Origin of the sequence: Ancylobacter sp. VNQ12 (assembly GCF_049445835.1) — a bacterium.
In the GTDB taxonomy this organism is placed as follows: domain Bacteria; phylum Pseudomonadota; class Alphaproteobacteria; order Rhizobiales; family Xanthobacteraceae; genus Ancylobacter.
Window position 1 is genome coordinate 1 of the sequence record NZ_JBMSDU010000008.1, and the last position, 55626, is coordinate 55626.

Here is a 55626-nt window from a genome sequence, read left to right on the forward strand (position 1 = left end):
GAAGCGGTGCGATCACCGACCACTCGAAATCCGTCAGGTCAAAGCGCGCCATCTCAACCTCCAGGGCTGAGATCAGTGAATCAAAACAATGCTCCGCTGGGAATCCCCTTATGGGTATGTCACCTAGAGCAATCGCACACCAATGGCCCCAGCCGAAGGGCCCTGCCGGATTGCGCCATGTTCCGCCGCCTGTTCGACGCGCCTTATGTGCTGCTCACCCTGGTCTCGCTGTTCTGGTCGGGCAATATCGTGCTTGGACGGCATGTCGCCGGCCAGGTGCCGCCGGTGGCGCTGGCGTGGTTCCGCTGGATGCTGGCCTTCGCGATCCTGCTGCCCTTCACCTGGCGCTATCTCCGGCAGGATTGGCCGATCATCCGCCGCAACCTCGGCGTGCTGACCCTGCTCTCGCTGTCCGGCATCACGCTGTACAACACCATCTACTACTGGGCGCTGCAGTACAGCCCGGCGCTCAACGGGCTCCTGATGACCTCGACCGGCCCGCTGCTGATCGCCGCCTGGTCCTTCGCGCTCATCGGCGAAAAGCTTTCGCTCGGGCAGGCCTTCGGCATCCTGCTGTCACTGACCGGGGTGGTGGTGATCATCTGCCGCGGCGATCTGAGCGTGCTCACCGGCATCGACTTCAACATTGGCGACGTGCTGTTCTTCGTCGCCATGGTGCTCTATGCCTTCTATTCGGCGCTGCTGGCGAAGCGCCCGGCGATGAGCCGCTACGGCTTCCTCGCCTTCTCGCTCGGCTGGGGCGCGGCACTGCTGACGCCCGCCTTCATCTGGGAGCGCTTTGAGGGGCCGTCGCTGCATTTCGACGGGCTGACGCTGGCCTCCATCGTCTATGTCGCGGTCTTCCCGTCGGTGCTGGCCTATCTGTTCTTCAATCGCGGCGTGGAACTGGTCGGCCCCAACCGGGCGGCGCCGTTCTTCCATCTCATGCCGATGTTCGGCTCGGTACTGGCGATCCTGTTCCTCGGCGAGACGCCGCATCTCTACCATGCGGTCGGCTATGCGCTGGTGCTCGGCGGGGTGATCACCGCGACGCTGTATGGACGGCGCAAGGCGGTCAGCCCAGCTCGAAGCTCGTGACGCCGTAGAGTTTGGCGATCTCCACCGGCCTCACCGGCCCAGTATACATGCGCGCGGTTTCGAACACCGGCGCGAGGCCATGACGACGCGCGAGTTCTTGCGCGGCGGCGTTCGGCTCCGGCACATCGAGCACGGTGTCGCCCTGCCCCGCCGCCATGTTGAGCGCCCCATAGACCGCCTCGGCCGCCGCCGCGTCCTCCGCCACCAGCGGCCCGATCTTCCAGCCGTGACGGGCCGGGCGCACCACGCCCCAGCCGGCAAGCCGCCCCTCGCGCAGCACGGCGCGGCCGACATGGCTCGCCGTCCCGAGCCACGCCTTCAGGAAAGCCGCGCGCGGTGCCGGGAAGATCGTCGCGTCGCTGGCCTCGATCGCCTCGAACGGCACGTCGCGAAGATCGACCGTGCCGTCCGATGTCCCCGTCCCGGTACGGCCGGCAAAGCGGATGTTGCGATAGGCAAACTGGAAGCCCTGCGAGGCATAGTTGGCCTGCTGCGCCAGCACGCCGTCGAGGCCGACGGTGCGGTCTCCCGCATGCGCGAGGCCCGCCTGCCAGAGCTTCCAGCCAATGCCGCGCCCGCGCATCTCCGGCCGCGCGATGTAGAAACCGAGAAAGGCGAAATGCGCGTCGTAATTGACCACCGAGATCGTCGCCGCCGGCACGCCCTCGACCTCGGCCACCCAGAAGCCTTCACCATCCATCGCGCCGAAGGCGACCGCGTCGGCGAGGCCCGGATTCCATCCCTCCGTTGCGGCCCAATCGATGGCGAGGGTGATTTCATCACGTAAGAGAGGACGGATATGAACGCTATCGGTCATGAACGGCGCCGCTGATTCGCCTGTAGGAAGTGCATCATGCTCGATGATCTGTTGCTGGGCATCCTCGTCTATATCGCGGTGATGCTTATCCATCTCGGAGCGACATTCCTCCTCGTCGCGCTCATCCGCCCCTATGGCCACTGGTTATGGGAGCGCCCGCATCTGCGGCTCACCCTCGCCTTGCTGGGTGCCAACGTTCTGCTGCTGGCCGCGCATCTGATGGAGGTCGGGCTGTGGGCGACGCTCTATTCCCATCTCGATCTCGTCGACAATGCGGCCGACGCCTATTACTCGGCCTTCCTAAACTACACGACGCTGGGCAGTGGCGAAGCCCACGGCAACCTCCATACGCGGCTGCTCGATCCGATTGCCGCCGGCAGCGGCATATTGATGTTCGGCTGGTCGACCGCCTTGCTGATCTATGTCCTGCAGGGCCATGTCCATAACCTGATCACCACGCGCCGGATTCCGAACCCCGGCGAGACGGCGCGCTCGCGCCACTCGGCCGGCGACGAGATCAGCTAGACGAGAAGACACACGGCCGGTTCCGTGCCGCTCAGTCCTGCGTGCAGCTGGCGATGGGCGGGGCGTTCTCGCCTTTAGTGAGGTCATAGAGGCTGGCCGTATTGCCCTTGGTCCACCAGACGAAGCGGTCGCCGGCATATTTGGCGCCGGAGCCGGCCAGCACATTCGCCATCACCACGAACTCGTCGTTGAAGGCGACGGTCGCCAGCGCGATCGGCGGGGCGTTGATATAGGTCGCCGTCACGCCCTTCAGCTTGTCGCAGCTATAGGTGACCTTGGTGGTGATCACCGAGGAGCCCTTGGGCAGCGGGATGACGATGCGGTCCGCCGCGAGGGCCGGGCCGGCGCATCCGAGCATCATGGCGACGGCGATGAGACGAAATCGAGGTGCGGTCACGGGGCTCACTCCGGCTTGTGATGGGCGTGCCAATGGCGGGCAATGTCGATCCGACGCGTCACCCACACCCGGTCATGCGCCGCAATATGGTCGAGAAAGCGCTCCAGCCCGACAATGCGCCCCGGCCGTCCGACGAGCCGGCAATGCAGCCCGATGTTCAGCATCTTCGGCGCTTCCGCCCCCTCGGCATAGAGTGCATCGAAACTGTCGCGCAGATAGGCGAAGAACTGGTCGGAATTGTTGAAGCCCGCCGCCACGGCAAATCGCATGTCGTTGGTGTCGAGCGTGTAGGGGATCGACAGATGCGGCCCGCGCGGCCCCTCCACCCAGAACGGCAGATCGTCGGAATAGATGTCGGAATCGTAGAGAAACCCGCCCTCCTCCATCACGATCCGCCGCGAATGTTCCGAGGTGCGCCCGGTGTACCAGCCGAGCGGACGCTCGCCGACGATGCGGGTGTGCAAGGCAATCGCAGCGTCGAAATCGGCCTTCTCCGCCTCATAGGTATGGTCGCGATAGTCGATCCATTTCAGCCCGTGACTGGCGATCTCCCACTCGGCCTCCTTCATCGCGGCGACCGCTTCCGGGTTTCGCGCCAGCGCGGTGGCAACGCCATAGACTGTGACCGGCAGGCCGCGCCGGGTGAACAGACGCCACAGCCGCCAGAAGCCGGCGCGCGCGCCATATTCGTAGATCGACTCCATGTTCAGGTGCCGCTGGCCCGGCCAGGGCTGCGCGCCGACGATTTCGGAGAGAAACGCTTCCGACGCCTTGTCACCGTGGAGAATCGAGTTCTCCCCGCCCTCCTCGTAGTTGATGACGAACTGCACCGCGATGCGCGCGCCGCCCGGCCATTTCGGGTCCGGCGGATTGCGGCCATAGCCGATGAGGTCGCGGGGATAGACGGAATCGAATTTGAACATGGGCTGCTACTCGGGCCGGCGCACGGAAATCACTCCCCCCGAGGCTAATGCCTTAGCGGGCCGGGCGGAACATTATCTCGCAGCTGCGGCATAAATCTTGGTTCCCCCTCTCGACAAGCCGGAACAGGCCGGTGTTGATGGCGCAAACAGCTTGAAGGTGTCCGATGTCGCTTCCCGATCCCAGCTTCCTGCTTGCCCGCGCCCCGGTGGTTCCGGTCGTCACGGTCCCGAGCGTCGCCGCCGGCGTCAAGCTCGCCCGCGCTTTGGTCGAAGGCGGCCTGCCGCTGATCGAGGTCACGCTGCGCACGCCGGTGGCGCTGGAAGCCATCGCCGCCATCGCCGCCGAGGTGCCGGACGCGATCGTCGGCGCAGGTACGGTGACGCGGCCCGAACTGGTGCAGAAGTCCATCGAGGCCGGCGCGCGCTTCCTCGTCAGCCCCGGCTGCCCGCCGGCGCTCGCCGAGGCGCTGGCGGAAGCGCCGGTGCCGGTCATGCCCGGCTGCGCCACCGCCACCGAAGCGATGACGCTGCACGCCATGGGCTTCCCCGTGCTGAAGCTGTTCCCGGCCGAATCGGTGGGCGGGGCGAACCTCATCAAGTCGCTCGCCGGCCCGCTGCCGGATCTGCGCTTCTGCCCGACCGGCGGCATCGGCCCGCACAATGTCGGCAACTACCTGTCGCAGCCCAACATCCTCGCGGTGGGCGGCTCCTGGGTGTGCCCCAACGAGGCGGTGGCGCTGGGTGACTGGGAGCAGATCGTCGCCCTGTCCAAGGCCGCCGCCAAGCTGCATCGGGCAGCGTTTCCGGGCTGAGGTAAAGAAAACGCCCGCCAGAGGAACCCGGCGGGCGTTGTTTCTCGACGCAGTGCCGCCGCTCAGAACGCCAGCGGCTTGGCCTGCTTGACCGAGGGAAGCTGCTGCACCTTGTCGAGCAGTTCGGCCGGCACCTTGCCGTCGACCTCGACCAGCGCGATGGCGTCGCCGCCCTGCCGGTCGCGGCCGAGCGCGAAGGTGGCGATATTGATGCCGGCATCGCCCAGAAGGCTGGCGAAGCGGCCGACGAAGCCCGGTCGGTCCTCATTGGTGACGTAGAGCATCGAGGGCGCGAACTCCGCGTCGACCTTGATACCCTTGATGTCCACGATGCGCGGGCGCCCATCGGCGAAGACAGTGCCGGAAATGGAGCGCTCCAGCTTGTCGGTGATGACGGTGAGCGTCACCAGGCTCTCATAGTCGCCGGCGACGTCGCGGGTGGTCTCCTCCACAACGATGCCGCGCTCCTTGGCGACGCTGGGCGCCGAGACGACGTTGACGTCGGCCAGCGCCGGGCGCAGCAGGCCGGCCACCGCTGCCGAGGTCAGCGCCTTGATCTTCAGCCCCGCCACCGCGCCGTCATAGGTGATGCGCACGGTCTTGATGTCGGTGTCGGTCAACTGGCCGGCGAAGGAACCGAGCTTCTCCGCCAGCTCGATGAAGGGCTTCAGCTTCGGGGCCTCCTCCGCCGTGATGGAGGGGAAGTTGACGGCGTTGGAGATGGCGCCGCGCAGCAGATAGTCGCTCATCTGCTCGGCAACCTGCAGCGCGACATTCTCCTGCGCCTCGGTGGTGGAGGCGCCCAGATGCGGCGTGCACACCACATTGGGGTGGCCGAACAGTACGTTGTCGGTGGCCGGCTCGGTCACGAACACGTCAAAGGCCGCGCCCGCGACATGGCCGAAATCCAGCGCCGCCGCGAGCGCCGCCTCGTCGACCAGCCCGCCGCGCGCGCAATTGACGATGCGCACGCCCTTCTTCGTCTTGGCGATCGCCTCGGCGGAGAGCACGTTGCGGGTCTTGTCGGTCAACGGCGTGTGCAGGGTGATGATGTCGGCGCGGGCGAGCAGATCGTCCAGTTCCACCTTCTCCACGCCGATGTCGAGCGCGCGCTCGGGCGAGAGGAAGGGGTCGAAGGCGACGACCTTCATCTTCAGGCCGAGGGCGCGGTCGGCGACGATGGAGCCGATATTGCCGCAGCCGATGATGCCGAGCGTCTTGGCGGTCAGCTCGACGCCCATGAAGCGGTTTTTCTCCCACTTGCCGGCCTGGGTCGAGGCATCGGCGGCGGGGATCTCGCGGGCCAGCGCGAACATCATGGCGATGGCGTGCTCGGCGGTGGTGATGGAGTTGCCGAACGGCGTGTTCATCACGATCACGCCCTTGGCGGTGGCGGCCGGGATGTCGACATTGTCGACGCCGATGCCGGCGCGGCCGACCACCTTGAGCCGCTTGGCGCTCTCCAGGATCTTCGGCGTCACCTTGGTGGCCGAGCGGATGGCGAGGCCGTCATAATTGCCGATGATCTCGGCCAGCTTGTCCTTGTCCTTGCCGAGGTTGGGCTGGAAGTCGACCTCGATGCCGCGATCCCGGAAGATCTGCACGGCGGCCGGGGACAGGGCATCGGAAATGAGAACGCGGGGAGCCATCGGCTTCATCCTGTTCGGAAATGGTTGCGGGCGTCCCGCCGGTGGCGGGAGGACATTTCACCCCGCCGCTGGCGGGAGGGGACGACGAAGCGTTCGTCGGGCAGGCGCTCGAACGTGTTTCCGCGGCGATACGCGGCCGGGAGGAGACAGCCAATTCGCCACGGAACCAGAGCAACCTGCCCCCTCGCCGTCCCCTCGCGTCAGCGGCGAGGGGGATCAGGCGAGGGCGCGATCAGGCCGCCTGCTTGAGCGCCGCCTTGGCGTCCGCGAAGGCCCAGTCGAGCCAGGGCAGCAGCGCCGCGACATCGGAGGTCTCGACCGTGGCGCCCGCCCAGATGCGCAGGCCCGCCGGGGCGTCGCGATAGGCGCCGATGTCATAGGCGACCTTGGCCTTTTCCAGCGCGCCGGCGATCGCCTTGGCGAAAGCCGCCTGTGCGTCGGCCGGCAGCGCCTTCACCTCGGGATCGGAGACCACTAGGCACACCGAGGTGTTCGAGCGCGTCGCCGGGTCCGTGGCGAGGAAGTCGATCCAGGGCGTGCGGGCGACATAATCGGCCAGCACCTTGAAGTTGGCATCGGAGCGCGCGCGCAGGCCCTTGAGCCCGCCGACCTGCTTCGCCCATTGCAGCGCGTCGATATAGTCCTCGACGCAGAGCATGGACGGGGTGTTGATGGTCTCGCCCTCGAAGATGCCCTCGACGATCTTGCCGCCCTTGGTCATGCGGAAGATCTTCGGCAACGGCCATGCCGGTACATAGCTTTCCAGCCGCTCCACCGCGCGCGGGGAGAGAATGAGCATGCCGTGGCCGCCCTCGCCGCCGAGCACCTTCTGCCAGGAGAAGGTCACGACATCGAGCTTGGCCCAGTCGAGATCCTGCGCGAAAGCTGCCGAGGTGGCGTCGCAGATGGTGAGGCCGGTGCGGTCGGCGGCGATCCAGTCGCCATTGGGCACGCGCACGCCGGAGGTAGTGCCGTTCCAGGTGAAGACCACGTCATGGTCGAAATTCACCTGGCCGAGATCGGGGAGCTCACCGTAGCCGGCCTTGAGGACGCGGGCGTCCTTGAGCTTGAGCTGCTTGGCGACATCCGTCACCCAGCCTTCGCCGAAGCTCTCCCACGCCAGCAGGTCGACCGGGCGGGCGCCGAGCAGCGACCACAGCGCCATCTCGACCGCGCCGGTGTCCGAGGCGGGAACGATGCCGATGCGGTAATCGGCGGGAATATCGAGGACCTCGCGGGTCAGGTCGATGGCCAGCTTCAGCTTGGCCTTGCCGACCTTGGCGCGGTGGGAGCGGCCGAGCGGCGCATCGCTCAGGGCTTCCAGCGTCCAGCCGGGACGCTTGGCGCAGGGACCAGACGAGAAATTGGGATTGGCCGGCTTCGCCGCCGGCAGAGCGATATTCGTCATATGAGCCATCCTTCCAGATGGGTGCCCCTCGGTGGGGAGGGGTAGCCCGGAACGGGATGTACTCCCGGCCGTGGAAGGTCGCAAGCGGATTTTCCGCCGGGCCAGCGGACCGGATCAGTCGATCAGGTAGCGCGCGCCGAGGCGGATCTCGTGCGCGGTCTGGTCGAGGTCCGGCAGGCCGCCGCCGAGGCTGACGCCGTCGAGATTGAGATAGCGGTAGCCGACATCCACCTGCCAGTTCGGCCCGGTGGAAATCGCGATACCCGCCATCAATGCCCAGGCGACTCCCCAGCCATCGGTGTCACCGATGTCGGTGCCGAGCAGTTCGATGTCCGCGAGCGAGATGTAGCCGGCGCCAACGCCGCCGCCGAGATAGGGCGTCACGCTACCCCAATGGGCGAAGTCGACATAGACATTGGCGAGCGCGGTCGCGACGCTGAATTTGCCGGACAACGGACCGAGACCGTAATCCGCGCGGGAGCGGTAGTCGCCGGTCACGTCGACGCGCAGCCAGTCATTCAGCCGCACGCCCGCGCCGATGCCGAACACGGCCGCGTCGTCGATGGTCGCAGCCGTCACCGGCGTGAAATCGAGATCGGACCATTTCGGCTTGTCGTTGACGACATAGCCGATGTCGCCGCGCAGGTACCAGCCGCTGGTGGTCTCGATCTCAGGCGCATTGGCGAGCAGATCGTCCGCCGCGCGCAGATCCGCCGCCGCGGCCGGGACACAAAGCCCCGCCCCCGCCAACCCACCGACCGCGAGCCCGAAAGCCAGCCTCACCCGCATCGCAACCGCGCGCGCCATATGCGTTACCCCCGACGCGCCGGATCGCTTCCGGCAGCCTTCGACAGCCGCGAATGTCGCGCAGATAGCTTAAGGACGGCTTAACCTTAACACTTAACCATATTCCGGTGCCGGATCCTGCCCATCACCCCTGCCGAGCGGCGCGGGCGGCTGCCTCCAGATGCGGCACCAGTTCCGGCTCCAGCTTCAGCGCCATGGCAAGGCGCGCAAGGAAGGCGCGCTCGGCGCTCGTGTCCGCGTCGATGGTCAGCAGCGCGGAGATGTAGACCTCCGCCGCCTGCTCGGCATTGGTGACGCTGCCGGCAATGTCCTGCACGCTCGCCGGCTTCGCCAGTTCGTCGGCGAGGAAGCGCTCGGCCTCGTCGAGCCGCGCCCCCTGCTCGTTGAGCTTGCCGCTGATCGCGAGGCGCTCGCTCTCGTCGACATGCCCGTCGGCCAGCGAGGCCGCGATCATGGTGCGCAGCAGGGTGACCGGGAAATGCGTGTGGTCGGCCTGCGCCGGATGAAAGGGCGAGTGCTCGGGCGGCAGCGGCTGCTGCGGCGGCAGCGGGGTGGCGGCCTGCTGCGGCTGCTGGCCCTGCTGGTAATTCTGGTAGGCCTTGTAGGCCAGCGTACCGACAAGGGCGAGGCCGCCGAGCGCGACGGCATTCTTCGCCACCTTGCGGCCGCCCTTCGAGCCGAGCACCAGCGACACCAGCGCGCCGGCCGCGGCGCCCGAGGCGAGCGAGCCGCCGTTGCCGGCCAGATAGTCCTTCGCCCGGCCGACAAGGTCGCCGCTGCCCGAGGACTGCCCGCCCGGAGCGCCGGAGAGCCCTCCTGTCAGGCCGCCGATCAGGTCGCCAAGGCCGCCGGCCGAACCGCCCTCCTGCCGGGCCGGCAGGTTGCCCTGGCTTGTCCCCGGCGATCCGAGGAACTGGTCGAGAAGCCGCTTGGCGTCGAAATTTCCGCTGTTGAACATGTCTCGTCCCGATCTGATGGCCATCCGGAGTTAAGCACCGATCATGGCTTCCGCAAGGAAAGCGCCGGTCGCATTTCGTCTTCCAGCTTAAGCCCCCGACGACAGCGGCCGCATGACGCGTATCAACGCGGCAATGCGCGGGTTCTCGCGGGGGGCGAAACGTCGCCGATCGACAAGCAATGTCGCTTCCGTTCAACCATAGCGCCGAAACAATGCTCGCCGTCCCGAGCCTGCCGCGCGAGCATGTCGCATCAACGTCATGCGTCGCCCTCTCCTTCAGCGAGGTCGTCAGCGTTGGAGGCAGATGTGCAGAAATTCTCCGGCTTCGAGCTTTTCCGCCGCGCGCTCGGCGGCCACAAGAGCTGGCAGCCCCAGTGGCGCACCCCCGAGCCCAAGCCCGAATACGATGTGATCATCGTCGGCGCCGGCGGACATGGCCTGGCCGCGGCCTATTACCTCGCCAAGGAGCACGGCATGTCCCGCGTCGCGGTGATCGAGCGCGGCTGGCTCGGCGGCGGTAATACCGGCCGCAACACCACCATCGTGCGCTCCAACTACCTGTTCGACGAGAGCGCCGCGCTCTACGAGCACGCGGTGAAGCTGTGGGAAGGCCTGTCGCAGGACCTGAACTACAATGTGATGTATTCGGCGCGCGGCGTGCTCATGCTGGCGCACAACCATCACGACGAGATCAGCTTCAAGCGCCATGTCCACTCGAACCGCCTCAACGGCGTCGACAATGAGTGGCTGAGCGCCGAGCAGGTGAAGGAATTCTGCCCGCAGCTCAACATCAAGAGCATGCGCTACCCCATCATCGGCGGCGCGCTGCAACGGCGCGGCGGCACCGCCCGGCACGATGCGGTGGCCTGGGGCTTTGCCCGCGGCGCGGATTCGCGCGGTGTCGACATCATCCAGAACTGCGAGGTCACCGGCATACGCCGCGGGCCGAGCGGCGCTGTCGAGGGGGTCGAAACCTCCAGGGGTTTCATCCGGGCGAAGAAGGTCGGCGTCTCCGCCGCGGGCCATACCTCGGTGGTGATGGCGATGGCCGGCGTGCGCATGCCGCTGGAAAGCTACCCGCTGCAAGCTCTCGTGTCGGAGCCGGTGAAGCCGGCCTTCCCGACGGTGGTGATGAGCAATACCATCCACGCCTATATCTCGCAGTCCGACAAGGGCGAGATGGTGATCGGCGCCGGCACCGACGCCTACACCTCCTACTCGCAGCGCGGCGCGCTGCACGTCACCACCCATACGCTCGACGCCATCTGCGAGCTGGTCCCGCAGTTCCGCCGCCTGCGCATGCTGCGCAACTGGGGTGGCATCGTCGACGTGACGCCCGACCGCTCGCCCATCATCGCCAAGACGCCGGTTCCCGGCCTCTATGTGAATTGCGGCTGGGGCACCGGCGGCTTCAAGGCGACGCCGGGCTCGGGCAACGTCTTCGCTCACACCATTGCGAAGGACGAGCCGCACCCGATCAACGCGCCCTTCACGCTGGAGCGCTTCCGCGACGGTTTCCTCATCGACGAAGCGGCCGCCGCCGCCGTCGCGCACTGAGAGGCAAGCATGCTCATCATCGACTGCCCCTGGTGCGGCGCGCGGCCCGAGGTCGAGTTCCGCTATGGCGGCGAGGCGCATGTCGCCCGCCCCGCCGATCCCTCCGCCCTGTCCGACCAGGAATGGGCCGACTTCCTGTACAACCGCACCAATCCCAAGGGCCTGCACGCCGAGCGCTGGCGCCACATCCATGGCTGCGGACGTTACTTCAACGCCGTGCGCGACACGGTGAGCGACTTCTTCGTCGTCACCTACAAGGCTGGCGAAGCGCGGCCGGATATTGGCGGGGACAAGTGAGATGACCAACCGCTTCCGCACCGCCTCGGGCGGCCGCGTCGACCGTTCCGCCTCGGTCTCCTTCCGCTTCGACGGCAAGACCTTCACCGGCTACAAGGGCGATACGCTTGCCTCGGCGCTGATCGCCAACGGCGTCCACCTCATTGGCCGCTCGTTCAAATATCACCGCCCGCGCGGCTTCCTTTCCGCCGGTTCCGACGAGCCGAACGCGCTGGTCAATGTCTCCCGCGACGCCGCCCGCTCGGCGCCGAACCTGCGCGCTACGCAGGTCGAACTCTATGAGGGGCTGAAGGCGACGAGCCAGAACCGCTGGCCCTCGCTCTCTTTCGATGCCGGCGCGCTGAACGACCTCGCCTCGCCCTTCCTGCCCTCCGGCTTCTACTACAAGACCTTCATGTGGCCGGCCGGCGCATGGAAGAGCTTCTACGAGCCGAAGATTCGCGCCATGGCGGGCCTCGGCGTGGCGCCGACCCTGCCGGACCCGGACCGCTACACCCAGAACTACGCCCATTGCGACGTGCTGGTCGTCGGCTCCGGCCCGGCCGGCCTTGCGGCCGCGCTGGCGGCGGCGGAGAGCGGCGCCAAGGTTTGGCTGGTCGACGAGCAGGCTGAATTCGGCGGCTCGCTGCTCTCCGAGCTGACCGCGACCATCGAAGGAAAGCCGGCTAAAGAGTGGCTGGCGGACACCCTCGCCACCCTTGCGGCGAAGGACAACGTCACGCTCAAGCCGCGCACCACCGCGTTCGCCTATTTCCCGCACAACATGATCGCGCTGGTCGAGCGCGTGACCGAGCACCTCGCCTCCCCCGGCACCGAGCTGCCGCGCGAGCGGCTCTGGCAGCTGCGCGCTAAGGAAGTCGTGCTGGCGGCCGGCGCGCTCGAGCGCCCGCTGGTGTTTCCGGACAATGACCGGCCCGGCGTGCTGCTGGCGGATTCCGGGCGGACCTATCTCAACCGCTATGGTGCGAAGCCCGGCGAGCGCGCGGTGATCTTCACCGCCTGCGATGCCGGCTACCGCGCCGCGCTCGACCTCAAGGCCGGCGGCGTCACCATCGCCGCCATCGCCGACCTGCGCCGCGAGCTGCACGGTGAATTGCCGACCCGCGCGCTGGCGGCCGGCATCGACGTGCGCCCCGGCACGGTAGTCACCGGCACGTCGGGGCGCCTGCGCGTCTCCGCTGCCCAGCTCGCCAAGATCGCGGGCGGGCCGAGCATCGACCCGGTCGGGCCCTCCGAGACGATCGCCTGCGACACCGTGCTGATGTCCGGCGGCTTCACCCCGAGCGTGCACCTGTTCTCGCAGTCGCGCGGCAAGCTGGTGTGGGACGCCGAGACCGCCGCCTATCTCCCCGGCACCTCGGTCGAGCGCGAGCGCTCGGCCGGCGCCTGCCGCGGTGTCACCGGCCTCCAGCGCGTACTGGAAGACGGCTATGCGCAGGGCGAGGCAGCGGCGAAGGCCGCGCGTGAGGTCGCGTCGCCGGCGCGCGGCGCCACGCCGCTGCCCGGCACGTCCTCGCGCGCCTTCCCGGCCGCGGCCGACGATCTCGGCACGGATGGCTTCATCGGCGCCACGCCGCATGCGCGCAACCCTGCCCTCACCAAGGCCTTTGTCGACTGGCAGAACGACGTCACCGCCAAGGACATCAAGCTGGCCACCCGCGAAGGCATGCGCTCCATCGAGCATGTGAAGCGCTACACCACCACCGGCATGGCGACCGACCAGGGCAAGACGTCGAACATGAACGCCCTCGGCATCGTCTCCGAGGCGCTCGGCGAGAGCGTGCCGAAGATCGGGCTCACCACCTTCCGCCCGCCCTTCACCCCGACCACCTTCGGCATCTTCGCCGGCGAGGCGCGCGGCGACCTGTTCGATCCGCTGCGCAAGACCGCGATCCACGACTGGGCGGCCGAGCACGGCGCCGCCTTCGAGGATGTGAGCTTGTGGAAGCGCGCCTGGTATTTCCCCGAGGCCGGGGAAGACCTGCATGCCGCCGTCGCCCGCGAGTGCAGGGCGGTGCGCTCGGGCGTCGGCATGTTCGACGCCTCGACGCTCGGCAAGATAGAGATCGTCGGCCCGGATGCCGCCGAGTTCATGAACCGCATCTACACCAACGCCTGGGCCAAGCTGGAGCCCGGCCGGCTGCGTTACGGCGTCATGCTGCGCGAGGACGGCTTCGTCATGGATGACGGCGTCGTCGGCCGCATGGCGCCGGACCGCTTCCATGTCACCACCACCACCGGCGGCGCCCCGCGCGTGCTTGCCCATATGGAGGACTATCTCCAGACCGAGTGGCCGGACCTCGATGTGTGGCTCACCTCCACCACCGAGCAATGGGCGGTCATCGCCGTGCAGGGTCCGAAGGCCCGCGAGGTGCTCGCGCCTCTCATCGAGGGCATCGACCTCTCCAAGGAAGCCTTCCCGCATATGAGCGTGCGCGAGGGCACCATTCTCGGCGTGCCGACCCGGCTGTTCAGCGTGTCCTTCACCGGCGAGCTGGGCTTCGAGGTCAATGTGCCGGCGCAGTATGGCCGCTTCGCCTGGGAAGCCATCTACGCCGCCGGCGAGCGCTTCGGCATCACGCCTTACGGCACCGAGACCATGCATGTGCTGCGCGCCGAGAAGGGCTACATCATCGTCGGCCAGGAGACCGACGGCACGCAGGTGCCGGACGACGTGAATCTGGGCTGGGCGGTCGGCAAGGCGAAGAAGGACTTCGTCGGCAAGCGTTCGCTCGCCCGCGACGCCATGTCCGCACCGGACCGCAAGCAACTCGTCGGCCTGAAGACCACCGATCCCCGGACGGTGCTGGAGGAAGGCGCGCAGATCGTCGCCGATCCCAAGGCGCCGGTGCCGGTGCCGATGCTCGGCTTCGTCACCTCCTCCTACCACAGCGCCGTGCTCGGCCGCTCCATCGCGCTTGCCCTGATCAAGGGCGGGCGCGCCCGCATCGGCTCCCGCCTGTCGGTGCCGATGCAGGACCGCGTGATCGAGGTCGAAGTGGTGGAACCCGTGTTCTATGACCCCAAGGGAGAGCGCCTGAATGGCTGAGCCCCTCGCCGCCTACCCGCTCGACGCTCTGGTCGCCCGGTCGCCTCACATCGAGGCCGCGCGCCTCATAGCCCTCGGCCCGGCGGCGCGCCTCGCCTTTCGTGGTCGCGAGGCCGCTATTCAAGCCGCCGAGGAAGCCTTCGGCGTCGCCCTGCCGCGCGAGTCCAACCGGCGCAACGAGGCGAACGGCCGCCACGCTTTGTGGCTCGGCCCGGACGAGTGGATCCTGCTCGCGCCCGGTGCGGATCCAGCCCCGATCTTCGCGGCGATCGAGGCCGCCACCGCTGGCCTGCCGCATTCGCTGGTGGATGTCTCCGCGCGCAGCGTCGGCGTCGAACTGGCCGGCCCCAAGGCCGCCTTCGTGCTGAACCAGGGCAACCCGCTCGACCTGTCGCTGGAAGCCTTCCCGGTCGGCGCCTCGACGCGCACCGTCTTCCACAAGGCGGAGATCGTGCTGTCGCGCATCGCTGACGACGTGTTCCACATCGACGTCTGGCGCTCCTTCGCGCCCTATGTCTGGGAGCTTCTGGAACAGGGCCGGCGCGAGCTGGCCTAACCCTTTCCCCCGAACGATACGGCCCCGGACGGTCACAGATTGCCCGGGTTTGCGCGCCACAAAGGCGCCAAGGGCGGCAAACGCCCGCACAAGAACAACCTGCCATCAGAGGACACCGCCGGCGCATCTCACCGCGTCCGGTCGAGGGACACAGCTGCGCGCATGATCAGCGTCTTCGAGCTTTTCAAGATCGGCATCGGCCCATCCTCCTCCCATACGGTGGGGCCGATGGTGGCGGCAGCGAGTTTCGTCAGCGATCTCGCTGCCTCCGGTGCCCTCGCCCGCACGGCGTGCGTCGAGACCGTGCTCTATGGCTCGCTGGCCTGGACCGGAAAGGGCCACGGTACCGACAAGGCGGTGATCCTCGGCCTCGCCGGCCAGCGCCCGCAAACCGTCGACCCCGACCATGCCGAGGCCCTGGTCGCAGAGGCCGTGAGCCATCGCCGCCTGTTCCTGGCCGAGCGGCACGGCGTGCCTTTCGACGCCGAGCGGGACATCCGCTTTGACGGCGTCTCCGCCACGCCCAAGCACCCCAACACGCTGGCCTTCCGCGCCTTCGACGCGGAAGGCGCGCTTATCGTCGAGGAGCGCTGGTGCTCCATCGGCGGCGGCTTCGTGGTGCGCGAGGAAGCGGTCGGGCAGCCGGCGCCGCCCGACGAGATCGCCCTGCCCTACCCTTTCCACAACGCCCGCGAATTGCTGGCGGTCGCGGAGAGCGCGGGCCTGACCATCGCCGAGCTTGTGCTCGCCAACGAGCAGGCGCGGCGCCCGGCGGACGAGGTCACCGCGCATCTCGACGCCATCGTCGACGCCATGATGTCCTGCGTCGATCGCGGCATCGCCACCTCGGGCGAACTGCCCGGCGGACTGAAGGTGCGCCGCCGCGCCAAGGCGATCCACGACACGCTGCTGACGCGCAATGCCCGCACCCCGCATGAGGTTATGGACTGGGTCAGCCTCTACGCCATCGCGGTGAACGAGGAGAACGCCGCCGGCGGGCGTGTCGTCACCGCCCCCACCAATGGCGCGGCCGGCGTGGTTCCGGCGACGCTGCGCTATTATCTCGACCATTGTTCCAGCGCGAGCCGCGCCGGCATGCACGCCTTCCTGCTCACGGCGACCGCCATCGGCGCGCTGTTCAAGATGAACGCGTCGATCTCCGGTGCCGAGGTCGGCTGCCAGGGCGAGGTCGGCGTCGCCTGTTCCATGGCGGCGGCGGGTCTTGCCAGCGCGCTCGGCGGCAGCAACGCGCAGATCGAGAACGCCGCCGAAATCGGCATGGAACATCATCTCGGCATGACCTGCGACCCCATCGGCGGCCTCGTGCAGGTGCCCTGCATCGAACGCAATGCCTTCGGGGCGATCAGCGCCGTCAACGCGGCTTCGCTGGCGCTGCATGGCGACGGCACACACATCGTCTCGCTCGACAAGGTCATCGTCACCATGCGCGAAACCGGCCGCGACATGGCGACCAAATACAAGGAGACCTCGCTCGGCGGTCTCGCGGTGAACCTGCCCGAATGCTGAAGCCTGGCCGCCCCCGCGACGAATCGGCGCCGTCCTTGCTACGCCACGCTGCAAATTTGCTATGCTGCACGTCGGAGCAGGCAATGAACCAGCAACGCCCCCTTTCGAGGACCTCGCCCGGCACCGGCCCAGGCTCGCCGGCGGCTGCGGCCGTGCCGGTGCTGAATGTCGGTTTCGTGCTGACCGACAACTTCACCCTCTCGGCTTTCTCGCTGATGGTGGACCAGTTCCGCCTCGCCGCGGACGATGGCGACCGCTCGCGGCCGATCCGCGCCCGCTGGCAGGTCATGTCCTCGCATCCCGAGCCGATCCGGGCGAGTTGCGGCGTCACCGTCTCGCCTTCCGGCCCGCTCGCTGAGCCGACGGGCTTCGACTACATCATCGTCGTTGGTGGCCTGCTGCATGGCGGCCAGCATGTCGACGACGAGACCGTCGCCTGGCTCAAGCGCGGGGCGCGTGCCGGCGTGCCGCTGGTCGGCGTCTGTACCGGTTCCTTCGTGCTCGCCCGTGCCGGGCTGATGACCGGCCGGCGCTGCTGCGTCTCCTGGTATCACTATCAGGACTTCCTCGAGGAATTCCCGCACCACACGCCGGTGGCCGACCGGCTCTATGTCATCGATGGCGACCGCATCACCTGCGCGGGCGGCGGCGGCGCGGCGGATCTCGCCACCGCGCTGGTGGAGAAGCATCTCGGCCGCTCAGCGGCGCAGAAGGGCCGGCACATCCTGCAGCTCGACCGGCAGCGGCCGGGTAGCGAGTCCCAGCCGCACCCACCGATCGCCGACCTCGTCGCCGACGACCGCGTGCGCCGCGCCCTGCTGATGATGGAACAGCACCTCGCCGATCCGCTGCCAATCGCCGACATCGCCCGCAGGCTGCAACTTTCCACCCGCCAGTTGGAACGCCTGTTCCAGACCGTGATGGGCCAGCGCCCCGCCGAGTTCTACCGGGGCCTCCGACTGCGCTATGCCCGCTTCCTGCTCGACACCACCGGCCGCTCGGTGACCGACATCGCGCTGGAGGCCGGCTTCTCCGACTGCGCGCATTTCTCCCGCCAATTCAAGGCGCAGCATGGTTTCACGCCGTCCGACGCGCGGGCGCAGTCCCCCGGCCCGATGGCGCGAAACCTCGCCGCGCAGCGCCTGTTCGAATAGCTGTCGAGCGGCGCGCCGGCCGTTCACCGGATGGACAGCCGCACATAGTCCGCGCTGACCGCGATCCGGGTCGTCGCCGTGGGATCGTTCGACAGCGCGGTGTCGACCAGCGCCGCCTTGGCATCGACCTGCCAGCCCACCTTCGCGCCGGCCCCCAGCGCAATCTCGGCATCGAGCGAGCCGACCGCGAAGCTCACCGCGCGCGGCGCGCCTTCCCCCGTATTGAGCCGCGCCCGCAGTGCGGTTCCACTGACGTCGACCTGCTCGACCGCGCCGGAGAATTCGACATCGCCAGCGCGCGTGTCGATGACGAGCGTGCCGAAACGCCCGTCGAGCCGGGCCTGCACCGCCTGCACCGCGATATCGACCGACACGCCCAGCGGCAGCTGGGCCGTCAGTTCCACCGTGCAATCGGAGGTCTCGAGGAAGGAGGGCGTCACCACATCGACATGGAGCACCGTGCCCTCCACCCACATGCGGCTCGACGTGCGGCAGTCATTATAGAACCAGCTCGAATACCAGCGGGAGAACCAGCCGGAGCGCCGGGCACCGAGCCGGGCCTCCATCGGCCCGCCCGCCTGTGCGGTGAGCACGAGCGCGGCGGCATCGCCGGTGATCTCGACCCGCTGCACGCGAGAGACGTCGAGCCGGCTCGGCTGCGCTACGGCGAGCCCCGGCAGGGCGAGCAGAAAGGCCAGGGTGATCAGGGCCATCTTCATAGAAGGCTCTCCGGAAATGAAACGATGCCTCACTTTCGCTTTCAGCCGCTTCGGCCGCGATCTCGATCACGTTTCAGGTCGACCTCATCCGCGATCCGGGCCAGAACGGCATGACTTCACCGGTTACACCCATGATCTTCGTCCCGCTGCCCTTCGTCGTCGCGCTGATCCTGTCGCTGCTGGCCATACGCCTCGTGCGGTCCGAGGAGGGCGGGCGCCATCACGCCCTGTTCCTCGCGCTGATCACGGCCTACGCCGTGCAATCGGTGCTGGTCGGCCTGCGCTGGGGCTATGATCTGCGCGCCGTGCTGCCGTTCCAGGCGGTGCTGGCGGGCTTCATCGCGCCGCTCGCCTATGTCGCCTTCCGCAGCCTCACCGAGGACGACGCGAAAGACGGCGCCGCCCGGCTGTGGCCGCATCTGGTCCTGCCGCCGCTGGCGGTGGCGGTGCTGTTCGCCTGGCAGCCGGCGCCTATCGGGCCGCTGATGGTGGCGCTGTTCCTCGCCTATGGCGGCGGCCTGTTCTGGCTTGCCCGGCGCGGGCCGGACGGGCTGGTCGGTTCGCGGCTCGACGGCGCCGTGCGGTCCTATCGCGCGCTCATTCTCACCGCGAGCGCGCTCATCGGTTCGGCGTTGATGGATGTGGTGATCTCGTTCGATCTCGACTGGACCGGCGGGCGGAATACGCCGGCGCTGATCGCCTCGTTCAATGTCGTCGCCCTGCTGGTGCTGGGTGCCGCCGCCGCCGCCGCCGATTCCGGCGCGACGGAAGTCTCGGACGAGGCGCCCATCGCCGCGCCGGAGACTTCCGCTCACGATGAGACGGCGGAAGATCTCGCGGCGGAAGATGCCGCCATCCTCGCCGCGCTCGAAGCGCTGATGCGCGAACGCCGGCTCTACACCGATGCCGATCTCGATCTCGGCCGCCTCGCCCGGCGCCTCGTCCTGCCGGCCCGGCGCCTGTCGCAGGCGATCAACCGCGCCCATGGCGTCAGCGTCTCGCACTATGTCAACGACCTGCGCATCCGCGAGGCGCAGCGCCTGCTCATCGAAACCGACCTGCCGGTGACGCGGGTGATGATGGAGGCCGGCTTCCTCACCAAGTCCAACTTCAACCGCGAATTCCGCCGCATGGCGGGCACCAGCCCCTCCGCTTGGCGACGGGAGAGGGCGAAAGCGTAGAGCCACCTCTCACGCCTGCGGGAAATGTCGGCTACAGGAAAGGTACTGTCGCATTCGTGAAAGTCGGCAACGCGCTTCCGTCGAACAATTCCAGACATGACAAGCGGGCTCGGGACCCGCGAGGGAGAACAAGTCGATGCTGGATTCCACGCAAACGCCGCTCAAGGCACTGCTGCGCCGCCGCAAGCCGGGCTACAGCCTGGAGGCTCCGTTCTACACCAGCCCCGAGATCTTCGAGGCCGACATGGAGGTCATCTTCGGCCGCCACTGGATCTTCGTCGGCGTCGAGCCGGACATCCCGGAGCCGGGCGACGCGATGACGCTCGACATCGGCAAGTACTCCATCGCCATCGTGCGCGACGACGACAACGAGGTCCGCGCCTTCCACAATGTCTGCCGCCATCGCGGCGCGCGCCTCGTGCTCGATTACAAGACCACGGTCGGTAATCTGGTCTGCCGCTACCATTCCTGGACCTACGGTCTCGACGGCAAGCTGATCTTCGCCGAGCATATGGGCCAGGATTTCGATCCCGGCTGCCATGGCCTCAAGCCCGTGCATGTGCGCTCGCTGGAAGGCCTGATCTTCGTCTGCCTCAGCGACGATCCGCCGGCCGATTTCGACGTCATGGCCGCGCGCATGGCGCCCTATCTCGCCCCGCACGACCTGAGAAACGCCAAGGTCGCCTTCGAGAAGGACATCATCGAGCCGGGCAACTGGAAGCTCACCATGGAGAACAACCGCGAGTGCTATCACTGCGCGGGCAACCATCCCGAGCTCACCGTGCCGCTGTTCGCCTATGGCTTCGGCTTCGCCCCGGAAGAGCTGGACGACCACGGCCGCAAGGAGGCCGAGGATTACGCCAGGCTCGTGACCACCTCGCATCGCGAATGGGAAAGCTGCGGCTTCCCCTCGGAAATGATCGAGCATCTCGACGACATGGTGACGGGGTACCGCACCGAGCGCCTGCCGCTGGCCGGCGACGGCGAGAGCCACACCAACGACACCAAGGCGGCCTGCAAGAAGCTGCTCGGCACCATCAACGACCCCCGGCACGGCGCGCTGCACTTCTGGACCCAGCCGAATTCGTGGCACCATTTCATGTCCGACCACGCGGTGGTGTTCTCGGTGCTGCCGCTCGATGCCGAACGCTCGCTGCTGCGCACCAAGTGGCTGGTGCACAAGGATGCGGTCGAGGGCGTCGATTACGACCTCGAAAACCTCGTCGGCGTGTGGGACGCCACCAACGATCAGGACTCGACGCTGGTCGGCTACTGCCAGGAAGGCGCGCGCTCGCCGGCCTATGAGCCCGGCCCCTACTCGCCGCACACCGAGATGCTCGTGGACAAGTTCTGCAACTGGTACATCGGCCGCATGGCCGAGCACACCGGGCGCTGAAACCCGATCGCGACCTCCCCTTGCCTACCTCTCTCCCCGGCGGGGAGAGGGGCTAAGGTCGTTGATGCGACGACACTGAAAGACCGGAACACCATGGACGCCGCCACTCCCACCGTCTCGCCCGACCCCGCCGCGCTGCGCCTCACTGGCAATCTCCCGCAATGGGATCCGGAGGCCGACGACGCCCTGATCGTGCGCGAGATCCGCGACGAGACGGCGGATGTGAAGACCTTCGTCCTGGCGCCGAAGAATCCCGTCATCTTCCGCTACGCGCCCGGCCAGTTCCTCACCCTCGATCTCGAAATCGGCGGCGAGAACATCAACCGCTGCTACACCATCGCCTCCGCGCCCACGCGCCCGCACACGCTGTCCATCACCGTGAAGCGCGTGCCGAACGGGCCGGTGTCGAACTTCCTGCACGACCATGTGAAGGTCGGCTCGGTGCTGCGCGCGGTCGGGCCGATGGGCGATTTCTCCTGCCTCATACAGGGCACGCCTTCACCCGCGCCGAAATATCTGTTCCTGTCCGGCGGCAGCGGCATCACCCCGCTGATGTCGATGTCCCGCACCTTCCACGACCTCGGCGAGGGGCGCGACATCGTCTTCGTGCATGCGGCGCGCTCGCCGGCCGACATCATCTTCCGTGCCGAGCTGGAACTGATGGCGCGGAACAGCAGGAACTTCCGCTTCGCTCCGGTCTGCGAGGCCGACTCGCCGTTCGAGCCGTGGCACGGCCTGCGCGGCCGGCTGAATCTCGGCGCGCTCAACCACATCGCGCCGGACTACAGGGAGCGCGAGGTCTTTGTCTGCGGCCCCTCGGCCTTCATGGCGGCGGTACGCGAGATGCTGAAGGGCGCGGGCTTCGACATGACCCGCCATCACGAGGAGAGTTTCGACTTCGCCGAACTCGCGCGGGCCGAACCCGACATCGCGGCCGAGGTCACGTCGGCCGAAGGGCTACAGGCGGTCGACCATGCGCTGGAAGAAGCCGCGCCGGCCGTCACCACCTATACCGTTGCCTTCGCCAAGCAGAACCGCACCATCGAGTGCCGCTCCGACATGTTCGTGCTCGACGCGGCGCGCCGGGCCGGGGTGCGCCTGCCGTCCTCCTGCTCGAAGGGGCTGTGCGGCACCTGCAAGTCGAAGCTGGTCTCGGGCACGGTGGACATGAAGCATGGCGGCGGCATCCGCCAGCGCGAGATCGATGCCGGCATGGCGCTGCTGTGCTGCTCCAAGCCCACCAGCGACCTCGTGGTCGATCGCTGAACTCCGCCGCGGCGCGGTCAGCGGACCAGATCGATCGCGCCGCTGACCGCCTGCTTCACCGAGTCGATCGCGGAGGACGCGCCGTCGCGCACCGCCCCATACGCGCTCTGCGTGCCCTCGACCGTACGCTCGACGAGCTCGCCGGGGCTCGGCAGCGAGAAACCTTCGCTTTCGGCCGCGACGACCGGCGCCGGAGGCGGCACCGTGGCCCGCGGCTCGGCCGGCTCCATGACCGAATAGGAAGCCCGGATGATCATCGGGTCGCGCGTGTCGCACGCGCCCTCGCAGCGGTCGAACCGCTCCACGCCGCTCGGCAGGGTGCTGGCCGTCTCGGCGACATGTTTGGTCGGCACGGGTTTGGCCGGTGCCGGCTTGACGGCGGCGACCACCGGCTTTGACGGCGGCGTCGGCTGATACAGCGCGGCCGGGTCGATCGCGCGGAGCAGGCCCGGAATCCCCTGACGGTCGGCCTTGCGCGCCGCCTCCGCCTCATTGAGCAGCACCTCGCTGGGCTCGTCGATGAGGCGGGCGATTTCTCTCTGTTGCGTCTGCTGGGTAAGCCCGCGCTGATAACCGTGGTCATCGGCGACGACATAGGCTCCCACCCCGATGAACACGGCGAAGCCGGCCGGCAGCAGGATGCGTCCGGGAAGCCAGCCATGGAAAGAGCTGAGCGATGTTGTCATGATGCGCATGGAATGATCCTCGCGTTTCGATGACGCCATTTCGTCGTTGACGGGAGGCATTTTTGCGGCGGCATTGCTGCCCGGCGATGACGATCACTGGGAATTTGTGAGCGGTTTGTTTCGCGGCTCAAGATCTGGAAATATTTGGCAACAAACACATCGACAGCAAGACTTGACCATCTACATCGGTGAACCCCAACCGTGCTCGACCTCGCCGCCCTCACGCGCATCGGCTTCCTGACGCTGCCGAACCATTCGATGATCGCCTGCGCCAACGCGCTCGAAGCGCTGCGCATGGCGAATTACGTCGCCGAGGCCGAGCTCTATTCCTGGCGCATCATCACCCTCGACGGCACGCCGGCGCCGGCGAGCAACGGGCTTACCCTTTCGCCCACCGTGGCGCTGGGCGAGGCCGGACCGTTCGATCTGCTGCTGGTCTGCGGCGGCATCGACATCCGCCATGCCGCCCCGCCGCACCTCGCCGATGCGCTGCGCCGGCTCGCCCGGCGGGGCACTGCCCTCGGCGCGCTGTGCACCGGCAGCTTCGTGCTGGCGGAAGCGGGCCTGCTCGATTTCCACCGCTGCGCGGTGCACTGGGAAAACCTGTCCTCCATCCGCGAGGAATTCCCCGAGGTTGAGTTCGTCGAGGAGGCCTTCGTTATCGACCGCGACCGGCTCACCTGCACCGGCGGCATCGCCCCGCTGGAGATGATGCTGGCGCTGATCGAGGCCAAGGGCGGGCGCGCGCTCGCCGACAAGGTGTCCGAGCAGTTCATCGTCGACCCGGCCGGGCGCCGACCGCGCGAGAAGACGGCGGCGCGCCCCCGCCCGGCACTGCCGGACCCGACCCTCGCCCGCGCGGTGCGCATGATGGAGGCGGCCATCGAGCGCCCGCCCGGCATCGCCACCATCGCCAAGCGTCTCGACGTCACCACTCGTCACCTCGAGCGTCTCTTTCAACGTCACCTCAAAATCACCCCCGCCGCTTACCATCTCGGCCTGAGGCTGGAGCGGGCGCGCGAATTGCTGCGCCTCTCGCCGCTGCCGGTCACCGATGTCGGGCTGGCCTGCGGCTTCCAATCGGCGGCGCATTTCTCCACCGCCTACGCCCGCCGTTTCGGCCGCCCGCCAAGCCGCGAACGCCGGGGCTCAGCATCACGCGGCGCCGCCACGGAGCGCACCAACGCTACGTAAGCGTTGTTTACTATGGCGTTGGAAGGTTCGTGGTATTAATTACACAGGCATCTTCACTCTGGCCCGATGAACGCGGGACATCCCGCGCAGTTGCCATGAACGCGCCTATGAAGCCGAACGGCTACCGCAATCTGGCGGCCCGCTACAGCGACCTGACGTCCGACATGCTGGCGCCCGAGCGCACGCCGCTGGCGGACGCATGGCTCGGCCTGCCCATGACTTTCGTCGCCGGCGCGACCAATGCCGGCGGTCTGCTGGCGGTCGGCCAATACACCTCGCACATGTCGGGCATCATCTCGGCGGCAGCAGACCATGCCATTCTCGGCGCCATGGACCTCGTCCTCGCGGGCGGCGGCGCCCTCATCGCCTTCGTGCTCGGCGCTGCGACCTCGGCCGTGCTGGTCAATTGGGGACGGCGGCATTATGCCGGCCGGGAATATTCCCTGCCTCTGACGTTGGAGGCCGTGCTGCTGCTCGCCTTCGGCATGCTCGGCTTCTACACCCGCCAATATAGCATCGCCCTCGCCATGGAGGTCGCGGTGCTGTGCTTCATCATGGGGTTGCAGAACGCCACCGTGACCAAGCTGTCCGGCGCCAAGATCCGCACCACCCACATGACCGGCATCGTCACCGATATCGGCATCGAGCTGGGCAAGCTGTTCTATTCGAACCACCGCCGGCGGCGCGTCCCCGGCGCGCCGCTGGTGATGGCGGACCGCGAGAAGCTCAAGCTGCTGTCCTATTTCCTCGGCTGCTTCTTCTTCGGCGGGCTCGTCGGCGCCATCGGCTTCAACTATGTCGGCTTCGTCTTTTCGGTGCCGCTGGCCCTGCTGGTGTTCGCCCTGGCCGGCCCTTCGGCGCTGCGCATCCTGTTCCGCTGAGGCGGGTCGCAGTTCTCCCGGTACGATGGCGCAAATCTTCTGTTCGCCATAGGCGTTTGCGACCTATCGTGTGACCGTCGGAGCCGGTCCCGCAGCGTGGCCCGGTCCGTGGTCGAAGGAGCGCGCGGCCATCATGATCGCCAATGCCGAGGCATTGCTGAAACCCTTGACCATCAAGGGCCTCACCATCCGCAACCGCGTGATGTCGACCTCGCACGCCCCCGGCTACGGCAAGGACGGCAAGCCGCAGGAGCGCTACCAGCTCTACCACATGGAAAAGGCCAGGGGCGGCATCGGCCTGACCATGTTCGGCGGCTCCTCCTCGGTCGCCATCGACAGCCCGGCCGCGCCCTGGGCGCAGATTTCGGTCGCCGACGACAGTGTCGTTCCCTATTTCCAGCAGTTCTCGGAGCGCGTGCACGCCCACGGCGCCAAGCTGATGATCCAGCTCACCCATATGGGCCGGCGCACCAAATGGGACACCGAGAACTGGTTTCCGACGATCTCCTCCTCGGCCCGCCGGGAGCCTGCCTCGCGCACCATTCCCCGCGCGATGGACAAGAACGACATTCGCCGCGTGGTGCGGGCCTTCGCCGAGGCGGTGCGCCGCTGCAAGGAGGGTGGGCTCGACGGCTGCGAGATTTCCGCCGCCCATGGCCATCTCGTCGACCAGTTCTGGTCGCCATCCGTGAACCAGCGCGACGACGAATATGGCGGCAGCCTCGAGAATCGCATGCGCTTCGGCATCGAGGTGCTGGAGGCGATGCGCGAGGCGGTCGGGGACGATTACGTCATCGGCATGCGCATGTCCGGCGACGAGATGATCGCCGACGGCCTCTCCCACGAGGACTGCGTCGCCATCGCCACCGAATATGCCCGGCGCGGCCTCGTCGACTTCCTCAATATCTTGGGCGGGCAGGCGCGGGACGAGATGTCCCATGCCGTCTCGCTGCCCAACATGTCCTTCCCCGTCGCGCCCTTCCTATTCCTGCCGAGCGCAATCAAGCGCGAGGTGGATGTGCCGATCTTCCACGCCCAGCGCGTGACCGACCTCGCCACCGGCGCCCGCGCGGTCGCGGAGGGCCATGTCGACATGATCGCCATGACCCGCGCCCACATCGCCGATCCGCATCTCGTGAAGAAGCTGATGGAAGGCCGCGACGACGACATCCGCCAATGCGTCGGCGCCGGCTACTGCATCGACCGCATCTATGTCGGTGGCGATGCGCTGTGCATCCAGAACGCGGCGACGGGCCGCGAAGCCACCATGCCGCACGTCATCGCCAAGGCGGACACTCCGCGCAAGGTGGTGGTGGTCGGCGCCGGCCCCGGCGGGCTGGAAGCCGCCCGTGTCTGCGCCGAGCGCGGGCATTCCGTGGTGCTGTTCGAGAAGCAGCCGGTGGTCGGCGGCCAGATCAACATCGCCGCCAAGGCGACGTGGCGCGAGGCGCTGTCCGGCATTCCGCGCTGGCTTCATGGCCAGGTGCAGAAGAAGGGCGTCGATATCCGCCTCGGCACCGAAGCAACGGAGGCCGCCATCCTCGCCGAGGCACCGGACGTCGTCATCATGGCGACTGGCGGCCTGCCCAATGCCGGCCACGTCAAGGGCCACGAGCACGCCGCGACGACCTGGGACGTGCTGACCGGCAAGGTCGAGCCCACCGGCTCGGTGCTACTGTTCGACGAGATCGGCGGCCACAACGCCGCCTCCACCGCTGAGGTGCTGGCGAAAAAGGGCTGCCTCGTCGAGATGGCGACGCATGATCTGCAGATCGCCCAGGAGGTCGGCACCACCAACAAGCCGATCCATCTGCGCGAGCTCTACAAGCTCGGCGTCGTGCTCTCGCCCAACATGGAGCTGATCGAGATCTATCCCGAGGGCAACCGCCTCGTCGCCGCCCTGCGCAACACCATGACGGACGCGGAGGAGGAGCGCGTCGTCGACCGCGTCGTGGTCGATTACGGCACGCTGCCGGTCGAGGCGCTGTTCAACGAGTTGCGCGGCAAATCGGTCAATGACGGCGAGACCGACCTCGATGCACTGGTGGAAGGCCGCCCGCAGCGCTGGAGCGGCCAGCCGGGCTTCGCGCTCTACCGTGTCGGCGACGCCTGGACCGGGCGCAACATCCACGCGGCGATCTATGACGCGCTGCGCCTGTGCAAGGATCTGTGAGGGTGGGCAAGCGAAAGCCATGACCCCCGCCGCGCTCTGCCTCTCCCTCGTCGTCCTCGCGCTCGCCCTTGTCGCGGCGGCGCTGGCGTATCGCCGCGCGCGGCTGTGGCGCGTCGGGCGTGCGGCGAAGGTCGATTGGGCACGCGGCCTGCTGGCCTTGCCCAAGCGCTACCTCGTCGACGTGCATCACGTCGTGGGGCGCGACCCCTATGCGGCGTGCATGCATGCGCTCGCCGCCGGCGGACTGCTGGGGGGCTCGGCGCTGGCACTGCTCGGGCTCGTCCCGCCGCTCGGTGCCTCGCGCCTGTTCTGGGCGCTCATCGCGCTCGCCTTCGGCATCGCCTTTGCCGGCGGCTACATGGTCGGTCGCCGACGCCTTCCTTCAAAGCCGGCGCGGCTCTCGGGCGGGCGCTTCCAGCGCCTGCCGTTCTTCCTCGCGGCCTATTCCGGCGGCGCCTTTCTCGTCGCCCTCGATGCCGCGCTGGGCGGAACGCTCTGGCCGCTCGGCGGGCTCGGCCTGGGACTGGCGGCGGCGGGCGGGCTGCTGCTGGTGATGCAGATCGACAAGGGGCCGATGCGCCACGCTTTCGCCGGCGCCGCCCATCTCGTCGCCCATCCGCGCCCCGGCCGCTTCGACGGCGAGCGGGCGACCGCGCTGATGCCGCTCGATCTCGACGCCCCGCGCCTCGGCAGCGCCACGCCGTCCGATTTCGCCTTCAACCGGCTGATCGGCTTCGATGCCTGCATCCAGTGCGGGCGCTGCGAAACCGCCTGCCCGGCCTTCGCCGCCGGCCAGCCGCTGAACCCCAAGCGGCTGATCCAGGATCTTGCCGCCGCGATCCAGCCCAACGCCACCAACGCGGGTTACGCCGGCAGCCCCTACCCGCAGGCCCGCGAGGTGGCCGGCGTCGGCGGACCCGACCTGCCGCTCATCGGCGCGGGGGCGATGATCCATCCGGACACGCTGTGGTCCTGCACCACCTGCCGCGCCTGCGTCGAGGAATGCCCGATGATGATCGAGCATGTCGATGCCATCGTGGAGCTGCGCCGCTTCCAGACGCTGGAGCTCGGGGCCCTCCCGGTAAAGGCCGCGCCGCCGCTCGCCGAGCTGCGCTATGCCGACGAGCCGGGCGGACGCCCGCTCGCCGCCCGCACCGATTTCGCCGCCGGCCTCACTTTGCCGCTCATCTCCGCGAAGGGCCACGCCGAGGTGTTGCTCTGGCTCGGCGAGGGCGCCTATGAGCTGCGCTACGGCCGCACGCTGCGCGCGCTCATAGCCCTGCTGCAAAAGGCCGGTGTCGACTTCGCCGTGCTCGGCCCGGAGGAACGCGACTGCGGCGACCTCGCTCGCCGTCTGGGGGACGAAGCGACCTTCCAGCGCCTCGCAGCTGAGAACATCGAGACGCTGTCGCGCTACTCTTTTGGCCGCATCCTCACGGCGGACCCGCACGCGCTGCACGCGCTGCGCAACGAATACGTGCCGTTCGGCGGCGCGTTCGAGGTGGTGCACCACACCGCCTTCCTCGACGAATTGGTGGCCGCCGGGCGCCTGCCGGTCGGCGCGCTCGACGCGGCGCGCGTGACCTATCACGACCCCTGCTATCTCGGCCGCTACAATGGCGAGATCGACGCCCCGCGCCGCCTGCTCGACCGGCTCGGCCTGCAACGCCTCGAGATGGAGCGCTCCGGCAAGCGCTCCATGTGCTGCGGCGGTGGCGGCGGCGCCCCGGTCAGCGACATCGAGGGCGAGCGCCGCGTCCCCGATCTGCGCATGGGCCAGGCCGCAGCCACCGGCGCCAGCATCGTCGCGGTGGCCTGCCCGCAATGCTCCGCCATGCTGGAAGGCGTCACCGGCGAGCGGCCGCAGGTCGCCGACATCGCCGAGCTGGTGCTGATGGCGGTCGAGGCGGCCGGCACGGCCCCCGCGCCGCGGCCGCAGGTGCCGGCATGAGCCGCACCCGCCGCGATCCCCGCACCGAGCGCGCCGCCCATCGCGTCGAAGGCGCGACCCGCCCGCGCTTCGATCTCGCCAGCACTCCCGTCACCTCCACCCGCCTGCGCCGCGATCCACGCGCGAAGGAGCGGCTCGCGCTGGTTTCCGGCACACAACGCCGTCGGCTCGACCGCACCCAGCGCGTCGCCGCCGCTCTCGCCACACCCCGCCCGGCCGAGCCCGTGGTGGAAGCGGGCCCACGGCTGAAGATCATCGCCGAGCCCGCCTTTCTCGTCGCCGTGGTGCCCGACGCGCCCGGCGGACGGCTGACCCCGCATGACCGCCAGCTCTTCGGCGCGGCGCGGCTGCTGGCCGATGCCGGCGGCGGGGCGGTGCTGGCGCTGGTCGAGACGCCTCCCGACGATCTTGCGATGGCCGGCGCCGATCGCGTGCTCTCCTTGCCCATCACCGGCTATGATCCGGAAGCGAAAACCGCCGCCGTCGGGGCCGTTCTGGAAGAGCTCGACATCCGCCATGCGTTGTTCCCCGAGAGCGCGGATGGCGGCGATCTCGCCCGCCGTGTCGCGGCGCTCACTGGCGAGACGCTGTTCGCCGGGGCGGAAACCCTCAGCCCCAAAGCCGTGACCCGCGCCGCGCAGGGAAGGCGCGTCGAGCAGCGCCGCGCCCCGCCCCGCCTCATCAGCCTCGCGGCAGATGCCGTGGCGCCACATGCCGGCACGCTGCACGAGGCCCTGCCGGTCGCGTTCGCCGTGCCGGCACAAGTTCAAGGCGCCATCCTCTCGGCTGAGTTCGTACCCGCCGATCCGTCGAGCGTCTCGCTCGCCGAGGCGGACTTCGTCACCTCCGCCGGCAATGGCATCAGCGACTTCGAGGCCTTCCGCGCCCTGGTCGCCGCGCTTCACGCCACGCCGGGCGCCAGCCGCATGGTGTGCGATGCCGGGCTGATGCCGCGCGCCGCGCAGGTCGGCGCGTCCGGCACGGTTCTGGACGCGAAATGCTATTTCGCGCTCGGCATCGCCGGCGCCCCGCAGCATCTGCAAGGCGTCGCCCGCTGCGAGCATGTGGTGGCGGTGAACACCGACCTGCACGCCGCCATGATCGAGCGCGCGGGCCTTGCCATCGTCGCCGACGCCCAGCAGGTGATGCCGGCGCTCCTGAAGCTGCTCGCCGAGGAGAGCGCGCCATGAAGATCGCGGTGCTGCTTTCCGCCGGCCGCCACCCCGTCTCCGGCAAGCCCGCGCCGGTGCCGGTGGAGTTGCAGGCCATCCGCCTCGCGGCCTCCCTCGGCGCCGAGGTGACGGGCCTGCATGCCGGGCCGGACGCCGCCCCGCTCACCGATACGCTCGGCTATGGCCTGCCACGCCTCGTCCACTACCGGCTCGATGCCGGGGATGATCCGATGGCGAGCCTCGCCGCCGCTTTGCGCGAGGGGGCCTATGATCTCATCCTTGCCGGGCGCGCGGGACAGGGCGGCGAGGACAGCGGCCTGCTGCCCTACGCGCTGGCCAGCGCCCTCGGGCTGCCGATCGTCGCCGATGCGACAGCGCTTGGCGAGGGTTCGCAACCCGGCACGCTGTCGCTCGAACAGGCGCTGCCGCGCGGCGCGCGCCGCCGGCTGGTCGTCCACCTGCCGGCGCTGGTCACGGTGCATCCGGCCGCCCCCGCCCCGGTGCCCTTCGCCTATGCCGCCGCCCGGCGCGGCAGTGTCGAGACGAGGCCGGGCATCCCCTCCCCGCGCGGGGAAAGCGCGCTGGAGGAGCGTGCCTATCGCCCTCGTCCGAAGATGATCGCCAAGGCCGCCGCCGGCGCCACCGCTGCCGAGCGGCTGAAGGCGGCAACGCAGTCAGCGAGCGGCGGCGGGCGCCTGCTGGTCGATCCCGCGCCGCAGGACGCGGCGCGGGAAATCCTCGCGCACTTGCGCGAAATCGGCGTGCTCCGGCGCTAACGCCGGCTCAGCGCTGCGCGCTCTGCCAGTTCGGCGCGACGTAATAGGGCGCGTTGGAGGGCGCCAGCAGCGGCTTGCCGAGAATATGGTCCGCCGCCTTCTCCGCGATCATGATGGTCGGCGCGTTGAGATTGGCGTTGGTGATGGAGGGCATGGTGGAGGAATCCACCACCCGCAGCCCCTCGACGCCGATCACCCGCATCTGCGGGTCGACTACCGCCAGCGGGTCGCTCGCCGCGCCGATCTTGCAGGTGCAGGAGGGGTGGTAGGCGCTCTCGACATGCGCCCGCACGAATTCGTCGATCGCCTCGTCGCTGGTCACATCCGCGCCGGGCTGGATCTCCCGCCCGCGATAGGGCGCGAAGGCCGGCTGCGCGAAAATCTCGCGGGTGAGGCGCACGCTGGCGCGGAACTCCACGAGATCGTCGGGATGGGTGAGGTAGTTGAACTGGATGCGCGGCTTGTCGGCGGGATCGGCGGAATTCAGCCGGACCCAACCCCGGCTTTTTGACCGCATCGGCCCGACATGCGCCTGGAAGCCGTGCTCGCTCGCCATGCCCTGCCCGTCATAGGTCACCGCCAGCGGCAGGAAATGATACTGGATGTCGGGTGAGGCCACGCCCGCCCGCGAGCGGATGAAGCCGCACGCCTCGAAATGGTTGGTCGCCCCAAGCCCGTCCTTCATCAGCAGCCAGCGCGCACCGATCATGCCGCGGGCGAACAGGCCCATCTGCGAATAGAGCGTGATCGGCTGCGTGCAGGCTTGCTGGAAATAGATCTCCAGATGGTCCTGTAGATTCTCGCCGACGCCGGGACGATGCGCGATGGTCGCGATGCCGTGCGAGGCCAGCTCATCCGCATTGCCGATGCCCGACAGCTTCAGCATCTGCGGCGAGGCGATCGAGCCGCCGGACAGGATCACCTCGCGGGCAGCCCGCACCTGGTGCGTCTCGCCCGCGCGCGACCAGGCGACACCCACCGCACGGCGCCCCTCGAACAGGATGCGCTCGACGCGAGCATGGGTCTCGACCTTCAGGTTCGGCCGCCTCATCGCCGGCTTCAGATAGGCATTGGCCGCCGACCAGCGCACGCCGTCCTTGACGGTCATGTCCATGCGGCCGAAGCCTTCCTGCTGGTAGCCGTTCACATCCTCGCTGGCGGGATAGCCGGCTTGGCTCGCCGCTTCGAGGAAGGCACCGTAAAGCGGGTTCTTCATCGGGCCGTAGCGATTGGCGAGCGGGCCCTTGTCGCCGCGATATTCATCTCCGCCCGAGTCGCCGCTTTCCTGCCGGCTCTCCGCCCGCTGGAAATAGGGCAGCACGTCGGCATAGGACCAGCCCTGCGCACCCTCCTCCTGCCAGCGGTCGAAATCCGCCGGTGCCCCGCGCATATAGACCATGCCGTTGATCGAGGAGGAGCCGCCCAGCACCTTGCCGCGCGGGCAATGCATCCGCCGGCCGCCGAGCCCGGGCTCCGGCTCGGTCTCGTACATCCAGTTGTACTTCTTCATGTTCATCGGGATGGAGAGCGCGCTCGGCATCTGGATGAAGATGGAGCGGTCCGACCCGCCATATTCCAGCACGAGGACGCGGTTCCGGCCGTCCGCGCTCAGCCGGTCGGCCAGCACGCAGCCGGCCGAGCCGGCGCCGATGATGACAAAATCGAAGGTTTCCACCGTTCCGTTCAGCATCAGTAGGGCGCCTCGACGCGGCCGAGATTGACGTAGACGCTTTTCAGCTGGGTGTAGTGCTCAATCGCCGCCTTGCCGTTCTCGCGGCCAAGGCCGGACTGCTTGGCGCCGCCGAAGGGCAATTCGATCGGCGTGATGTTGTAGTGGTTGATCCAGCAGGTGCCCGCTTCTAGCCGGGCGATCACCCGGTGGCCGCGCGCGAGATCGCGGGTGAACACGCCGGCGGCGAGGCCGAAATCGGTGTCGTTGGCCCGCGCGATCACCTCGTCCTCGTCGGTGAAGGACAGCACCGCCATCACCGGCCCGAAAATCTCCTCGCGCACGATGCTCATGGCCTCAGTGCAACCGTCGAACACGGTCGGCGCGACGAAGGCGCCCTTGTCCAGCCCGTTGGCAGTGACGCGCGCACCGCCGACCAGCAGCTTCGCGCCCTCGGCCTTGCCCTTGGCGATGTAGGAGAGAACCTTCTCCATATGGTCGGGCGAGATCAGCGCGCCGACCTGCGTCGCCGGGTCCAGCGGATCGCCGACCACCATCCTCTCGACACGCGCCACCAGCTTCTCAAGGAAAGCCGGGCGCACCTTTTCGTGCACGAAGACGCGGGTGCCATTGGAGCAGACCTCGCCGGCGGAATAGAAATTCGCCAGCAGCGCGCCCGACACCGCATCGTCGAGATCGGCATCGTCGAACACGATCAGCGGCGATTTCCCGCCGAGTTCCAGCGTGACGTATTTCAGCGTACCGGCGGCATCCACCATCACCTTCTTGCCGGTGCCGACCTCGCCGGTGAGCGAGACCTTGGCGATGCCGGGATGGCGGGTGAGCAGCCGCCCGGTCTCGGCAAAGCCCTGCACCACGTTGAACACACCCTCGGGCACGCCGGCTTCCGCATAGATTTCCGCCAGCTTCAGCGCGGTCAGAGGGGTCAGCTCGGCCGGCTTGAACAGCATGGCATTGCCGCAGGCGAGCGCCGGCGCCGACTTCCAGCAGGCGATCTGCAAGGGATAGTTCCAGGCGCCGATGCCGGCGACGATGCCGAGCGGCTCGCGGCGGGTATAGCCGAACGCGGTCGGCCCAAGATCGACATGCTCGCCGGACAGCCCGGCAGCGAGGCCGGCATAGTACTCGATGCAGTCCGCGCCCGAGGCGACATCGACCACCAGCGTCTCCTGGATCGGCTTGCCGGTGTCGAGCGTCTCCAGCCGCGCCAGCTCGTCATTGCGCGCGCGCAGCAGCTCGGCCGCGCGCTTGAGAATACGCCCGCGCTCCGCGCCGGTCTTCGCGGCCCAGAGCTTCTGGCCCTTGCGGGCGATGGCGACGGCGGCGTCGACTTCCGCCTCGCCGGCGATCTCGATCTCGGCCAGCACCTCGCCGGTGGCGGGGTTGCGGGTCTCGAAGGAGACGCCGCCGGTCGGACGGTACTGGCCGCCGATGTGATTGGCGTGGCGCGGTGGGCTTGCGTTCATGACGTCAGGTCCGTTGAGAGAGACTGCCGGCGTGGCGGCAGCGATCTGGGCATCGACGAAGAGGGCGGCAACCTGCCGGGCGCTCACCGAATCGGTCTCGCCGGCGGCGGAAAGGCTGGAGCGCAGCCACAGGCCGTCGATGACGGCGGCGATGGTGATGGCGATGCGGCCGACCTCGCCCCTGGCGACGAGGCCGCGCAGATCGTGCCGCAGATTGGCCAGCATGCGTGCCTGATAGACCCGCTGCACCCGGCGCAGGCGCTCGGAATGCAGCACCTGCCCCCAGAAGGCGAGCCAGACGCTGGAGGTGCGCTGGTCGAATTCCTCGGGCGCGAGGTTGGCGTCGATCAGCGCCTGCACGCGGGCACGCGGCCCGCGCGCCTCGCGCAGCCGCGCGGCCGTGGCGCGGTAAAGCCGGAGCGAGAGGAAGCGCAGCGTCGCCTCCAGCAGCCCATCCTTGTCGCCGAAATAATGCGCGACCAGGCCCGGCGAAACCCCGGCGCGGCGGGCGATCTGGGCGAGGGTCGAGGCGTTGAAGCCGATCTCCGCCAGCGAGTCGATAGTGGCGTCGATCAGTTGCCGGCGGCGGACATCCTCCGGCGCGCGGCGGCGGTCCGGCGCGGCGGCGTCGATGGCGGGAAACGCTTGCGCCTGCGCGTTGGCACGACCCACCGACACCTCCCCTTCATCATCACACTAGTTATTGAACGACCATACAATACATATTCGGAAGCAGAGCGGGAAGTCCTCGCATTGCACAATCTATCGGCGTCGCAACTGTTCTGCCGTATTGGCGCGATTCGCCAAAACACCCAGAAACCGTATGAAAAATCGCCACTCCTGGGCAAAAATTGCGCGTGACAAAACGCCCGATCACATATTGAATAGTCATTCAAAAGAAGCCTCCAGAGGCCGCATCCCGGCATGAGGTTGCGTCTCGGCGCCGCTCATGCCGCCAGGGTCGTCGCGTTCGGACCGCCGCTTGCGCCCTCCCGGCGCCGGGCACGTCCGGCACGGATCGCGTGAGGCAAGCGCCGCACGCGGTGAAACGACCCCGACTTGTCTATTCCGGTCGTAACGGGGCTTGGCGTACCGCCGGCCCGGTTCCATGATCCAGGCAGGATGCAAACGGGAACAGCCATCTATGCGCACCTTCTCTCTTCTGGCCGCGGCCGCCCTCGGGCTGACGCTCGGCTTCGCCCCCGCCCTTCGCGACGCGGCTGAAGCCGCCGAACCCGCCGCCTGCAAGACGGTGCGGTTCGCCGATGTCGGCTGGACCGATATCACCGCCACCACCGCCATCGCCTCCTCGCTGCTGGAAGCGCTCGGCTACACCCCGAAGACCCAGGTCCTGTCGGTGCCCGTCACCTACAAGTCGATGCAGACCAAGGACATCGACGTCTTCCTCGGCAACTGGATGCCGACCATGGAAGCCGACCTGAAGCCCTATCGCGACGACAAGACCGTGGAAGTCATCGGGGTGAACCTCGAAGGCGCGAAATACACGCTCGCCGTGCCGACCTATCTCTATGACGAGGGCCTGAAGTCCTTCGCCGACATCGCCAAATTCAAGGACAAGCTCGGCGGCAAGATTTACGGCATCGAGCCGGGCAATGACGGCAACCGGCTGATCCTCGATATGATCAAGGACGACAAGTTCGGCCTGAAGGGCTTCGATGTCGTCGAATCCTCCGAGCAGGGCATGCTCGCCCAGGTCGAGCGCGCCTCCAAGCGCAAGGAAGCCATCGTCTTCCTTGGCTGGGAGCCGCACCCGATGAACTCCAAGTACAAGATGAGCTACCTCTCGGGCGGCGACGACGTGTTCGGCCCGAACTATGGCGGCGCCACCATCTACACCAACACCCGCGCCGGCTATGTCGCCGACTGCCCGAATGTCGGCACCCTCATCAAGAACCTGAAGTTCTCGCTCGAAACCGAGAACGTGGTGATGGGCTACATCCTGCTCGACGGCATGGAGCCCGCCAAGGCGGCGGAGAAGTGGCTCAAGGCCAACCCGGCCGTGTGGGAGCCCTGGCTCAAGGGCGTGACCACCATCGATGGCAAGCCGGGCCTGCCCGCCGTCAAGGCCGCGCTCAAGCTCTGAGCCGCTACGGCGCGCAGCTCGCGCCGCAGCCCACCTCCCTCCCCGGGCGCGTCCCGGGGAGCCATGCTTCATGCAGGAATCGCGGGGAGCGCCGGAGGCGCGAATGGCAGGTCCAGCCCCGGCATGATGTGATTCTGCGCAGCGTTCCGAACAATGCCGGATCGATCTTTGCGCGGACCGGGATGACGGAAACGTTCAAGCCATCCGGCCGCCTGCCCGCCTGAATAGAAGCGCCGTGCGTCCCATCATCCACGTCCGCCCGCCGGGAGCGTCCCATGTATGACTGGCTGACCGAGCACAAGATCCCGCTCGGCCTCTGGCTGCGCGATTTCGTCGATCTCCTGACCACCCATGGCCAGGGCTTCTTCGATTTCATCTCACTGGTCCTTGGCGCGCTCATCGGCGGCTTCACCGCCGGCCTGCTCTGGGTGCCGCCGCTGCTGCTGATCGCGCTGTTCGGCCTCGGCGCGTGGCTGATGCACCGCTCGGTCGGCCTCGTGGTGTTCATCGTCGGCGCGCTGCTGCTGGTGACCAATCTCGGCTACTGGACGGCGACCATGGAGACCCTCTCCCTCGTCCTCTGCGCCACGCTGGTCTGCGTGATCATCGGCGTGCCGGTCGGCATCGCCGCCGCGCACCGGCCGTGGCTCTACACCGCCATCCGGCCGATCCTCGACCTGATGCAGACCATTCCCACCTTCGTCTATCTGATCCCGACGCTGGTGCTGTTCGGGCTCGGCGCGGTGCCGGGGCTGATCTCCACCGTGATCTTCGCGCTTCCCGCTCCCATCCGCCTCACCCATCTCGGCATCTCCTCGGTGCCGCCGGCGCTGTACGAGGCCGGCAAGGCCTTCGGCGCCACCAAGACGCAGCTTCTGTTCAAAGTGGAGCTGCCCTATGCGCTGCCGACCATCATGGCCGGCATCACCCAGTGCATCATGCTCAGCCTGTCCATGGTGGTCATCGCGGCGCTGGTCGGCGCCGACGGCCTCGGCAAGCCGGTGGTGCGCGCGCTCAACTCCGTCAACATCGCCATGGGCTTCGAGGCGGGCCTCGCCATCGTCGTGCTCGCCATCGTGCTCGACCGCGTCTGCAAGCGGCCCGAGCGCCGCTCACGGAAGGGGTGATCCATGTCCGCCGTCGAGTTCCGCAACATCGACATCGTCTTCGGCGCTGACCAGAAGAACGCTTTGAGGCTGATCGACGAAGGCCGCTCGCGTGACGAGATCCTTGCCGCCACCGGCGCCGTGCTCGGCGCCGCCGGGGTGAGCCTGTCCATCGAGCGCGGCGAGATCTGCGTGCTCATGGGCCTGTCGGGATCGGGCAAGTCCACCATACTGCGCGCCATCAACCGGCTGAACGAGGTGGCGCGCGGCGAGGTGCTGGTCGAGCACAAGGGCCGCGCCGTGGACGTCGCCCGCTGCGACGAGGGCACCCTGCGCGATATCCGCATGAACACCGTCTCCATGGTGTTCCAGCAGTTCGGCCTGCTGCCCTGGCGCACGGTGCGCGACAATGTCGGCTTCGGGCTGGAACTGCGCGGCACCTCCTCGGCCGAGCGCCGCCGCATCGTCGACGAGAAGCTCGCCATGGTCGGCCTCACCAACTGGGCGGAGAAATACACCAACGAGCTCTCCGGCGGCATGCAGCAGCGCGTCGGCCTTGCCCGCGCCTTCGCCACCGATGCCGACATATTGCTGATGGACGAGCCGTTCTCCGCGCTCGACCCGCTGATCCGCGACAAGCTGCAGGACGAGCTGCTCGATCTGCAGCGGCGCATCCACAAGACCATCGTCTTCGTCAGCCACGATCTCGACGAGGCGCTCAAGCTCGGCAACAAGATCGCCATCATGGAAGGCGGGCGCATCGTGCAGGCCGGCACGGCGGAGGACATCCTGCTGCGCCCGGCCACCGCCTATGTCGCCGAATTCGTCAAGCACATGAACCCGCTCAACGTGCTGCGCGGAACGGCGGTCATGCGTCCCGCCGCCAGCCTGCCGCGCGAGGGCGACAGTGTGATGCTCGACAAGAGCGGCCGGGTGAAGGTGAAGATTGACGCCGAGGGGCGGCCGATCTCGCTCGATCTCGACGGGCGCGCCGGACTGCTGGCCACCGCAGATGGCGAGGCCGGACTGATCGACGACAAGCTGGCACATGACGCCGACTGCATCGTCGCCCCGGTCGACCTCAAGCTGAAGGCGGCGATCGAACTGAAGCGCCACACCGACCTGCCGATCCTGCTGGTCGACAGCCTCGGCCGCCTCGCCGGCCTGTGCGACGACGACGAGATCTATCGGGGCCTGTTGCGCCGGTTGGACGGCTAGCACCGCCAGCAGTCGTCATCCCGGAACGGCCAACGGCCGTATCCGGGATCGTTTGAGGAATGAGGCTGATTCTGCGATCCCGGCCCTGCGCTTCGCTGCGGCCGGGATGACATGTCGGGGCGCGAGCGCTATGCTGCGGCGGAGCCGACCGCCTCGACGACGTCGTTCACCACGGCCTCGACCAGATCGCGGTCGTCGCCCTCGCCCATCACCCGGATCACCGGCTCGGTGCCGGAGGGGCGGATCAGCAGCCGGCCATGGCTGTTGAGCTTCAGCTCGGCGGCGGCGATCGCCTTGATCACCCCGTCATTCTCCAGCGGCCGCCCGTTCTTGTAGCGCACATTCCTAAGAATCTGCGGCAGCGGATCGAAGCGGTGGCAGACCTCGGACACCGGACGCTGGCGGCGCTGCACCATGGCCAGCACCTGCAGCGCGGCGACGAGGCCGTCGCCGGTGGTCGAATAGTCCGACAGGATGATGTGACCGGACTGCTCGCCGCCGACATTGAAGCCGTTGGTGCGCATGTGCTCCAGCACATAGCGGTCGCCGACGGCGGTGCGCTCCAGCGACAGGCCGAGTTCGCTGAGATAGCGCTCCAGCCCGAGATTGGACATCACGGTGGCGACGATGCCCGGACGCGTAAGCCGCCCATCCTCCTGGAAACTCTCGGCGACCACCGCCATGAGCTGGTCGCCGTCGACCAGATGGCCCTTCTCGTCGACGATCAGCACGCGGTCGGCGTCGCCGTCGAGGGCGATGCCGATATCGGCGCGCACTTCGCGCACCTTCGCCGCCAGCGCTTCCGGCGCCGTGGAGCCGACCTCGCGGTTGATGTTGAAGCCGTCCGGCTTGTCGCCGATGGAGATCACCTCGCAGCCAAGTTCCCACAAGGCTTCCGGCGCGACGCGGTAGCCGGCACCGTTGGCGCTGTCGACCACCACCCTCAGCCCCTCGAAGGACTGCGTACGCGGCAGCGTGCGCTTGGCGAACTCGATATAGCGCGCATGCACGCTCTCCAGCCGCTTGGCGCGGCCCATCGCCGAGGGCTCGGCGAGCTTGGCCGACATGTCGCCGGACAACAGTTCCTCGATCTGGCCCTCGATGGCGTCGGAGAGCTTATAGCCGTCCGGGCCGAACAGCTTGATGCCGTTGTCATCGAAGGGGTTGTGCGAGGCCGAGATCATCACGCCGAGATCGGCGCGCATGGAGTGGGTCAGCATCGCCACCGCCGGCGTCGGCATCGGGCCGAGCAGCAGCACGTCCATACCGACCGAAGTGAAGCCCGCCACCAGCGCGTTCTCGATCATGTAGCCGGAAAGCCGCGTGTCCTTGCCGATCACCACGCGGTGACGATGCTCGCCGCGATGGAAGACGAGGCCAGCTGCCATGCCGACGCGCAGTGCCAGCTCAGGGGTGATCGTCCGGTTGGCCCGGCCGCGAATGCCGTCCGTGCCGAAGAATTTACGCGCCATGATCCGCCTCGTAGTGCCGGCGGGCATTGGCGCCACCGGTCGAAAAGCACGAAAGAGGCCGTGTCCACGACCTCTCTGTCATCGTCTGTCTAGCATCAAGCATAACGCGGCACGCTTCACAAAGTGTAAGCGTTCCTTGCGATGCAACTCAGCCGTGTTTCACCGCCGTCGGCGGCCTGCCCCAAAATAAAGGCGATTATATACTTGACAAACCACGGATGATTTAGTACCTTGAATCTCAAGGAGATAGGTCATGTCCGTGCTTTCCAAGCCCTTCTTTCACGACGAAGCCGCTGCGTTCGCTCATGTGGAAGCGATCTTGTGGCCGAAGGGTCCCGTCTGCCCCCACTGCGGCAACATGGGCAAGCATTATGACCTTGCGAAGACCCGCATCGGCCTTCGTAAGTGCGCTGAGTGCCGGAAGCAGTTCACGGTTCGCGTCGGCACGGTCTTTGAGTCCTCTCATGTCGAACTGCATAAGTGGCTCCAGGCGGTCTATCTGATCTGCGCGTCCAAGAAGGGCGTGAGCGCGCACCAGATGCATCGCATCCTTGAGGTCACGTACAAGACGGCGTGGTTCATGATGCACCGCATTCGCGAGGCTATGCGCTCTGGCGAACTTGCCCCCATGGGTGGCGAAGGCGGCATCGTGGAGGTGGACGAGACCTTTATTGGCCGCGAGCCCGGCAAGCCGGTTCGCCGCGCCTATCACCACAAGATGAAGGTGCTCACCCTCGTTGACCGCGAGACCAAGCAGGCCCGCAGCATGGTCGTGGACGATCTCAAGCCTGCGACTATTGCGCCGATCCTGCGCGAGAACATGAGCAAGGAAGCCCGCCTAGCTACGGATGAGGCAGGCCACTACCTGCACATCGGCCGCGAGTTTGCCGACCATGGCGTCGTCCGCCATGGCAAGGAGGAATACGTCGTCGGCGAGGTTCATACGAACACGATTGAGGGCTATTTCAGCATCTTCAAGCGCGGCATGAAGGGCGTATACCAGCACTGCGGCAAGCAGCACCTGCACCGCTACCTTGCCGAGTTCGATTTTCGGTACAACAATCGCTCTGCGCTTGGCGTCGAGGATCAGCAGAGGGCGAGCCGCGCCCTCTCTGGCATCTCTGGCAAACGCCTGACCTACCGGTCAGCTAACGCGTAGTAGGTAGCAAGTGGACGATTCCCACGTTCGCCTCATCATACACCCATCCGGCGGGGATGACGCTGCTATAGCTGTGGCGGATTTTCTCAAGCAGGTCGGTGCACTAAAGCAATTGGTGGCGCTCTCTCGTCTGAATGAGGAGATCGATGCGCGGATCATCTCTATGTCTAAAAACAGCCCGGCTGTTGTGGAGCTAGAGGCGTTTGCGGCACGAACGCAAGTGAGTGTGGGAATTGAGCGGCTATTTACCGATATCAAATCTGTGGTCGATCTCGGGCAGGTCCCCCATCGGGTAAGCCGTCAAGCGCTTGATATATTGAAAGAATTCTCCAGCGCCATCGGGAAAGGCATCGCTTTTGCGAAGCTTGAGTTTTGCGGTAAAGAGATATTCTTCGATATTGAAGCGCGCCGGCGCCTCGACGATGTATTTGGCGACGACACTATAGCCGATGGCTCCATAGACGGCATGCTTGAGGCTGTGAATATTCATAGCACCGTCAATACCTTGGCTCTCTATCCTGTGGTAGGACCAAGCAGAATAACTTGTCGTTTCGACGATAAATTACTGAGCGAAGTCAAGCCGGCTCTTGGACGTTATGTTGTCGTATACGGTGAAATGAAATATCGATGGAAAGAAATGTATCCGTACGAGGTGAGCATTAGGGATATTGAGATTTTGCCTGATTGGGAAGATCAGCCAAAATTTACAGATATTTTATCTATTGCGCCCACTGCAACGGATGGCGTTAAATCTGAGGATTTTGTAAAGAAAATACGAGATGAGTGGCACTAAGCCGGTCATATATTTAGATTCTTGCATTTTTATATCGATGCTAACTGGAGAGCAGCGAGGAGGAAGCGATTCGGAAATCGTCGCTGGCCTTGCTGTAGAGATTGAGCGAAAAGAGTTGATACCGGTTACCTCGGGCATCACTCGCGTTGAGGTGCTTGAATGCAACTTAACGAAGCAGCAACAAGAAGTATTAAGTCGACTTCTGCGCCCTCCAAAAGTTCAGATCAAGGATGTCATAACTCCCATTCTTGATATAGCCAAAAATATCAGAGAGTTTTACCAGGAGTTGCGAGCAAGCGGCGAGACGAATCTTCCTACTGTCGAGACGGCAGATGCAATACATATCGCAACCGCGATATATTTCAGGTGTGACGCACTATACACTTTTGACGAAGTTGACCGCCCCAACGGTGGGAGGCCGAAGCGAGGCATGATCCCGCTTAGTGGGACTATTGCGGATCAATATCATATGACCATTTGCAAGCCGTCTGTCGCCGCGCTGGGACTCCGCCTATGAGCGATGGGAAGAAAACTGCCCTTACTGACCAGGGCCGCGCGTTTATCGAAGCCGCACGCGAACTCGGCACCGACGAGGACGAGGAGCGCTTCGACGCGGCCTTGAAAAAAGTCGCATCGGCGCCGCCTCCCAAGGACGCGGTCAAACCAAAGCCGAAAAAGAAGCCCGCTGAATAGCGGGCTTTTTCATGGAGGAAACGCCCATGGCGTCAGGCACGAGTGATACGTTGCGTCAACCAATTGGCGACATCTTGGTCGAGAACGCGTCGAAAATCGCCTTTACCTGTAATCTCCAGAACGACCACCCCGTCGTTTTCGTCGAGCGCGCCGACTGTGCGGAGAATGTGAATGACCTCGGTCGGGGTCCGTGGTGTTTCAATGATCCAGAACGAAAAGAGAGCGCGGCACCAATCTGTCGCGCCCTTGAGCGCTGAAAACATCCGCTCATAATCTGCGCTGGTGACCTCGCGCCGCAAATCATAACTGACCACGTACCAAGCCATCGCCCCCTCCTTGGTTGTAAGGCGGGTGCGATGCTACCTGATTCAGGCGTGGTGCGTGAAGTATATAAACCCCAAAATAAAAGCCCCGGCACAAAGGCCGGGGCTTTCAACGTCTGCAATACCAGCCAGCCTCAGGCCTGCGGCTGCGGCTCCATGCCGGCATCGGGGCGCGGCGGACGGTTCTTGCCGGCGCTCGGCACCACCGAACCGCGCGTATGGGCGGGCTCGATCGTGGTGTCGCGCACCGGGGCGTTGCCGTCGAGCAGGCCGATGATCTCGTCGCCGGACAGCGTCTCGTATTCCAGCAGGCCGCGGGCCAGCATTTCCAGCTGGTCCTTGTTCTCGGTCAGGATGCGGGTCGCCTCGGCATAGCCCTCGTCGACAAGGCGGCGCACTTCGCTGTCGATGGTCTGCGCCGTCGCCTCAGAGACGTTCTGCTGGCGCTGCATCGACATGCCGAGGAACACCTCGTCATTGTTCTCGCCATAGGCCACCTGGCCGAGCTTTTCCGAGAAGCCCCAGCGCGTCACCATCATGCGGGCAAGGCGGGTGGCCTGCTCGATGTCGGAAGCGGCGCCGGAGGTGACCTTGTCATGACCGAAGATCAGCTCTTCCGCCACGCGTCCGCCCATCATGATGGCGAGGCGCGAGGTCATCTGCTCGTAGCTCATGGAGAGCTTGTCGCGTTCCGGCAGCTGCATGACCATGCCAAGCGCACGGCCGCGCGGGATGATGGTCGCCTTGTGCACCGGGTCGGTCGCCGGAACCTTGAGTGCGACGATGGCATGGCCGCCTTCGTGATAGGCGGTCAGCATCTTCTCGTCCTCGGTCATGACGAGCGAGCGGCGTTCCGCGCCCATCATCACCTTGTCCTTGGCGTCCTCGAAGTCGCTCATCGTCACCATGCGCTTGTTGCGTCGGGCGGCCATGAGGGCGGCTTCGTTGCACAGGTTCGCGAGGTCGGCGCCGGAAAAGCCGGGCGTGCCGCGGGCGATGACCTTGAGGTTGACGTCCGGCGCGATCGGGATCTTGCGGGCGTGCACCTTGAGGATCTGCTCGCGGCCGACCACGTCCGGGTTCGGCACCACGACCTGGCGGTCGAAGCGGCCGGGACGCAGCAGCGCGGGGTCGAGCACGTCGGGGCGGTTGGTCGCGGCGATGAGGATGATGCCCTCATTGGCCTCGAAGCCGTCCATCTCGACGAGGAGCTGGTTCAGCGTCTGCTCGCGCTCGTCATTGCCGCCGCCGAGGCCGGCGCCGCGGTGACGGCCGACCGCGTCGATTTCGTCGATGAAGATGATGCATGGCGCGTTCTTCTTCGCCTGCTCGAACATGTCGCGCACGCGGCTGGCGCCGACGCCGACGAACATTTCGACGAAGTCGGAGCCGGAAATGGTGAAGAACGGCACGTTGGCTTCACCCGCAATGGCGCGGGCCAGCAGCGTCTTGCCGGTGCCGGGAGGGCCGACCAGCAGCACGCCGCGCGGGATACGGCCGCCGAGGCGCTGGAACTTCTGCGGGTCGCGCAGGAAGTCCACGATCTCGGTGAGGTCGCTCTTCGCCTCGTCGATGCCGGCCACGTCCTCGAAGGTCACGCGCCCATGCGCCTCGGTCAGCAGCTTGGCGCGGCTCTTGCCGAAGCCCATGGCCTTTCCCGCGCCGCCCTGCATCTGGCGCGACAGGAAAATCCACACGCCGATCAGCGCGATGAAGGGCAGCCAGGAGATGAGCAGGCTCACGAACCACGGCACATTGTCGGTCAGCGGCTTGGCGGTGATCGTGACACCCTTGCCATAGAGGCGCTGCACCAGCGACGGGTCGTTGGGCGAATAGGTCTGGAACGAGCGGCCATCGGTGAACGAGCCGGTGATCTCCGGACCCTGGATCACCACGTCACGCACGCGGCCCTGATCGACCTCGGTGAGAAGCTGCGAGAAGCTGATGTCGTTCGCGGCCTGGCGCTGCGCCGGATTCTGGAACAGCGAGAAAAGCGCCAGAAGCAGAAGAACGATGATCACCCAGAGGGCGAAATTCCGTATATTGGCGTTCATCTCGTTCCTTTCGGCGTCGGAAGCGACCGACGCGCGGGTTCCGCCGGCGCTGGCGGACCTCCCTTATCGCAGAGTAATTTAGGTTCGCCATTGATGCTTGCCAAGATGGCGAGCGAAAGGCGCATGGCCTTAACGTGCAATTCCGCGTCAGAATGGTGTTTATTTTGCTCGTCGCGCCGGCGCCCGGCCGATCTTGACCCAGCGCGTATCGACCCGCACCAGCGCGCCGGCAAGGGTGCGCGCGCCGCTCGCTTCCGGCGCCAGAGCGGTGATCCAGCTGTGGAGAGCCTCCAGCTTGGCAAGCTCCACGAGCCCCGTGGCCTGCATCTCCACCGCGCGGCCGAGCACGCGCAGACCGACCTCGGCAGGAAGCGCGAGCAGCCCGCGCCGCTCGATCCGCAGTGGCCCGGTGCCGTCGAGAAGCCGGCGGGCAGCCTCATCGGTCGCCACCTCCAGCGCCGCGTCCGCCCGCGCCAGCCGTTCGGCGAGGCGGGCAAGGCGCGGCGCGTCGAGCCCCTCCGCCGCCAGCAGCGGCAGCAATTGGCGCAGCCGGGCGCGGGCAAAGCGCGGATCGTGATTGGAGGGATCGCGGGCAAATTCCACACCCGCCTGCCGGCAGAACTCGATCAGCCGGCCCTTGCGCAGCCCCAGCAGCGGACGAATCAGGCAAAGCCCGTCCAGCGCCCGCACGGCCGGAATGCCGGCAAGACCGGAGAGGCCAGAGCCGCGCATCAACCGGAACAGCACCGTCTCCGCCTGGTCGTCAGCGGTATGCCCGGTGGCAATGGCCCCCGCCCCGACCGTGCGCGCATGCGCGGCGAGACGCTCATAGCGGGCGTCGCGCGCGGCTTCCTGAAGCCCGGTGCGGGGAAGCTGCGCGGAGAGTGCGAGCACCGTGTGCGACAGGCCGAGCCGGCTCGCAAGCCGGCCGACGCCCTCCGCCTCACGACGCGATTCCGCGCGCAGTCCGTGATCGACGGTGGCGACAAGAAGGTCGGGCCGCGCCGGCCGGAGGCCGCGCCAGCGGGCCGCCAGCAGCATGAGCGCGGTCGAATCCGGCCCGCCGGAGACGGCGAGCAGGACCCGGTCATGCGCGGCGAAGGCTGGGAACAGGGCGTCGAGCTCGGCGGCGTTCAGCGGCTCGCCGGGAGTGGGGTTTTCGGGTGCGGCCTCAGCAGCCGACACGCTTCTGCTCCCGCTCCACACCCTGCTTGATGGTGGCAGAAGCGCGCGGATATTTGTTGCCGACGGCGTTCAGCGTCGCGCAGGCGGCATCCTTCTCGCCGATGGCGGCGAGCGACTGGCCGAGCCGCAGCAGCGCGTCCGGCGCCTTCACCGCGTTGGGATAGTCGGTCGAGACCTTGAGGAAGTTCTGCGCCGCTTCCTTGTAGGTCTTGCGCTGGAACTGCGTCTCGCCGAGCCAGTAATAGGCGTCGGGCGTGGCGCGGTCGGTCGGGTAGAGCTTGAGGAACTGCTCGAAGCTCTGGCCGGACTGCGCGTAGTCCTGCCGCAGCATGTAGCCATAGGCGAGGTCGAACAGGTCCTTCGGGCTGTTGGTCGGCGGTGCCGTCGCCGGCCCGCCCGCCGCCACCTGGCCGGAAAGCGCACCGAGGTCCATCGGCGTACCAGTGCCGCCCGCTGCCGGCGTCGCGCCGAGCGGACGCGGCGCGCCGGGCGCGGTGCCCTGCGCGGACGGATCGAAAGCGTCAGAGCGCCGCGTCGGCGCCGGCTCCATGATGGGGGCAACCCCGCCCGGCACGGCAGCGGGCGCGCGCGGGGCGGCCCCTGCCGCCGGCGCTGCGCCACCACCGGCGCCGCCGAGGCGGAAGTCGATCTCGCCCTGCAGCGCCTTCACCTGCTGCTCGAGCTGCTGGTTGCGGTATTGCAGCTGCTCGAACTGCCCGGTCATCTGCCGGAGCTGGTTCTCCAGCCGGTCGAGCCGCATGCTGACCGTGCCGCCATCCTCCTCGGCAGCCGCCTCCGGCGGCGGCGTGGTGCCGGAGCGCACCGAACCTGGCGGTTTGAAGAGGTTGCCGAAGAAGTCGTTATTGGCCTGGGCGAAAGCGCTTCCCGCCGGCAATTGCGCGAAGGCGAGGCTGCCGGCAAGCAGGAGAAGGGCGGAAAGGCGCGAACGGCGAACGGTCATGACGGAAACGACGGCCTTGCAGGGCGTTGCGGATGGGGAGGCGCGCCGCGCGCGGCGACGCGGCGCGGATCATCTGAGCATACGAAGCGGATCGCGTCCAAAGTGTGACCCGGCGGACGCCGCACGTTCACAAACGGCAAGGCCCGGCCCGCGCGAGCGGACCGGGCCGGAGCCGCGGAGTTTGGCCTGGCGTCAGGAGCCGGTGGCGTTCAGCACCGTGACCGCGCGGCGATTCTGCGACCAGCAGGAGATGTCGTTGCAGACCGCCACCGGGCGCTCCTTGCCGTAGGAAATGGTGCGCATGCGGCTGGCGGGAATGCCGCGGGCGACGAGATAGTCGCGCACGCTCTGGGCGCGGCGGGCGCCGAGCGCGATGTTGTATTCGCGGGTGCCGCGCTCGTCGGCGTGACCTTCGATGGTGAAGGTGTACTTGGCATAGTGCTGCAGCCACTGCGCCTGCTTGTCGAGCGTGGCCTGCGCCTGCGGCGTGAGATCGCTCTGGTCGCTCTCGAAGAACACGCGGTCGCCCACCGAGACGATGAATTCCTGCGGGCTGCCGGGAGGCGCCGAGCCGAGCGCCTGACCGGCGCCGTCCATCGGATTCTTGGCGCAGGCGGCCGCAAGCATGGCAAGACCGACGATGAAGGCGACGCGCGCTCCGCCCAACTGGCGCAACATACGGATCATAACCGCTGACTCCTAAAATTCCCCGATCGAGGCGCCCCCGATCTAGCGTTCTTGGCGTTAATGAATGTTCCGTCGTGCTTTACGGAACCTTGACCGAATGCGTCGATTTCGCGGCCGACGCATCAACTGTTCTTTATGGTTAATCGTTCCCTAGCGTCTTACGAGCGCAGCGGCGACCAGGCGGGGTCGGACGCATAGCTCGGAGTGGGCACGCGCTGTTCGTTATAGCCCGTCAGATCGACCGTGTAGAGCTGCGGACCGGCCGCGCCGCCCGGCTCGCGGAAGAACATGATGACGCGGCCGTTCGGCGCGAAGGTCGGCCCCTCATTGTGATAGCCCTCGGTAAGGATGCGCTCGTTCGAGCCGTCCGGCCGCATCACGCCGATGGCGAAGCGCCCGCCCGCCTGCTTGGTGAAGGCGATGACATCGCCGCGCGGCGACCAGACCGGCGTCGAATAGCGCCCGTCGCCGAAGGAGATGCGGTGCTGGTTCGACCCGTCGGGGTTCATCACATAGATCTGCGAGGTGCCGCCGCGGTCGCTCTCGAAGGTGATCTGGGTGCCGTCCGGCGAATAGCACGGCGCCGTGTCGATGGCCGGCGTGTTGGTCAGCCGCGTCGTCGCCTTGGAACGCAGGTCCATGACGAAGATGTTGGAATCCGCGCCCTGCTGCAGGCTGAGGATGACCCGCTGACCATCCGGCGCGAAGCGCGGCGAGAAGCTCATATTGGGGAAGTTGCCGACCACCTCGCGCTGGCCGTTCTCGATGTTGAGCAGATAGACGCGCGGCTCACCGGCGCCGTAGCTCATATAGGTGATTTCCTGGCTGGTCGGCGAGAAGCGCGGCGTCAGCACGAGGTCGTCGCCGCGCGTGAGATAGGTCACGTTCGCGCCGTCCTGGTCCATGATGGCGAGGCGCTTGATGCGCTTCTCCTTCGAGCCGCTCTCGTCGACGAAGACGATGCGGGTGTCGAAATAGCCCTTCTCGCCGGTCAGCCGCTCATAGATCGCGTCGGCGATGATGTGGGCGACGCGGCGCCAGTTCTCCGGCTGGGTGAAATATTGCTGGCCGATCAGCTGCTGGCCGGCGAACACGTCCCACAGGCGGAACTCCGCCTTCACCCGCCCGTCCGGCTGGCGCGTCATGCGGCCGGTCACCAGCGCCTGCGCGTTGATCACGCGCCAGTCCTGGAAGCGCGGCGAAGCGTCCGGATTGGTGATCTTCTCGACGAAGGCCGCCGGATCGATCGGCGCGAACAGGCCGGAGCGGCGCAGGTCCGCCGAGATGATCTGGCTGACGCCCTTGCCCGCCTCGATGTCCTGCGCGCTGCCGCCGACGAAATCGGTGATGGCGATGGGCAGCGGCTGCACCGTGCCCTGCGTGACATCGAGCTTGAGCACGGCTTCCGCCGGCCGGTTCAGCAGGCCGAGGCCGGCCAGCGCGCCGGCACCGGTGAGAAGGCCGCGACGGCCGATATACGGGCCCGCGAAACCGGGGCGAATGAGCTTCGTCATGATCAATGTCTCAAGAGCAATGGCTGAACCCTCAACCCCGTACCATTTCGCGGGGATCGAAGGTGACTTCGATGTCCTTCCACGATTCGTATTTTTCGGGTGAGAGCATGTTGAAGGGCTGGCCGCGGAAGATGGCGCGCATGGCGCTTTCCCGCGCGGCCATGAAGAACTGGCTGGAGCCCGAGGTGATCACCATGGGCGGGCCGGAAAGCGTGCCGTCCTGATTCAGCCGGATGCGCACGGTGACGACCAGCTCTTCCGGATTGGCCGCGCCGGCCGGCGGATTCCACAACGACATCAGCCGGGCGCGCAGCGCGTCGATCTCGGTCTGCGACAGCGTCGCCGCCGTGCCGACCCGCGCACCCAGCGCGGCGGTGGAGTTGATCGTGTCACCGAGCGCCGCCTGCCGCGAGGGGGTACGCTTGTCGAGCAGCGCGGCGATGTCGTTCGGCTTGAACTCGCGCTGGTCCTTCGGCGGCTGTTGCACCACCTTCGGGGGAATGTCCTTCGGCTTTTTCGGCGGCGCGGGAGCCGGGGTCGCCTGCGCCTGCTGCTGCTCGGGCTTGGGCTCGTCCTTCTTGGGCTCGGGCGGCTTGGCCGCGAGCGATTCCGCGTCCGGGGGCGGCGGCGTCGGCTGCGGCTTGGCCTCGGCCTGCGCGGCCGGGGGCTTCGGCGCGGGCTTCGCCTCGGCGGGCGGCGGCGGAGGCGGCGGCGCCGGCTCGTTGGCGGCCTTCACCTCGGGCTTCTTGTCGTCGACCTTGGCCTCGAGATTCTCGGCGGGCTTGGCGGCATCGACCTTCTCGACGATAGGCTTGGGCGCCTCGACCTTCGGCGCATCCTTCTTGCCCGCCATCATCTTCGACAATTCGGCGTCGGAGACGATGTCGATCGGCATCGACTCCTGCATCGGCTCGAAAGGCGCGGCCGACGAGAAGGACACCACCATGAATCCGAGGATTCCGGCGTGAAGGACGGCTGAGGAGACGAGACCCGCGCGCATGACCGCTCAGTTCCCCTGCTCGACTTCGGAGACCAGGGCGACACGCTTGAAGCCAGCGCCCGACAGGCGGCCCATCACCTGCATGACGGTGCCGTAGTCGACCGACTTGTCGCCGCGCACGAAGATCCGCTCCTCATAGCCCGCCTTCGCGATGGCCTGCAGCTTCGGCACGATTTCCGCGATCGGGATTTCGGTGTCCTGGATGAAGACCTGGCCCTGATTGTTGATGGAGATGACCAGCGGCTGGTGATCCTGCGACACCGCCTGCGCCTGCGTCTGCGGCAGGTCGAGCGGCACGCCGACGGTGAGCATCGGCGCGGCCACCATGAAGATGATGAGCAGCACGAGCATCACGTCGACCATCGGCGTGACGTTGATCTCGGCCATGACGGCACCGCCGCCGCGACGACGCGAACGCCGCGACTGCCAGCCGCCTCCGCCTCCAGACGACATCCCCATAAGCGTCAGCCTCGCTCGTCGATCTGGCGCGACAGGATGGCCGAGAACTCATCGGCGAAACCTTCCAGCCGCAACGCCTGCTTGCTCACTTGCGAGACGAACCTATTGTAGAACATCGTCGCCGGAATGGCGGCGGCAAGGCCAATTGCGGTCGCGAGCAGGGCCTCGGCGATGCCCGGCGCCACAACCGCGAGGCTGGTGTTCTTCGACGCGGCGATCGACTGGAACGAGGTCATGATGCCGATCACCGTGCCGAACAGGCCGATGAACGGGCCGGCCGACCCCACCGTCGCCAGCACCAGCAGGCCCCGCTCGAGCCGCTCGACCTCACGGGCGATGGTGACGTCCATCACCTTGTCCAGCCGCTGGGTGAGCCCACCGAGCGAGCGCGCGCCGCCCTCATAGGACCGCTTCCACTCGCGCATCGCCGCGACGAAGATCGCCGCCATCGCGTGGTTGGGACGCGAAGACAGCGAGCGATACAGCTCCTCCAGGCTCTGGCCCGACCAGAAGGTCGCCTCGAACCGGTCCATCTGCCGCTTCATCCGGCCGAACAGGAGGATCTTGTCGATGGCGATCGCCCATACCCAGAGCGAGGCGAAGACGAGCCCCGCCATGACAAGCTTCACTACCCAACTGGCCTGAAGGAATAACCCCAGCAGGGACATGTCCGCACTCGGGGCTGCCATGGCCGTCTGCGCCACATCGGCAGGATTCATGTGATCTATAACCTCAGCACCAAAAACCGGCCAACGTCCGGACGGACGACCGGAACGCACGACGCACAACACCTTCGGCAAAGCCGGCCTTCAGCAAGGCCGGCATTCCGGCGCGGCGAGTCGGCATCAGCTGGCTCGCCCGCTGTACCCTTAGCCCCTGTTCGACGGGGAATCCGCCGAAACTAGGGCGTGCAAAGGCTTGCGCGACGCGGATTAAACAATTGCTAGGGTTAATGCCGGGTTAGCGTTGCCGCATCGCAACAGCCCGGTGACGCGACGGCGACAGTCGCTCACGCCGGCGAGGCATGCTCCAGCGCCGCTTTCATCGCCGCCCGCAGCGAGTCGGGAATGCGCCGGGCGCGGCCCTGCGAGACGAAGGCCACCTTCACCTTGCCCTCGACCAGCAGCTCGCCGCCGCGCATCACCTTCTGCGCCAGCGTGATCGAGGCCCCCGCGACCTCGGCCGGGCTGGTATGCACCTCCAGCACGTCGTCGATGCGGGCCGGGCGCAGGAATTGAAGCTCCATGGAGCGCACGACGAAAGCGAAACCCGGCGCCTCGGCCAATGCCTCGCCGAACAGGTCGCCCTGCACCACGCCGATCAGGCGAAGATGGTCCGAGCGGGCCCGCTCCATGAACTTCAGATAATTGGCGTGGTAGACGATGCCGGAGAAATCCGTGTCCTCGTAATAGACCCGCACCGGCAACACATGGCCACCCGGCACCAGCCGGCCAGCGAGGTGAAGGTAGGGATCGGACTTCAGGGCTTCAGGGGTAAAGGGTTCGGGGCGCGCGCTCATGATGTCCTCATAACCGAGACCGCGCCGCAAAAAAAGAACCGCGCCCCTCGGAGAGGGACGCGGTTCGCCAGGGCCTCAGGGGGCGTTGAGGCTGGTTAGGTCTCGGACGGTCAGCCCTGCGGCTGGTCGGTGGGCGCCGGAGGCGCGGCCGGGCGGTTGCGGCGGTCGGCCATGAACTGGTCGAACTCGGCCTTGTCCTTGGCCTGACGCAGACGATCGAGGAAGCCCTTGAACTCCTTCTGCTCGTCTTCGAGACGGCGCAACGTCTCTTCGCGATATTCGTCGAAGGCGCGGTTGCCGCTCGGGGGGAAACCGCGGAAGCGACCGCCGAATGCGTTGCGAACCGCCTCGGTGCCTTCTTCCTGCCAGCGGCCGAAGCCGCGCCTGCCGCCACAAAACATCCGTCCACTCCCTATGGTGAAAGCCAGGATCGCCAAGCCCAGGGGCCACCAGGCCATGAAGCCGAGGACCGTGAGCGCGATCCAGGCGGGTTTGCCGTAACTGTCGAGCTTTTGAGCGAGCTCCATGGCATCCGTTCCTGGGTTAATGTTAATCACATTTACATAGATAGAAACGCTGGGGCGGCTTGTCAAGGAACGTCACATCGAAATCGATGACACCTGCGTCGGCCGGTCAGGCTGTCGGCGCGCCGAGGCCCTTCAGATAGACCAGGAATGCGGCCTCAAGCAGGTCTTCCGGAGGCATGGGCAGCTTGCGGCGCGAACCGTCCGAGCGGGCGAACAGCGAGGCGACGCCATGCGCCAGCGCCCAGGTGTGCAGTGCCACCATCAGCGCCGGCGGGCGGCCCTGCGCCGGCATGGCGGCGACCAGCACATCCGCAGCCTCGCGCAACACGCCGAAGGCGCGCTGGCCGGCCTGGTCGAGCGCGGGATGCGCCTCCGCCGACAGGCCGGATTCGAACATGGCGATGTATTCCGCCGCGTTCTGCCGGGCGAAGTCAAGATAGGCCCGCCCCATGCGCTCGAAGGCTTCGACCGGCGTCGGACGCCCCTCGTTCCAGCTTGCCTGCAGCGCCTTGGCGAAGCGCTCGAAGCTCTCCGCCGCCACGGCGGCGATCAACTCGTCGCGATCGCGGAAATGCCGATAGGGCGCGGCCGGGCTCACCCCGGCACGGCGCGCCGCCTCGGCGAAGGTGGCTCCGGCCGTGCCCTTCTCCGCGATCAGGTCGAGCGCGGCCTTCATCAGGGCCTCCCGCAGGTTGCCGTGATGGTAGCCGCGGGATTCGCCGCCGTTTCTGGTCCAGCTCATGTGAAAGGGGCTTACATTAGAGCCTGCGGGACGTCGAGTTATCTCTCCATCCTCTCCCCATCGGGGAGGGGGAGTTCTCCCCTCAGTCGCCCTCGTCGAACAGCGGAATCTGGTTGGCGCTGGACGGCACCGCCAGGCCCAGATGCTTGAAGGCATGGGCGGTGAGCACGCGCCCGCGCGGGGTGCGCTGCAGGAAGCCCTGCTGCACCAGATAGGGTTCGATGATCTCCTCGATCGCGTCACGCGGCTCGGACAACGCGGCGGCGATGGTCTCGACGCCCACTGGCCCACCACCATAATTCATCGCGATCACCGTGAGGTAGCGCCGGTCCATCTGGTCGAGACCGAGGCCGTCGACCTCAAGATGCGACAGCGCGTGGTCGGCCGCGGCGCGGTCGATGATGTCGCGCCCGCCGACGAGGGCGAAGTCGCGCACCCGGCGCAGCAGTCGGCCGGCAATGCGCGGCGTGCCGCGCGCCCGGCGGGCGATCTCGCGCGCGCCGTCCTTGGAAATCGGGATGTTCAGCACCCGCGCGCCGCGCGTAACCACCAGTTCCAGCTCGTCGACCGTATAGAAGTTCAGCCGGATCGGAATGCCGAAGCGGTCGCGCAGCGGCGTGGTCAGCAGCCCCGAGCGCGTCGTCGCTCCCACCAGGGTGAATTTGGACAGCTGGATCTTCACCGAGCGGGCGGCCGGCCCCTCGCCGATGATGAGATCGAGCTCGTAATCCTCCATCGCGGGATAGAGGATTTCCTCCACCGCCGGGTTGAGGCGATGGATCTCGTCGATGAACAGCACGTCGCGTTCTTCGAGATTGGTCAGCAGTGCCGCGAGGTCGCCGGCCTTGGCGATGACCGGACCGGAGGTGGAGCGGAAGCCGACGCCGAGCTCGCGCGCCACGATCTGCGCCAGCGTGGTCTTGCCCAGCCCCGGCGGGCCGACGAACAGCACATGGTCGAGCGCCTCGCCGCGCGTCTTGGCGGCGCGGATGAACACGTCGAGATTGGCCCGCGCCTGCTCCTGGCCGACGAATTCGGCCAGGTTCTGCGGACGCAGCGAGGCCTCGGTGAGGTCTTCCTCGCGCTTGTCCGGCGTGACGAGGCGCTTGCTGCTCATCGTCCCGCCTCCGGATCGCGCGGGAAGACGCCGCCGCCCGCCAGAAGCGTGGTGACGAACACGATGGCCGCCGCGAAGAGTGCCGCCAGCCGCGACGCCCGCTCATCGAAGATCGGCCGGTAATCGCCGAAATCGATCGACAGAGCGATGACGCCAAGCGGAAGCAGGGCGACGATCAGCACCGCGATCAGGATGAGCAGCTTGGAACGCGGGGTGAAAGACAGCGCGAAGGCGCAGATGCCCGCGCCGATTCCGCCCGGCACCACGGCAATCGCGGCATAGCCGGCCGAGGTGGCGCTATGCATCAGCCGCTCGATCGAGAGCACCGCAAGGATCGCCCCGCCATAGGCGAAGATCATCGCCGGTATGCGCGCCGGCCAGGGCCAGGGCCGGTTTTCGCCCTTGGCCCGCGCGGTGGTGAAGCGCAGCATCATCGCGCCAGTTCCTTCAGTCCGAGACGGATGAGCCGAGCGGTGTCCGCCCCCTCCCCCGCCTCGCGCAGCGCCGCCGCCACCGCCGCATTGGCCTGGATCTGCGCATAGCCGAGATTGACCAGCGCCGAGACCGCATCCGCCACCGGCGCGGGCGCCACCTTCTCCTCAAGCGCGGCGGTGAGCCCGGCCACCGCCGGATCGACGCTGCCGAAGGCCGGCGCCTTGTCCTTCAATTCGGTGACGATGCGCGAGGCGACCTTGGGTCCGACACCATTGGCCCGCGCCACCATCGCCTTGTCGCCCAGCGCCACCGCATTGGCGAGTTCCGAGGGCGAAAGGGTGGAGAGCACGTTCAGCGCCACCTTGGCGCCGACGCCCTGCACGTTCTGCAACAGCAGGAACCACGACTTCTCCGCCGGCGAGGTGAAGCCGTAGAGCCGGATCATATCCTCGCGCACGAAGGTCTCGATGAAC

The 55626-nt window shown here is 67.2% G+C and carries 52 protein-coding genes (1 of these 52 only partly in view); 25 read left to right on the forward strand and 27 right to left on the reverse strand.

The window, feature by feature from the left end; all coding sequences use genetic code 11:
- Window positions 1-177 precede the first annotated feature (177 nt).
- Window positions 178-1098 carry a DMT family transporter gene (locus ACO2RV_RS12670; RefSeq protein WP_423293446.1) on the forward strand — a complete coding sequence of 307 codons (921 nt, stop codon included), beginning with the start codon at window positions 178-180 and terminating at the stop codon, window positions 1096-1098.
- On the opposite strand, the gene ACO2RV_RS12675 is transcribed toward ACO2RV_RS12670, so the two are convergent.
- Window positions 1076-1915, reverse strand: coding sequence for a GNAT family N-acetyltransferase (locus tag ACO2RV_RS12675; RefSeq protein ID WP_423293448.1), 840 nt, complete (start codon window positions 1913-1915; stop codon window positions 1076-1078). The genes ACO2RV_RS12670 and ACO2RV_RS12675 overlap by 23 nt on opposite strands.
- Before the next feature lie 36 nt (window positions 1916-1951).
- Here ACO2RV_RS12675 and ACO2RV_RS12680 point away from each other — a divergent pair, with 36 nt between their 5' ends.
- Window positions 1952-2440, forward strand: a complete 489-nt coding sequence (locus ACO2RV_RS12680; RefSeq protein WP_423293450.1) for a two pore domain potassium channel family protein — start codon at window positions 1952-1954, stop codon at window positions 2438-2440.
- Window positions 2441-2471: 31 nt separating this feature from the next.
- On the opposite strand, the gene ACO2RV_RS12685 is transcribed toward ACO2RV_RS12680, so the two are convergent.
- Entirely contained in the window at window positions 2472-2837 is a 366-nt protein-coding gene (locus ACO2RV_RS12685) for an MliC family protein (RefSeq protein ID WP_423293452.1), read from the reverse strand.
- A 5-nt stretch (window positions 2838-2842) separates the two neighbouring features.
- Window positions 2843-3760, reverse strand: coding sequence for an allantoinase PuuE (puuE, locus tag ACO2RV_RS12690; protein WP_423293454.1), 918 nt, complete (start codon window positions 3758-3760; stop codon window positions 2843-2845).
- A gap of 164 nt (window positions 3761-3924) precedes the next feature.
- On the opposite strand from puuE, the gene eda reads away from it, so the two are divergent.
- Window positions 3925-4572: a bifunctional 4-hydroxy-2-oxoglutarate aldolase/2-dehydro-3-deoxy-phosphogluconate aldolase gene (gene eda / locus ACO2RV_RS12695; RefSeq protein ID WP_423293456.1), complete on the forward strand. Its 648-nt coding sequence runs from the start codon at window positions 3925-3927 to the stop codon at window positions 4570-4572.
- A 62-nt stretch (window positions 4573-4634) separates the two neighbouring features.
- On the opposite strand, the gene serA is transcribed toward eda, so the two are convergent.
- The 4 genes from serA to ACO2RV_RS12715 all read right to left on the reverse strand — a co-directional run bounded on the left by serA (window position 4635) and on the right by ACO2RV_RS12715 (window position 9394).
- Entirely contained in the window at window positions 4635-6221 is a 1587-nt protein-coding gene (gene serA, locus ACO2RV_RS12700; RefSeq protein ID WP_423293458.1) for a phosphoglycerate dehydrogenase, read from the reverse strand.
- Between the two features lie 232 nt (window positions 6222-6453).
- A complete protein-coding gene (locus ACO2RV_RS12705) occupies window positions 6454-7629 on the reverse strand; it encodes a phosphoserine transaminase (RefSeq protein WP_423293460.1) in 1176 nt (391 codons plus the stop codon).
- A gap of 114 nt (window positions 7630-7743) precedes the next feature.
- The gene (locus ACO2RV_RS12710) at window positions 7744-8436 is read right to left on the reverse strand and encodes an outer membrane protein (protein ID WP_423293462.1); all 693 of its coding nucleotides are present in this window, start codon (window positions 8434-8436) and stop codon (window positions 7744-7746) included.
- Window positions 8437-8560: 124 nt separating this feature from the next.
- Complete coding sequence (locus tag ACO2RV_RS12715) at window positions 8561-9394, reverse strand: tellurite resistance TerB family protein (RefSeq protein WP_423293464.1); 834 nt, start codon at window positions 9392-9394, stop codon at window positions 8561-8563.
- A 306-nt stretch (window positions 9395-9700) separates the two neighbouring features.
- On the opposite strand from ACO2RV_RS12715, the gene ACO2RV_RS12720 reads away from it, so the two are divergent.
- The 6 genes from ACO2RV_RS12720 (at window position 9701) to ACO2RV_RS12745 (ending at window position 17534) form a co-directional block, all read left to right on the forward strand.
- Window positions 9701-10951 carry a sarcosine oxidase subunit beta family protein gene (locus ACO2RV_RS12720; protein ID WP_423293466.1) on the forward strand — a complete coding sequence of 417 codons (1251 nt, stop codon included), beginning with the start codon at window positions 9701-9703 and terminating at the stop codon, window positions 10949-10951.
- Between the two features lie 9 nt (window positions 10952-10960).
- Complete coding sequence (locus ACO2RV_RS12725; RefSeq protein ID WP_423293468.1) at window positions 10961-11248, forward strand: sarcosine oxidase subunit delta; 288 nt, start codon at window positions 10961-10963, stop codon at window positions 11246-11248.
- Window position 11249: 1 nt separating this feature from the next.
- A complete protein-coding gene (locus ACO2RV_RS12730; protein WP_423293470.1) occupies window positions 11250-14297 on the forward strand; it encodes a sarcosine oxidase subunit alpha in 3048 nt (1015 codons plus the stop codon).
- Entirely contained in the window at window positions 14290-14853 is a 564-nt protein-coding gene (locus ACO2RV_RS12735) for a sarcosine oxidase subunit gamma (RefSeq protein WP_423293472.1), read from the forward strand. The genes ACO2RV_RS12730 and ACO2RV_RS12735 overlap by 8 nt, the downstream gene beginning before the upstream one ends.
- 162 nt (window positions 14854-15015) lie before the next feature.
- Window positions 15016-16380, forward strand: a complete 1365-nt coding sequence (locus tag ACO2RV_RS12740) for an L-serine ammonia-lyase (RefSeq protein WP_423293474.1) — start codon at window positions 15016-15018, stop codon at window positions 16378-16380.
- Between the two features lie 83 nt (window positions 16381-16463).
- On the forward strand, window positions 16464-17534 hold the full coding sequence (locus ACO2RV_RS12745; protein WP_423293476.1) for a GlxA family transcriptional regulator: 1071 nt from the start codon (window positions 16464-16466) through the stop codon (window positions 17532-17534).
- 23 nt (window positions 17535-17557) lie between these two features.
- Here the strand turns inward: ACO2RV_RS12745 and ACO2RV_RS12750 are convergent, their stop codons facing one another.
- Window positions 17558-18253, reverse strand: coding sequence for a hypothetical protein (locus tag ACO2RV_RS12750; RefSeq protein WP_423293478.1), 696 nt, complete (start codon window positions 18251-18253; stop codon window positions 17558-17560).
- Window positions 18254-18384: 131 nt separating this feature from the next.
- Here ACO2RV_RS12750 and ACO2RV_RS12755 point away from each other — a divergent pair, with 131 nt between their 5' ends.
- The 3 genes from ACO2RV_RS12755 (at window position 18385) to ACO2RV_RS12765 (ending at window position 22096) form a co-directional block, all read left to right on the forward strand.
- Window positions 18385-19434 carry a helix-turn-helix domain-containing protein gene (locus ACO2RV_RS12755; RefSeq protein ID WP_423293480.1) on the forward strand — a complete coding sequence of 350 codons (1050 nt, stop codon included), beginning with the start codon at window positions 18385-18387 and terminating at the stop codon, window positions 19432-19434.
- A gap of 136 nt (window positions 19435-19570) precedes the next feature.
- The gene (locus ACO2RV_RS12760) at window positions 19571-20830 is read left to right on the forward strand and encodes an aromatic ring-hydroxylating oxygenase subunit alpha (protein ID WP_423293482.1); all 1260 of its coding nucleotides are present in this window, start codon (window positions 19571-19573) and stop codon (window positions 20828-20830) included.
- A 93-nt stretch (window positions 20831-20923) separates the two neighbouring features.
- Complete coding sequence (locus ACO2RV_RS12765) at window positions 20924-22096, forward strand: 2Fe-2S iron-sulfur cluster-binding protein (protein WP_423293484.1); 1173 nt, start codon at window positions 20924-20926, stop codon at window positions 22094-22096.
- A gap of 17 nt (window positions 22097-22113) precedes the next feature.
- Here ACO2RV_RS12765 and ACO2RV_RS12770 read toward each other — a convergent pair whose 3' ends face one another.
- Window positions 22114-22791, reverse strand: coding sequence for a hypothetical protein (locus tag ACO2RV_RS12770; protein ID WP_423293486.1), 678 nt, complete (start codon window positions 22789-22791; stop codon window positions 22114-22116).
- Between the two features lie 192 nt (window positions 22792-22983).
- On the opposite strand from ACO2RV_RS12770, the gene ACO2RV_RS12775 reads away from it, so the two are divergent.
- From ACO2RV_RS12775 to ACO2RV_RS12800, 6 genes are all read left to right on the forward strand, one after another.
- The gene (locus tag ACO2RV_RS12775) at window positions 22984-23976 is read left to right on the forward strand and encodes a GlxA family transcriptional regulator (RefSeq protein ID WP_423293488.1); all 993 of its coding nucleotides are present in this window, start codon (window positions 22984-22986) and stop codon (window positions 23974-23976) included.
- 95 nt (window positions 23977-24071) lie between these two features.
- Complete coding sequence (locus ACO2RV_RS12780) at window positions 24072-24857, forward strand: YoaK family protein (protein ID WP_423293490.1); 786 nt, start codon at window positions 24072-24074, stop codon at window positions 24855-24857.
- 133 nt (window positions 24858-24990) lie between these two features.
- Window positions 24991-27030: an FAD-dependent oxidoreductase gene (locus ACO2RV_RS12785; RefSeq protein WP_423293492.1), complete on the forward strand. Its 2040-nt coding sequence runs from the start codon at window positions 24991-24993 to the stop codon at window positions 27028-27030.
- Window positions 27031-27049: 19 nt separating this feature from the next.
- Complete coding sequence (locus ACO2RV_RS12790) at window positions 27050-28981, forward strand: DUF3483 domain-containing protein (protein ID WP_423293494.1); 1932 nt, start codon at window positions 27050-27052, stop codon at window positions 28979-28981.
- Complete coding sequence (locus ACO2RV_RS12795) at window positions 28978-30171, forward strand: electron transfer flavoprotein subunit alpha/FixB family protein (protein ID WP_423293496.1); 1194 nt, start codon at window positions 28978-28980, stop codon at window positions 30169-30171. Before ACO2RV_RS12790 ends, ACO2RV_RS12795 begins: the two co-directional genes overlap by 4 nt.
- Window positions 30168-30929 (forward strand): electron transfer flavoprotein subunit beta, encoded by a 762-nt coding sequence (locus ACO2RV_RS12800; protein ID WP_423293498.1) that lies wholly within the window; start codon window positions 30168-30170, stop codon window positions 30927-30929. Before ACO2RV_RS12795 ends, ACO2RV_RS12800 begins: the two co-directional genes overlap by 4 nt.
- A 7-nt stretch (window positions 30930-30936) precedes the next feature.
- Here the strand turns inward: ACO2RV_RS12800 and betA are convergent, their stop codons facing one another.
- The gene (betA, locus tag ACO2RV_RS12805) at window positions 30937-32619 is read right to left on the reverse strand and encodes a choline dehydrogenase (protein ID WP_423293500.1); all 1683 of its coding nucleotides are present in this window, start codon (window positions 32617-32619) and stop codon (window positions 30937-30939) included.
- Window positions 32619-34757, reverse strand: a complete 2139-nt coding sequence (betB, locus tag ACO2RV_RS12810) for a betaine-aldehyde dehydrogenase (RefSeq protein ID WP_423293502.1) — start codon at window positions 34755-34757, stop codon at window positions 32619-32621. The genes betA and betB overlap by 1 nt, the downstream gene beginning before the upstream one ends.
- A 472-nt stretch (window positions 34758-35229) precedes the next feature.
- Here betB and ACO2RV_RS12815 point away from each other — a divergent pair, with 472 nt between their 5' ends.
- The 3 genes from ACO2RV_RS12815 to choV all read left to right on the forward strand — a co-directional run bounded on the left by ACO2RV_RS12815 (window position 35230) and on the right by choV (window position 38513).
- Window positions 35230-36189: a choline ABC transporter substrate-binding protein gene (locus ACO2RV_RS12815; RefSeq protein ID WP_423293504.1), complete on the forward strand. Its 960-nt coding sequence runs from the start codon at window positions 35230-35232 to the stop codon at window positions 36187-36189.
- 275 nt (window positions 36190-36464) lie between these two features.
- Entirely contained in the window at window positions 36465-37316 is an 852-nt protein-coding gene (gene choW, locus ACO2RV_RS12820; protein WP_423293506.1) for a choline ABC transporter permease subunit, read from the forward strand.
- 3 nt (window positions 37317-37319) lie between these two features.
- Window positions 37320-38513 carry a choline ABC transporter ATP-binding protein gene (choV, locus tag ACO2RV_RS12825; RefSeq protein WP_423293508.1) on the forward strand — a complete coding sequence of 398 codons (1194 nt, stop codon included), beginning with the start codon at window positions 37320-37322 and terminating at the stop codon, window positions 38511-38513.
- 128 nt (window positions 38514-38641) lie between these two features.
- Here choV and glmM read toward each other — a convergent pair whose 3' ends face one another.
- Window positions 38642-39985, reverse strand: a complete 1344-nt coding sequence (gene glmM, locus ACO2RV_RS12830; protein WP_423293510.1) for a phosphoglucosamine mutase — start codon at window positions 39983-39985, stop codon at window positions 38642-38644.
- 253 nt (window positions 39986-40238) lie between these two features.
- On the opposite strand from glmM, the gene ACO2RV_RS12835 reads away from it, so the two are divergent.
- Genes ACO2RV_RS12835 through ACO2RV_RS12850 form a run of 4 tightly spaced genes read left to right on the forward strand, consistent with a single transcriptional unit; the run spans window position 40239 to window position 42630 of the window.
- Window positions 40239-41144, forward strand: coding sequence for an IS1595 family transposase (locus tag ACO2RV_RS12835; protein ID WP_423293512.1), 906 nt, complete (start codon window positions 40239-40241; stop codon window positions 41142-41144).
- A gap of 10 nt (window positions 41145-41154) precedes the next feature.
- Window positions 41155-41937 carry a hypothetical protein gene (locus tag ACO2RV_RS12840; RefSeq protein WP_423293514.1) on the forward strand — a complete coding sequence of 261 codons (783 nt, stop codon included), beginning with the start codon at window positions 41155-41157 and terminating at the stop codon, window positions 41935-41937.
- Window positions 41924-42454 (forward strand): type II toxin-antitoxin system VapC family toxin, encoded by a 531-nt coding sequence (locus tag ACO2RV_RS12845; protein WP_423293516.1) that lies wholly within the window; start codon window positions 41924-41926, stop codon window positions 42452-42454. Before ACO2RV_RS12840 ends, ACO2RV_RS12845 begins: the two co-directional genes overlap by 14 nt.
- A complete protein-coding gene (locus tag ACO2RV_RS12850) occupies window positions 42451-42630 on the forward strand; it encodes a hypothetical protein (protein WP_423293518.1) in 180 nt (59 codons plus the stop codon). The genes ACO2RV_RS12845 and ACO2RV_RS12850 overlap by 4 nt, the downstream gene beginning before the upstream one ends.
- A 32-nt stretch (window positions 42631-42662) precedes the next feature.
- Here ACO2RV_RS12850 and ACO2RV_RS12855 read toward each other — a convergent pair whose 3' ends face one another.
- From ACO2RV_RS12855 to ruvA, 15 genes are all read right to left on the reverse strand, one after another.
- The gene (locus ACO2RV_RS12855) at window positions 42663-42956 is read right to left on the reverse strand and encodes a hypothetical protein (protein ID WP_423293520.1); all 294 of its coding nucleotides are present in this window, start codon (window positions 42954-42956) and stop codon (window positions 42663-42665) included.
- Window positions 42957-43087: 131 nt separating this feature from the next.
- Window positions 43088-45007: an ATP-dependent zinc metalloprotease FtsH gene (gene ftsH / locus ACO2RV_RS12860; RefSeq protein ID WP_423293522.1), complete on the reverse strand. Its 1920-nt coding sequence runs from the start codon at window positions 45005-45007 to the stop codon at window positions 43088-43090.
- 159 nt (window positions 45008-45166) lie between these two features.
- Window positions 45167-46192, reverse strand: coding sequence for a tRNA lysidine(34) synthetase TilS (gene tilS, locus ACO2RV_RS12865; protein ID WP_423293524.1), 1026 nt, complete (start codon window positions 46190-46192; stop codon window positions 45167-45169).
- Complete coding sequence (ybgF, locus tag ACO2RV_RS12870; RefSeq protein ID WP_423293526.1) at window positions 46179-47153, reverse strand: tol-pal system protein YbgF; 975 nt, start codon at window positions 47151-47153, stop codon at window positions 46179-46181. The genes tilS and ybgF overlap by 14 nt, the downstream gene beginning before the upstream one ends.
- 192 nt (window positions 47154-47345) lie before the next feature.
- Window positions 47346-47831, reverse strand: coding sequence for a peptidoglycan-associated lipoprotein Pal (pal, locus tag ACO2RV_RS12875; RefSeq protein ID WP_423293770.1), 486 nt, complete (start codon window positions 47829-47831; stop codon window positions 47346-47348).
- Between the two features lie 167 nt (window positions 47832-47998).
- Window positions 47999-49354 carry a Tol-Pal system beta propeller repeat protein TolB gene (tolB, locus tag ACO2RV_RS12880; RefSeq protein WP_423293528.1) on the reverse strand — a complete coding sequence of 452 codons (1356 nt, stop codon included), beginning with the start codon at window positions 49352-49354 and terminating at the stop codon, window positions 47999-48001.
- Between the two features lie 31 nt (window positions 49355-49385).
- Window positions 49386-50354 carry a cell envelope biogenesis protein TolA gene (locus ACO2RV_RS12885; RefSeq protein WP_423293530.1) on the reverse strand — a complete coding sequence of 323 codons (969 nt, stop codon included), beginning with the start codon at window positions 50352-50354 and terminating at the stop codon, window positions 49386-49388.
- A gap of 6 nt (window positions 50355-50360) precedes the next feature.
- Complete coding sequence (gene tolR / locus ACO2RV_RS12890; protein WP_423293532.1) at window positions 50361-50813, reverse strand: protein TolR; 453 nt, start codon at window positions 50811-50813, stop codon at window positions 50361-50363.
- 5 nt (window positions 50814-50818) lie between these two features.
- Window positions 50819-51532 carry a protein TolQ gene (gene tolQ / locus ACO2RV_RS12895; RefSeq protein ID WP_423293534.1) on the reverse strand — a complete coding sequence of 238 codons (714 nt, stop codon included), beginning with the start codon at window positions 51530-51532 and terminating at the stop codon, window positions 50819-50821.
- Window positions 51533-51822: 290 nt separating this feature from the next.
- Window positions 51823-52332 (reverse strand): tol-pal system-associated acyl-CoA thioesterase, encoded by a 510-nt coding sequence (gene ybgC / locus ACO2RV_RS12900; RefSeq protein ID WP_423293536.1) that lies wholly within the window; start codon window positions 52330-52332, stop codon window positions 51823-51825.
- A gap of 110 nt (window positions 52333-52442) precedes the next feature.
- Window positions 52443-52859 (reverse strand): DUF2852 domain-containing protein, encoded by a 417-nt coding sequence (locus tag ACO2RV_RS12905; protein WP_423293538.1) that lies wholly within the window; start codon window positions 52857-52859, stop codon window positions 52443-52445.
- 106 nt (window positions 52860-52965) lie between these two features.
- Entirely contained in the window at window positions 52966-53601 is a 636-nt protein-coding gene (locus ACO2RV_RS12910) for a TetR/AcrR family transcriptional regulator (protein WP_423293540.1), read from the reverse strand.
- An 82-nt stretch (window positions 53602-53683) separates the two neighbouring features.
- Entirely contained in the window at window positions 53684-54718 is a 1035-nt protein-coding gene (ruvB, locus tag ACO2RV_RS12915; protein WP_423293542.1) for a Holliday junction branch migration DNA helicase RuvB, read from the reverse strand.
- Window positions 54715-55152 (reverse strand): hypothetical protein, encoded by a 438-nt coding sequence (locus tag ACO2RV_RS12920; protein ID WP_423293544.1) that lies wholly within the window; start codon window positions 55150-55152, stop codon window positions 54715-54717. Before ACO2RV_RS12920 ends, ruvB begins: the two co-directional genes overlap by 4 nt.
- A protein-coding gene (gene ruvA, locus ACO2RV_RS12925) for a Holliday junction branch migration protein RuvA (RefSeq protein ID WP_423293546.1) crosses the window boundary here: on the reverse strand, window positions 55149-55626 show its 3' portion. It continues 140 nt past the right edge of the window; 478 of the gene's 618 nt are visible here — the last part of the coding sequence; its start codon lies off the right edge, out of view — the gene reads right to left on this strand; it ends in the stop codon at window positions 55149-55151. Before ruvA ends, ACO2RV_RS12920 begins: the two co-directional genes overlap by 4 nt.

What these genes read in the sequence shown, in the direction of transcription:
- ACO2RV_RS12670 (WP_423293446.1), top strand. Translation starts at nt 178, where the DNA reads ATGTTCCGCCGCCTGTTCGACGCGCCTTATGTGCTGCTCACCCTGGTC.
- ACO2RV_RS12675 (WP_423293448.1), bottom strand. Translation starts at nt 1,915, where the DNA reads ATGACCGATAGCGTTCATATCCGTCCTCTCTTACGTGATGAAATCACC.
- ACO2RV_RS12680 (WP_423293450.1), top strand. Translation starts at nt 1,952, where the DNA reads ATGCTCGATGATCTGTTGCTGGGCATCCTCGTCTATATCGCGGTGATG.
- puuE (WP_423293454.1), bottom strand. Translation starts at nt 3,760, where the DNA reads ATGTTCAAATTCGATTCCGTCTATCCCCGCGACCTCATCGGCTATGGC.
- eda (WP_423293456.1), top strand. Translation starts at nt 3,925, where the DNA reads ATGTCGCTTCCCGATCCCAGCTTCCTGCTTGCCCGCGCCCCGGTGGTT.
- serA (WP_423293458.1), bottom strand. Translation starts at nt 6,221, where the DNA reads ATGGCTCCCCGCGTTCTCATTTCCGATGCCCTGTCCCCGGCCGCCGTG.
- ACO2RV_RS12705 (WP_423293460.1), bottom strand. Translation starts at nt 7,629, where the DNA reads ATGACGAATATCGCTCTGCCGGCGGCGAAGCCGGCCAATCCCAATTTC.
- ACO2RV_RS12710 (WP_423293462.1), bottom strand. Translation starts at nt 8,436, where the DNA reads ATGGCGCGCGCGGTTGCGATGCGGGTGAGGCTGGCTTTCGGGCTCGCG.
- ACO2RV_RS12715 (WP_423293464.1), bottom strand. Translation starts at nt 9,394, where the DNA reads ATGTTCAACAGCGGAAATTTCGACGCCAAGCGGCTTCTCGACCAGTTC.
- ACO2RV_RS12725 (WP_423293468.1), top strand. Translation starts at nt 10,961, where the DNA reads ATGCTCATCATCGACTGCCCCTGGTGCGGCGCGCGGCCCGAGGTCGAG.
- ACO2RV_RS12730 (WP_423293470.1), top strand. Translation starts at nt 11,250, where the DNA reads ATGACCAACCGCTTCCGCACCGCCTCGGGCGGCCGCGTCGACCGTTCC.
- ACO2RV_RS12735 (WP_423293472.1), top strand. Translation starts at nt 14,290, where the DNA reads ATGGCTGAGCCCCTCGCCGCCTACCCGCTCGACGCTCTGGTCGCCCGG.
- ACO2RV_RS12740 (WP_423293474.1), top strand. Translation starts at nt 15,016, where the DNA reads ATGATCAGCGTCTTCGAGCTTTTCAAGATCGGCATCGGCCCATCCTCC.
- ACO2RV_RS12745 (WP_423293476.1), top strand. Translation starts at nt 16,464, where the DNA reads ATGAACCAGCAACGCCCCCTTTCGAGGACCTCGCCCGGCACCGGCCCA.
- ACO2RV_RS12750 (WP_423293478.1), bottom strand. Translation starts at nt 18,253, where the DNA reads ATGAAGATGGCCCTGATCACCCTGGCCTTTCTGCTCGCCCTGCCGGGG.
- ACO2RV_RS12755 (WP_423293480.1), top strand. Translation starts at nt 18,385, where the DNA reads ATGATCTTCGTCCCGCTGCCCTTCGTCGTCGCGCTGATCCTGTCGCTG.
- ACO2RV_RS12760 (WP_423293482.1), top strand. Translation starts at nt 19,571, where the DNA reads ATGCTGGATTCCACGCAAACGCCGCTCAAGGCACTGCTGCGCCGCCGC.
- ACO2RV_RS12765 (WP_423293484.1), top strand. Translation starts at nt 20,924, where the DNA reads ATGGACGCCGCCACTCCCACCGTCTCGCCCGACCCCGCCGCGCTGCGC.
- ACO2RV_RS12770 (WP_423293486.1), bottom strand. Translation starts at nt 22,791, where the DNA reads ATGCGCATCATGACAACATCGCTCAGCTCTTTCCATGGCTGGCTTCCC.
- ACO2RV_RS12780 (WP_423293490.1), top strand. Translation starts at nt 24,072, where the DNA reads ATGAACGCGCCTATGAAGCCGAACGGCTACCGCAATCTGGCGGCCCGC.
- ACO2RV_RS12785 (WP_423293492.1), top strand. Translation starts at nt 24,991, where the DNA reads ATGATCGCCAATGCCGAGGCATTGCTGAAACCCTTGACCATCAAGGGC.
- ACO2RV_RS12790 (WP_423293494.1), top strand. Translation starts at nt 27,050, where the DNA reads ATGACCCCCGCCGCGCTCTGCCTCTCCCTCGTCGTCCTCGCGCTCGCC.
- ACO2RV_RS12795 (WP_423293496.1), top strand. Translation starts at nt 28,978, where the DNA reads ATGAGCCGCACCCGCCGCGATCCCCGCACCGAGCGCGCCGCCCATCGC.
- ACO2RV_RS12800 (WP_423293498.1), top strand. Translation starts at nt 30,168, where the DNA reads ATGAAGATCGCGGTGCTGCTTTCCGCCGGCCGCCACCCCGTCTCCGGC.
- betA (WP_423293500.1), bottom strand. Translation starts at nt 32,619, where the DNA reads ATGCTGAACGGAACGGTGGAAACCTTCGATTTTGTCATCATCGGCGCC.
- ACO2RV_RS12815 (WP_423293504.1), top strand. Translation starts at nt 35,230, where the DNA reads ATGCGCACCTTCTCTCTTCTGGCCGCGGCCGCCCTCGGGCTGACGCTC.
- choW (WP_423293506.1), top strand. Translation starts at nt 36,465, where the DNA reads ATGTATGACTGGCTGACCGAGCACAAGATCCCGCTCGGCCTCTGGCTG.
- choV (WP_423293508.1), top strand. Translation starts at nt 37,320, where the DNA reads ATGTCCGCCGTCGAGTTCCGCAACATCGACATCGTCTTCGGCGCTGAC.
- glmM (WP_423293510.1), bottom strand. Translation starts at nt 39,985, where the DNA reads ATGGCGCGTAAATTCTTCGGCACGGACGGCATTCGCGGCCGGGCCAAC.
- ACO2RV_RS12835 (WP_423293512.1), top strand. Translation starts at nt 40,239, where the DNA reads ATGTCCGTGCTTTCCAAGCCCTTCTTTCACGACGAAGCCGCTGCGTTC.
- ACO2RV_RS12845 (WP_423293516.1), top strand. Translation starts at nt 41,924, where the DNA reads ATGAGTGGCACTAAGCCGGTCATATATTTAGATTCTTGCATTTTTATA.
- ACO2RV_RS12850 (WP_423293518.1), top strand. Translation starts at nt 42,451, where the DNA reads ATGAGCGATGGGAAGAAAACTGCCCTTACTGACCAGGGCCGCGCGTTT.
- ACO2RV_RS12855 (WP_423293520.1), bottom strand. Translation starts at nt 42,956, where the DNA reads ATGGCTTGGTACGTGGTCAGTTATGATTTGCGGCGCGAGGTCACCAGC.
- ftsH (WP_423293522.1), bottom strand. Translation starts at nt 45,007, where the DNA reads ATGAACGCCAATATACGGAATTTCGCCCTCTGGGTGATCATCGTTCTT.
- ybgF (WP_423293526.1), bottom strand. Translation starts at nt 47,153, where the DNA reads ATGACCGTTCGCCGTTCGCGCCTTTCCGCCCTTCTCCTGCTTGCCGGC.
- pal (WP_423293770.1), bottom strand. Translation starts at nt 47,831, where the DNA reads ATGTTGCGCCAGTTGGGCGGAGCGCGCGTCGCCTTCATCGTCGGTCTT.
- tolB (WP_423293528.1), bottom strand. Translation starts at nt 49,354, where the DNA reads ATGACGAAGCTCATTCGCCCCGGTTTCGCGGGCCCGTATATCGGCCGT.
- ACO2RV_RS12885 (WP_423293530.1), bottom strand. Translation starts at nt 50,354, where the DNA reads ATGCGCGCGGGTCTCGTCTCCTCAGCCGTCCTTCACGCCGGAATCCTC.
- tolR (WP_423293532.1), bottom strand. Translation starts at nt 50,813, where the DNA reads ATGGGGATGTCGTCTGGAGGCGGAGGCGGCTGGCAGTCGCGGCGTTCG.
- tolQ (WP_423293534.1), bottom strand. Translation starts at nt 51,532, where the DNA reads ATGAATCCTGCCGATGTGGCGCAGACGGCCATGGCAGCCCCGAGTGCG.
- ybgC (WP_423293536.1), bottom strand. Translation starts at nt 52,332, where the DNA reads ATGAGCGCGCGCCCCGAACCCTTTACCCCTGAAGCCCTGAAGTCCGAT.
- ACO2RV_RS12905 (WP_423293538.1), bottom strand. Translation starts at nt 52,859, where the DNA reads ATGGAGCTCGCTCAAAAGCTCGACAGTTACGGCAAACCCGCCTGGATC.
- ACO2RV_RS12910 (WP_423293540.1), bottom strand. Translation starts at nt 53,601, where the DNA reads ATGAGCTGGACCAGAAACGGCGGCGAATCCCGCGGCTACCATCACGGC.
- ruvB (WP_423293542.1), bottom strand. Translation starts at nt 54,718, where the DNA reads ATGAGCAGCAAGCGCCTCGTCACGCCGGACAAGCGCGAGGAAGACCTC.
- ACO2RV_RS12920 (WP_423293544.1), bottom strand. Translation starts at nt 55,152, where the DNA reads ATGATGCTGCGCTTCACCACCGCGCGGGCCAAGGGCGAAAACCGGCCC.